Source organism: Actinomadura verrucosospora (assembly GCF_039540335.1).
Classification (GTDB): domain Bacteria; phylum Actinomycetota; class Actinomycetes; order Streptosporangiales; family Streptosporangiaceae; genus Spirillospora; species Spirillospora verrucosospora.
This window is the reverse complement of the sequence record NZ_BAABEV010000024.1, coordinates 1-57,671: the sequence shown is the minus strand read 5'-3', so window position 1 is coordinate 57,671 and position 57,671 is coordinate 1. Positions and strand designations below refer to the sequence as shown.

Sequence of the window (57,671 nt, the reverse complement as noted above, 5' to 3'; positions counted from 1 at the left end):
CCGCCGGGTCTCGTCGTTTCGGTGGAGCGGAAGGCCAGCCCCCGCCAGCGTCTGCGAGGTGCGCAGCCGGTGCACGTCGATGCCGCGGGTGAGCCCGTTCTCGAACCGTGGTGGCTGCGGTCGACCAGCCGTTGGCGCCGACGTCGGCGACGTTGATGCCCCCCGCTGTCCCGCCCGGTCAGGTCCAGGCCCGATGATCGAGATGTCGAGCACCTCGTCGAGGCTGAGCCCGCTGTCGAGCGCGGTCGCCACCCGACTCGGGACGGCGAAATGGCGCCCGTTCTCGGGCTGGCGCATCCCGTCATTGTACGAAGCGGGCCGTGGTGAGGGATCAGGACACGGACGCCCCAGCGAAGACCGGCGGACGCCGGTGCGCCCAGGGAGCTGCCTCCTCGAGTTGCGAGGCGACCCGGACGAGCAGGTCCTCGCGGCCGTAGGCCGCAACCAGCTGCACGCCGATCGGCATCCCGTCGGGGGCCCAGTGCAGCGGGAGCGAGATCGCTGGCTGGCCCGTGATGTTGAACGGGGCGCTGTATTGCGTGGCCGCGTAGATGCGGTCGTGCGAGCGTTCACGGTCGGCCGGGTCGAAGTCGAGGGAGCCGAGAAGGAACGGCGGTACCGGCATCATCGGGGTGACCAGCAGGTCCCAGCCGTCGTCCGACCACCAGGTGGCCATGGCACGGGTGAAGCGGTTGAGGACCAGGCGCGAGTGGGTGGCGTCGGCGGCGCTCATCCGGCGCCCGGTCTCGATGTGGTCGCGGGTCAAGGGCTCGAAGCGGTCGAGGTCCAGCGGCTTGGCGAGGTTTCCTTCGAGTTCCATCATGGTCGCCGCGAACAGTGCTGAGAGCGTTCCGAAGAAGTGCGGCATCAGCTTTGAGCGCTGGGTCTGCATCGGCGCCGGCGTGGAGGAGTCCACGTCGTGCCCAAGCTCGGCCAGGAGCTCGCCGGCCTGGGTGGCCGCCAGCGCGCAGGCGGGATCGGTCTCGAAGTCGTCGAGCCCGGTGGTCACCCCAATGCGCAGTCGGCCCGGTGCTCGGCCGACTTCGGCGGCGAACGGTCGCGCCGGTGTCGGTGCGGTGTAGGGGTCGCCCGGCTCGCAGCCGGCGAGCACGTCAATGGTGGTCGCCGCGTCGCGCACGGTGCGGGTGATGGCACCCTCGACGGCGAACCCGGCGGGTTCCTCGCCCTGGTCGGGGCCCATCGACATGCGGCCGCGCGAGGCCTTCAACCCGACCAGTCCCGTCATGCACGCCGGGATCCGGATCGAGCCGCCGGCGTCCCCGCCGTGGCCCAGCGGGACGCTGCCCGAGGCGACGGCGACCGCCGAGCCGCCGCTCGACCCGCCGGGCGAGCGCGTGGTGTCCCACGGGTTCAGGGTCGGCCCGAACGCGACCGGCTCTGTCGTGACCGTGGGCCCGAACTCGGGGACGTTCGTGCGGCCGAGGACGACGAGGCCGGCGTCGAGCAGCTTGCGGGTGACGTTGCTGTCGTGGTCCGCGATCACGCCCAGGTCGCGGATCACGGCGGACCCTGCGTAGTTGGGCTGCCCGGTCATCAGGTTCTGCCCGAGGTCCTTGAGGACGGTGGGAACCCCGCGGAGGGGGCCGTCTGGGAGCGGTCCGTCGGCGTCCGCGAGGGCCTCCTCGTACCGCCGGTGGACCATGAAGTTGAGGGTCGGATCGGTCTCCTCGATCCCGGCGATGGCTGCTTCGACGAGCTCGCGCGGCGAGACCTCGCCCGTGCGCACGAGGCTTGCCAGCTCGGTCGCGTCCGCACCGTAGATGTCGTTCGGCATGGGGTCCCTTCTGTTCTGGCGATTATGCGCCCATGTCAGTGCGCGGCGTCCGGCTGACGCAGCATGCGGCGCATCAGCTTGCCGCTGGAGGTGGTCGGCATTTGGTCGACGAAGTGGATGGCACGCGGGACCTTGTACGCCGCCAGGTGCTGCCGGCAGTAGCCCGTCAGCTCCGCCGCGTCCAGGGTGGACCCGGGCGCCGGTACGACGTACGCGTGCGCGACCTCGCCCTTCACCTCGTCCGGCTCGCGACCGACGGCGACGAGCGCCACGCTCGGGTGCCCGATCAGCACCCGCTCGATCTCCGCGGGATACACGTTGTAGCCGGCGGTCAAAATCATGTCCTTGAGCCGGTCGACGACGAAGAACCGCCCGGTGCCGTCGTGGGTGGCGACATCGCCGGTCCGCAGCCAGCCGTCGGGCGTGATCGCCTCGGCCGTGGCCGCGTCGTCGCGGTAGTAGCCCAACGTGACCAGCGGGCCACGGGCCACGAGCTCACCGCGTTCGCCGGGCCGGCACTCGGTGACGCCGTCCTCGGTGCTGACCACCCGGAGCTCGTTCCCGGGAAGCGCCACCCCGATCGAGCCGCGGACGTTGGGGGCGTACAGGGCGTGAGTAGAGCCCAGGCCCGACAGCTCCGTCATCCCCCACAACTCGATCAGAGGAGCTCCGGTCCGCGTCTCCCAGGACTCGATCACGCTCTCCGCGATCGTCTGCCCGCCCACCGTGCTGCGGGTGAGGGAGGAGAGATCGGCCTCCGCCAGCGCAGGCGTCGCCAGCATGGTGGCATACATGGCCGGCACCCCCTCGAACATGGTGGCGCCGTACTGCTCGATGCGCCGGATCGCGCCCTCGGGATCGAACCGGGTCATCAGCACGACCCGGCCACCGGCCATCCACGTGCTGTGGAGCACGACGTTCCCGTACACGTGGGCCGACGGCAGGGCCGTGAGGACGACGTCCTCGGGCGTCCGCACGTGCATCGTCGCCGTGTACGCGCAGTTCAGCACCAGCGAGCGGTGCGACTGCATGGCACCCTTGGGATGGCCGGTCGTCCCGGAGGTGTAGGCGATACAGGCCGTGGACCCGGGGTCCACCTGCACAGGCTCGAAGGGCTCGGTGTCGGCCGAGGCGAGGAGCGACGCGAAGGGCGTGGCGGCCGGCGCGTCCGCGTCGTCGAAGGAGATGACCTGCTCCAGGCCCGGGACGCTCCCAAGTGCCGCCCCGACCGCCTGCAGGCGTTCCCCGGAGGCCAGCAGGACCTTGGCTCCCGAGTCACCCAGGATGTAGTCCAGCTCGCCGGCGGTCAGCATCACGTTGAGCGGGTTGACGACCGCTCCGCAGCGGAGGGCGCCGTGGTAGGCGACGATCCACTCCCACCGGTTCTGGGAGAACAGCGCGACGCAGTCACCGGGCCTGACACCGCGGGTGCTAAGTGCATGCGCGACCCGGCCCGCGAACTGGTCCAGTTCCTCGAAGGTGAGGGTTCGTTCATCGGTGACCAGGGCGGTACGACGAGGCCAGCGCCGCGCGGCTCGGGGCAGCAGCTGCCCCAAGCCGTCGAGGGGCGGGAACAGTCCGGCGTTCAACACGACCTCCGGGCTCGATCGGACGGGACACCGCATTGAATCCCGGAGGCCGAGCTGCCCGTCACTGCCGAACGGAAGGGTCTTTCGCCGTGCTCGGCTCGCGTCCCGTAGCAGGCGTCGGTGAAGCAGAGTCGCATCGCGGCCGAGCCCCGCCCTCTGGACGAGTGATTCTTAATGGTCGTACGCGGTCAGTGATCAGGTGATGGGTTGGCCGGTGTGGTGGTTGTGCCAGATCGCGGCGGTCATGGCCAGGATGCGCTGGGCGACTCGGACCGAGACGCCCTCGATGGTGGGCCGCCGTGCCGTTCCAGGTCGAGTTGGCCTTTGAGGGTGTCGTTGACCGACTCGATGAGCCGCCGGACCGGTTTGAGTAGAGGTTCAGCGGGCCGGTCGGGCTCGCTGCGCATCGAGGGGCGCAGCAGCTCGATGCCGCAGTGGGCCAGTTCGTCTTCGAAGCAGCGGGCTTTGAAGCCCTTGTCGCCGATCAGCAGCAGCCCCGGCCGGACGGCCACCAGGTCGGTTCACACATTGATCTCGGTCACCCTCTTCGCATGCCGGGACGGGCCGACCACATCGTGATCATTAGGGATCACTCGTCTGGGAGTCTGCTGAACAAGGGGTGATGGAGGCGGGATGGGCGCCGACATGGCCGTCTGTGCGGCGGGTGACATCGAGCCCATGGGGTTGACGGAGTGGTCGCCCTTCCCGCAGGTTCGATTTGGTGGAGGGTTCGGGGCCGTGCAAGGGGCGGCTGGCCCTGGTGGGCCCGGCTGTCAGGGCAGTGCCCAGCCGTGGGGAGTGTGGGTGAGGCCGAGGTCGAGCATTCGGCTTAGGTTGAGACCGGCGATGCGCAGGTGGAGCCAGAGGCCACCGTTGGGGATGCCGCGGTGGCGGAGTTTGCGGGCGCGGTCGTGGGGGCCGATCAGCCAGGCGATGGAGCGTTCGGCCATGGGGTGATGCTGCCGGTAGGTCGCTCGCAGGTCGGGGTGGTTGGCCCGGTCGTGGCGGGCTTGGCGTAGCAGCGCCTCGTGGGGTTGTTGCAGTTGCAGGGTTCGGCCGGTCTTGCTGGTGGTGCGGCGTTCACGCAGCGGGCAGGTGCGGCAGGCGGCCCCGAACACCACCGCCCGCGACGGTCGAGATCGATGTCGACGAACATCCGCCGAAGCTGCGTCCGCCAGCAGTGCCGGTGGGTGTCCTGCAGCCCGGGAATCGCGACGTGCCCCGGCAGCTCCAGGACCAGGACGTCCTCGTCGCCGACCTCGAGGCGGTGCGATCGCCGCGATGCGTCGGCCCTCGACGAGGACGTCGGCCTCCTCGAGGTCGCCCACCCGGCGTCCATCGTGAGCACGGTGACCTCGCGGAGCAGCGGCTTCCTGTCCGGGTCAGCAGATCGCCTGCGAAGCGGTTGAGCGCTGCGGAACTGTCCATACCTCACCAACCTCCGTTCGACTCCGGCACCCAGCAGTGGCCTTCCTGGAGCGCCGGGCTGGCCGTCACTGCCGAACGGAGGGGTCTTTACCGTGCTCGGCGCGGTGCCGCCTCAGAGGAGGCCGAGACGATACGCGTTGGCGATGGCGTCAGCCCGGTTCCGCGCCCCGATGCGCTGCAGGATCTCCTGCCAGTAGGCCTTCACCGTGGTCGGCCGGAGTCCGAGCTCCTGGGCGATCTCGCTGTTGGTCATACCGGCGGCGACGCAGGCGAGGACCTCGCGTTGCCGTGGTGTCAGCAGCGAGCGCCCAGTGGGCGAGTCGTCGTGGAGCCTGCCTTCCCCGGCCGCCCGGACCACGGCACGGAGATCGGCGGGTGCGGTGTCCTTCGGCACCGCCGTAACCGCGCCGGCACGTCGCGCGTCGGGGATCTGCGGGTTCTGGGGGTCGGCGGTGAAGAGCACGACGCAGGCCTCAGGCGCTGCCGCGTGCAGCGCCGTGACGGCCGAGGTGACGTCGGTGGCGCCGAGCCGGACGTCGAGCAAGATCACGTTCGGCTGTCGATGGTGCGCCGCCGCGACCGCCTCGGGGAGGGAGGTGGCGGCTCCGACGAGCTCGAACTCGTCCTCGTCAACGAAGACGTTCTGGATCCCGGCCAGGACGATGGGGTGGTCGTCTACGACGAACAGCTTGATGGTCACAGGGGGATCCGTGCCCTGATCGTGAAGCCCTCCGTCGCGTCGTCGTCCACGATGGACACGCTGCCGCCGACCCTCGCGATCCTGGTCTCCGCGCTGGTGAGACCGATCCCCGGCCGGACCATGGGCGGCGCGAGGCCGTCGTTCGAGACGGCGACGGTCAACTGGTTGGGCAGCGCAGCCACGGTCACCGAGGCGCGCGTCGCGGACGAGTGCCGTTCGACGTTGGCCAGCGTCACGGCGACGAACCGGACCAAGGCCTCGACGCGCGCGGCGTCCAGCGCCGGGAGGGTGCCGAGGAAGACGGCGATCGCCTCGATCCCGGTACGGCGGCGGAAATCGTCGACGGTGCCCTGGATCTCGGCCCGCAGGTCGGTGGTCGCGCTCGCGTGCCACCCATGGATCAGGTCCTGCACCATCCCGCTGACCTCGGCGACCTCGTGCTGCAGCGTCTCCAACTCGCGGGCGAGCTCGAGGTCGGCCGCTCGCCGATGCACCTTCTCGGTCCGCGACGAGATCGAGAACAGCAACGCGCTGACGCTGTCGTGGATCTCCTCGCTGATCCGGCGCCGCTCTGCTAGCGCGGCGGCCGCCGCGTTGTCACGGCTGCGGCGCGCGATGCCGAGCGCGAGGCTCGCCCGCTCGGCCACCTGCTCGATGTGAGCGATGGTGCGATCCGCGAACGGTCCCGCGTCGCGTCGTCCGACGGTGAGGACACCGAGGACCTCCTCCTCGATGGAGAGCGGGGCGGCGATCATCCGCCGCACCCGCTCCGCCTCGATGATGTGGTCGAACTCGTGCGTGATGCTGGCGGCCTCGGCGTACTCCTCGACCCAGTGGATCGAAGACTGCGCGAACACGAGGCCGGTGAGTCCCCGACCCTGGCGGATGCCCAGGCTCTCCAGTTCCGAGGTCCGTTGCCCCAGCAGGTGCTCGATCACCAGGCCGCCGCCGGGATACGGCAGCGCCACCCAGGACACCGCCGTCTGCCGGCCCTCCGCCTCGACGACCTCGCGCAGAGTCAGCGTGAGCGCCGACCTCTGGTCGAAGACTGTGCGGATGTCGAGCAGCGCGTCGAGCACGTGCCTGCTAGGGACGCTCTCGTCCGTCATGCTGCCTCCTCCCGCGGTGCCGCTGAGTCCATGATAAGGAGGGGATCAGCCCACGCCCCAGGCCTGCTCGAAAGCCTTCTGGAAGCCGTTGTACGTCGGGTACAGGGTGGTCAGGTCGCCGTCCTCGATGTTGGTCTTGTCGATAAGCCGCATCGGAATCTTCAGGTTCTCCCTGGGCGTGCCGGACAGGGCCGCCAGCACCGAGTGGACGGCGAGCCAGCCGATGTAGTCGTTCGGCGGGAAGGACATGTCGGCGTCCTGCACTCCGCCGTCGCTGATCATCTGGAGGTTGGGCGCCAGGCCGTTGGCCGAGATGAGGGTGACGTCCTTGTTGATCCGCTGTGCCGGCGGTCCGGCGAAGGGGACCGCGGCGTCGAAGCCGACGGCCAGGTAGTTGATGCCCGGGTGCTGCTTCATCATGCTCTGCACCTGGGTCGGAAGGCCTGTGGCAAGGTTCGCGACGTCCATCTCGATCGTGTGGACGTCACAGGCGGAGCACAGCCGCGCTATCTCGTTCTCGGTGACCTTGCCGACCTCGTGGCTGAGTGGGATGGACGCCGGCAGCGAGACGTTGCCCAGCTCGAGGTCGCAGCCGGTGCTGTGCAGCGCGTAGTCGGCCCACGCCTTGCCGACGTGGTCGGCGCTCAAGGTGATGTCGGCGTAGACGAGCGGGTCGTTCGGGGCATCGACGTCGTCGGCGAGAATCGTGATCACCGGGACCCCGGCGTTCTTGGCCTTCTGAAGCGGGTTGCTTGCGATCGAGGCGTCGATTCCGCTCGTCACGATGGCGTCGGCGCCGGCACCGAGCGCGGCGGACAGGGCCTGGTTGGCGGACTGGGCGGTGCCGTTCCCGTTGAGCTCATGGAACTCCATGCCGAGGGCTGACGCGGCGGCCTTGATTCCCGCGTCGATGTTCTTCGTCAGGTCGTTGCTGAGCAGGTTGACGACCCAAACCGACCTGCCGGCCGCCACGGCGCCCTTGGCGGCGGCGTCGGGGATGTACAACTCGGGAACGGCGCGAAGCGCGTCGACGGCGTCCGATGCCGCGGCTTTGCAGTCGGCCTGGGCCTTGCCGGACCCCCCGGACGAGGTGCCGACCTCACCGCAGCCGGTCAGGCATGCGGCGACGGCCACGAACGCGGCCATCATGCTGACGTGCTTCTTCACTGGATCCTCCTGGTGTGTTCGGTGAGATCGTGGGTCGGTTGTCCCGAGGAGATCAGTCCGCTGGAGGCCTTGAGGATCTGCTCCTCGGTGACCTGGTCGCCTTCGAGGACCGTGGCGATGGCGCCGTCGTGGAGCACGAGCACGCGGTGGCACAGCGCGGCGACCTGCTCGTGGTCACCGGAGGCCATCACCACGGCGATGCCACGCGTCGTCTCAGAGACGATCCACTGGAGGAGGTCGTGCTTGGCGGCGGCGTCGACGCCCTGGGTGGGCTCGTCGAGCACGAGCACCCGCGGAGACGTGTTCATCCACTTCGCGAAGACCAATTTCTGCTGGTTTCCGCCACTGAAGGCGGAAATCGGCAGGTCCGGCCGGTTCGGATGGACCCCGACACGCGCCATCAGGTCCTCTGCCCGTGCGCGTTGCCGGCGCGACCTCAGCAGCCCGCGATGGACGAGCGTGCCGAGCACCGGCAGGGTCACGTTCTCCTGGGCCGTGGTCCCGGTCCACACGCCGTCGCGGCGCCGGTCGCCCGGAACCATCGCCATCCCGGACTCCAGGGCGTCCCGCACCGTCGTGATCGACCGCCCGCCGACCTCGACCGCGCCTCCGGCGGCAGGGGCGCCGCCGCACAGGAGCATCGGCACCTCCTCCTGCCCCATGCCGACCAGTCCGGTCACCCCGACGATCTCCCCGGGCCGGACGTCGAGGTCGAGGCCCTGGAGTCGCCGGCCGTGCAGCCCGCGCACTTGGAGCAGAGGCTCGCCGCCGGGGGCCGGCTGCTTCTCCGGGTAGTACGACGACATCCGCCGGCCCAGCATCGCCTCGACGTAGTCGTCGTGAGAGACCGCCGAGGTCGGGCTCTCGAATACGACGGCGCCGTCCCGGATCACGGCCGCCTTGTCGCAGGACGCCATCAGCTCCGCGAGCCGGTGGGTGATGAACAGGATCCCGGCCCCGCCTGCCGCGAGCCGGCGCATCATCGCGATGAGACGGGCGCTCTCGGCCGCGGACAGCAGCGCCGTCGGCTCGTCGAAGAGAATGAGCGGCCGGCCGTCACCGCCGCCCGGCTCGAGCTCCCGAAGCGCCCGGATCACCGCCACGAAGACCCGCTCCGCGGGGCTCAGCTCGCTGACGAGCCGCCACGGGTCGAGATCGATGCCGAGGCGCTCGCCGAGCCGCCGGCAGGTGCTGAGCTCTCGTCTCCGGGACCTCGGCAGCAGCGTGCGGGTCGCGTACCCGTCGCCGATCCCGACGTTGTCGAGCACGCTCAGCTCCGGGTGCAGCCCCAGGTCCTGGTGGATGACGACGATGCCCCGGCGGGAGGCGTGCCGGACCGGGCTTTCGAGCACCGAGCCGTGGAAGCGGATCTCGCCCGCGTCCACACGGTGGATGCCGGTGAGGATCTTCACCAGCGTCGACTTGCCCGAGCCGTTCTGCCCGAGCAGGCCGACGATCGTCCCGGTCTCGACGACCAGATCGACCGAGGTAAGGGCCCGGACGGCGCCGAAGGACTTCGCGATCCCCGTGAGCTCCAGCACCGGGGCGCTCATGCGGCGGCCGCCTTGCGTCCGGCGAGGCGGGCCAGGGTCACGGCCACGACGAGAGCGATGCCGTTGAAGGCCAAGGACACCCAGGTCGGAGCGCCCATCAGCTGCAACCCGGTGACGCCGACGCCCAGGAGGTAGAGGGCGAAGAGCGTGCCGAGCGCGTTGAACTGGTTGAGCCGTATCGTGGCGGCGCCCAGGAAGACGGCCGCGAACGGCGGCAGCAGGTACTGGTTGGTCGTCGACGGGTCCGCGGCACCGAGCTGCCCGAGCAGGAGGAGCCCGATGAGCGCCGCGAAGATCGCGCCGCCGACGAAGCCGAGGAACCGGATGCGTTCGACCCCGACGCCGGCGAGGCGGGCCACGTCGCGGTTGCCGCCCACGAAGAGCAGGTGGCGGCCCAGCGGGGTGAAGTCGAAGACGTACCAGGCCACCAGGACGAATAGCCATCCGATCCAGGTCGCCGAGGTGAGTCCGAGGACGTCGGTCCTCGCCAGCGAGACGATCGGGTCGGGCACGGTGACGACCGCGGTCGATCCGGTGACCCAGTAGATCAGGCCGCTCACGAGGGTGTTGACGCCCAAGGTGGTGACGAACGCGTCGACACCGACCACGACGACCAGGAGCCCGTTCAGGGCACCGAGCACGAGCGCCGTCAGCAGCACCGCCACGAGGCACGTCGTAAAGCCCTGGCCTTCCTGGGTCAGCCGGGCCACGAGGGCGCCGGACAGCACCATGGTCGAGACGAGGGACAGGTCGAACTCGCCAATGCGAAGTTGGAAGCAGGCGACGATCGCCAGCATCAGGACGATGCTCTGCGCGTCCGCCATCGACACGAAGTTCACCGAGGAGCGAAAGTTCGGCAGCGTGATCGCGAAGTAGGCGGTCAGCACCAGGAACAGCAGCGGCACCATGTAGCGCCCGACGGTCTCGCCCAGCGGGCTGCGCCGCCGGCCGGTGCCACCCGCGGCCTCACCGGCGAGCCGGGAGCCGGACCCCTGGGGCTGAACGGATCCCTGGCCGTGCTCGGACGAGACTGTACTGGACATCGCTCTGCCACCTTCGTCGTCGGACCTGACGCCGCATTCAAACCTGGGTGATGAGATGTGCGTCACTGCCGAACGGAAGGGTCTTCGGAGCCCTCGGGGAGTCAACCGCGGGTATTGAGCGGCTGGAGGCGCCGGGCGTCCAGGTCCGCGTGATGTGCCGCGATCGCCGTACGGCCGCATCCCGGCGACGAGAGATGCCAGCGGTTCGTCGCCGTGGCCATGCTGAACAGTGCGCGCGTCGTGAGCACGACGTCCTCGGCGCCTTCAGCGCCGCCTCGGCCTCGCGGAGGACTAACAGCGCCACATGACGGTCACGCCCGCCGACCCAGTTGATGCGCCTCTTGGAGCAGCAGCCTTCCGAGTGCCGGCTGCCGCTCGGCGCCGAAGCGTTGCTCGATACCTGTGAGAGTCAGCGCCGCCTCCGGCCTGCCTGCGTTGTCAAACACGGCGGCCGCCATCCCCCAAGAGCCTGCAACAACGTGTCCGGGGTTGAGGGCCCAGCCGTTGCGCCGAGCGTCCGACAGGTGTGCGCGGATCTCGTCCTCGGTGTGGTGTGGACCCCAGTTTCGCGTGAGGTCGGCGCGAGATAGATACGTGTCGATCTCGCGGCTGGGAAGATGAGCCAGGATCGCGAGCCCTGCCGACACGACACCCAACGGAAAGCGAGCTCCCTCGTTGAGGACATGAGATCGGATCGGGAAGTCGCCGTCCTCCCGGATCAGGACCACCGTCTCATCCCCCCGACGTACCGAGAAGAACGCGCTCTCGCCGGTCTCGCGGGCGAGCCGGTGGACACTCTCGCGCGCCTCGCTCGTCATGTCGTAGCGGGTGGCCGCCGCCATACCCAGGACGTAAGTTTCGGGACCCAGGAACCACCCGCCAGTCTGACCGTCGCGGTCGACCAGTCCCTCGCCGGCCAGCGTTTCCAACAGGCGGTGAGCGGTAGCGCGCGGGAGCCCAGTTGACTTTGCCAGTGACGTCGTAGACACACCGGTGTCGGTTCCAGACGAAAGGGCGCGCAGCAGCGCAGCGGCCTTTCCGACGACACCCGATGGCGAGTCCATGTACCAACCCCAGCGTCCACTCAGTGGACGCTGGTCCGTCAGGCTTCTCACCGAGCGGCCGAGTTCGACCCATCTCTTGACGTGGAAGGCCACCTCCGGCGAGAACGGATCCATCCGTTCAGTAGACGTTGGTCCTCAGGAGTGATGACGTGTTGACGAAGTTGGTGGCCGATGCCGAGGCGGCGGTCGCCGAGCGACTCCGCGATGGCATGACGATTGCGGTGGGTGGGTTCGGCCTCTGCGGCATCCCGCGTGACTTGATCGAGGCCGTCCGCAATAGCGGTGTGCGCGACCTGACCATCGTGTCCAACAACATGGGTATCGATGGCAGGGGCCTCGGCCTTCTGCTGGAGAACAGCCAGGTGGGCAAGGTGATCTCCTCGTACGTCGGCGAGAACAAGCTGTTCGCGCAGCAGTATCTGGACGGCGCGCTCGAGGTGGAGTTCTGCCCGCAGGGGACCCTCGCCGAGCGGCTGCGTATCGGCGGATCCGGGATCGCTGGCTTCTACACCCGCACCGGTGTCGGCACCGAGGTTGCGGAGGGCAAACCGCACGAGATCTTCGACGGCGAGACGTTCGTGCTCGAGCGCGGCATCGTCGCCGACCTGGCCCTGGTTCACGCCCACACCGCAGACGCGGAGGGCAACCTGCGCTACCGGGCGACCGCCCGCAACTTCAACCCAACTCGTCGCGATGAGCGGCCGGGTCTGTATTGCCGAGGCCGAAGTCGTCCTCGACGGCTACCTCGATCCCGACGATGTGATGACCCCCGGCATCTTCGTCGACGTCACCGTGCACGCGACCGACCGCCCCAAGGACATCGAGCAACGCTTGGTGCGGTCGCGGACCAGCCAGACGAGCGGTGAAAGGATCGGAGCCTGACATGCCTTGGACCCGCGAGGAGATGGCAGCGATCGCTGCCCGTGAGCTCAACGACGGCGACTACGTCAATCTCGGTATCGGCATTCCGACGCTGGTCGCCGACCACCTTCCACACGGTGTCACCGTGCTGCTGCAGAGTGAGAACGGCCTGCTTGGCATGGGACTGTTCCCGTATGAGGGCGAGGAGGACGCCGACATCATCAACGCGGGCAAGCAGACCGTCACGACGACCCCCGGGGCGTCGTACTTTGATTCGGCGACGAGCTTTGCCATGATCCGCGGCGGTCATATCGACATCGCGATCCTCGGTGCCCTTCAGGTCGCAAGCAACGGCGACCTCGCGAATTGGACCGTCCCCGGAAAGTTGGTCAAGGGCATGGGCGGCGCGATGGATCTCGTCGCTGGGACCCGCCGGGTCGTCGTCATCACTGACCACGTCGCCAAGGACGGCACCCCGAAGATTGTTGAGCAGTGCACACTTCCCCTGACCGGTGCCGGCGTGGTCGACCGGATCATCACCGACCTTGCAGTCTTGGACGTCACCGCCGATGGGCTGACCCTTCGAGAGGTCGCTCCAGGCGTGAGCCGCGAGGAGCTTCGAGCGCTTACCGCGGCGCCGATCTCGGAGCTTGTCGCGTGAGCCGCCTCGTCCGGTACGACCGGGCCGTCAGCGCCGACCGCGCCCACGCTGTCATCACCCTAGACTCCGACCGGAATCGGAACGCGCTCTCCTCTCAACTGCTCGAGGAACTGCGCGCCGCCCTGAACCGCGCGGAGGACGACGACGTCCTTGCAATCCAACTGCGGGCCGAGGGCCGCGCCTTCTGCGCCGGCGCAGACCTCCAGGAGGCCTTCCGGGAAGGGATGGACGTCTCAGCACACCGCCTCGCCGGCGTTATCCGCGCGATCCTTTCCCACCCGCTACCCGTGATCGCCCGCCTCCATGGCCCGGTCCGGGCAGGTGGTCTCGGCATCGTCGCCGCGTGCGACCTCGCCATGGCCTGCGACGACCTGACCTATGCCTTAACCGAAGCCCGTCTGGGCCTCACACCTGCGGTGATCTCGCTCAGCGCGCTTCCACGCATGAGTGCCCGAGTCGCACGGACGACGTTCCTGACGGCCGCCACCTTCGACTCGCAACTTGCACTGGACAGCGGCCTCATCACGCACGTGGTATCTCGAGAGCACCTGGAGCGTGCAACCGAGGACCTCACCGCCAGCCTTACCGCCGGCGAGCGGCAAGGTCTCGAGGCCACAAAGCGGCTCCCCAATGCCGACGTTCTCATATACTTCGACGACCGAGTCGACGAAATGGTCTCGCTGTCTGCGGCACTGTTCGGCTCCGAAACTGCACGCTCCCACCTAGCCGCCTTCCTCCGCTAGACCGATGCAGTCCCTACCCCGAGCTCCGCTGCACAGGGTCCCCGAACACCCTCGGGATCGATGGCGGCCCCTTTCATGGAGAATCCCTTACGCGCGTTCGTTCCACAACCGACTCGAACGACGTCGGTAACGGCTACGACTACTGCCTCGATCGCGACCACCCCATTACCTTTTTCACGTCCTGCCGACCGCTGGTCGGTGAGAGCCAGGTCGCCCGGGCCGGCATGACTCAAGCCTCCTGTCGCAAGCATGATCCGGGGGGTGTTGTCACCGGATGGGTAGCGTCGGTGGACCGCTCATAGGGACCAGGCAACATCGTCTCGCCGTAACGTGGATGCCGGCAGCCGTCGCCGGACTCGTGACCAGGTCAGAGAGTGCATCGACTCCCGCACGACGTAGGTGGCTTTGAGCTCGGAGTACGCGGTGTTCCTGGGGCTAGACGTCGGCAAGGGCGAACACCACGCCTGTGCCCTGGCCCGTCCGGCAAGAAGCTGCACGACAAGCTCCTCCCGAACGACGAGCAGCGGCTACGCGCCCTGTTCACCAAGCTCGGCCGCCACGGCCGGGTGCTCGTGGTGGTCGACCCCAGCCCGCCTCGATCGGCGCGCTGCCGGTCGCGGTCGCGCGCGCGGAGGGCTGCCAGGTCGCCGACCTGCCTGCTTGAAGATGCGGCGCCTGGCCGATGTACATCCGGGCAAAGCCAAGACCGACGCCCGCGACGCCTTCGTCATCGCCGATGCGGCCCGCCCCCTCCCACACCCTCCGCCGGGTCGACACCGGCCAGGAGACCCTCACTGAGCTGGAGGTTCTGGTCGGGTTCGACGACGACCTGGCTACCGAGTCCACGCGGCTGGTGAACCGGATCCGGGGTCCGCTCGCCACCATCTACCCCATGCTGGAAAAGCCGATCGGCCCGCGGCTGCACCACCCGGCCGCCCTGGAGCTTCTCATCACCTACGGCGGCCCGGACGGGCTGCGCGTCGCCACCGCCGACCAGCTCCTGGCCACCGCCAAGCCGCTCGCGCCGCGCATGGCCGGACGCCTGGTCAAAGCGATCAAGAACGCGCTGGACGTCCAGACCGTGGTCGTTCCCGGCACCATCGCGGCCTCGACCGTCCTGCCGCACCTCGCCCGATCGCTGCGATCGGTCCATAACCAGCGCAAACAGGTCGCCGTCCAGGTGGAGGAGATCCTCCATGCGCACCCTCTTGCCAGAGGTCCTGGTCTCAAAGCCCGGCTTCGGGATCAGGACCAGCGCACGGATCCTGCTGGAGATCGGTGACGTCTCGGCGTTCGCGACGCCCGGGCACCTGGCCGCGTTCGCCTCGCTCTCCGACCCAGTGAGCGATCCCCCAGATAAGGGCCACGATCGTTCATTGATTACACATTTAGCATTGGATCTGGGCCTCGCCCGCGTTGCCGGGCTCGGCGCACGACCTGACCGCGGCCCGCGCACGGCATCATCGACGCGCTCACCAGCCGCACGATCGCCTGCAACGCCGACAAGGGATACGTCGGAGCAGGCGGCGCAATCGGAATCCCCTTCAAACGCAGGAAGCGCCGTAAGCTCGGCAAACAGGGCCTCCTCGCCGTTCTCGACGACCTCCTCCAGCTCCTCCAAGTGGGCCTGGTTGGGGTTGCCGGGGTGTGTGGTGCGCTTGGGTGCGGCGGCGGCATTGCGCATCGCCGGGTGGGGACGTGGCTGGTCGAGGAAGAGTCAATACCTGTAGATCAAGTCAGCCGTGTTGGTGACCTTGCCGACGGAGCCGTTGGCTGGCTGCCGCTCGAACCCGTCGGGTCCTTCCTTGGCCGGCAAGGAGGGCGAGGGCATCGGGTGATGTCGGGACTTCGACGGCCTTTCGCTGGAACCAGTCGGATGCCGCGGTGACTTGGGCCGGCGCCCATGGTTTGTCCTGGGCGATGGCAGCCAGCAGCGTCCATTCGGTCAGGCGGCGGGTGAGAAAATCCCGCTCGCCGATGACGCCGGTCATGGTGTGGACCCAGCCGGGAAACCGTTCGTCGGTCAGCAGGAGGCGTGCCCGGTCGTCGATGTGGCGGGCCACTGCGGACTGTGCCATCTCCTGGTCTGGGTCCTGCAGGATCTCGTTCACCAACGTGGGCTCATCGTCGGCGTCCACGGCGGCCAGGGCCCGCAGGTGGCAGGCGTAGCGGCGGTGTTCGTCCGGCTCGGCGGGGTCGTCAGTGGGGCTGCTCACGCGGCCGCTCCTTTGGGACGCTCGACAAGCCGGCTGCGGCCGTAGCGAGCCCCGGCGCGGACGAGGGCGACCCGGCGGGGGGCGTTCACTACGCGCTGGCGGGCCTGGGCCGGCTCGATCAGTTTGCACGCCATGGCCGACGCGGCGGCCCGCGAGCCGGGTCCTTTGGTGACCTTGGTGCGGTGCCGCATCGTGGCGAAGGTGCTCTCGATCGCGTTGATGCCGTGCGCGGGGGATGAGGTCCTGCACTGTCCTGCCGGGCATCAAGTAGGTGTCCCCGGCCGGGACCCAGTAGGCGGTGATCTTCAACGCCACGATGGCGTGCGCGCCCTGCTGCGCCGCCTGGTACGCCAGGCGGTCGAGGCCGTGCCCGATCTCGGCCTCGTCCGTCCAGACCGGCCAGGCGCGCTCCACCGGCCCCGCGTTCGTGATCGGGACGCCATCGGTCGTGTAGATCGGAATCACCGGATCGTCTTCCCTGTCTCGGCACGTCGGACAGCGACCATGATGTCCGGGCGCCCGCGGCCTACGGCAGGGACCCCCGCCCGGACGTGAGCGTGAGGTCCCCAGGGGCGCGCGGGCGAGTTACCAGGGTTTGGTGGTCCTGTACTTGTTGCCGCCGCCGTTCTTGATCGACGGGGTGGAGCACTTGCCCCAGACCGGCGGGCTGCCCTTCCCGCCCCAAAGGATCATGGACTTCTTCTTGTTGCCGTAGCTGTTGCCGTAAATGTTCTTGCTGAAGACATTGCCCTTGCCGCACCCCTCGCCCTTCGTCGTGTCCCGCCACTCGCTGAACGTGGCATAGGAGCCCGAGCGATAGAACTTGTTGCCACTGACGAGGTTGTTGCTGCTGACGCGGACGCGGACGGGGTCGCCCGTCACGTACTCGAACCTGTTGCCGGAGATCGTGCTCCTCGAAGTCCGGACGAGATAGATGCCGTGCATCTTGCCCGAGTTCCTCAATTTGGAGAACAGATTGTTCTTGATCTTCAGCCCGGAGGAGCTCTCCGTGTGGATTCCGCCGTACCCTTTGGAACCGCTCAGATTCTTGAAGACGTTCCCGGTGATGGTGATATTCGTGTTGCCCTTCAGCCTGATCCCGTTCGGGGCGTTCTGGAACGTCTTGCCGGAGATGGTGAAGCTCCCGTACCCGGCCTTGATGCACAGGAGGTAGGTCGCACAGGTCGTCTCGCCGGGGTAGCGGCTTGCCCGCGCGGTATTCATCCGCGACCCGTCGAAGACGACGCGGCCCGTGCCCGGGGCGGTGTCGAAGACGACGCTCGCCCCCTTCGGGGAGTAGTCCCAGACGATGGGCTCGGTGAGGTGGTGGACGCCTCCGACGATGAGCAGCCGCACGTGCTTGACGCCCCGGCGCTTCGCGACGTCCTGGACCTGCCGGAAGGACGTGAAGGCCGTGGCCTTGGCATTTCCATCCCGTTTCGCGAGGCCGGACACGCCGGATTGGCCGGGGTCGACGAAGAAGACCGCCTCGCCTGGCGCGGCGTTCGCCGGGGCGGCGAGCGCGGCACCGGCCAGCACCACCGCGGCCGACATCGGAAGAAGCACAGTTCTGCGCATGTCCTCGCCCTTTCCCACCGTGAACGTTTTCTTGGCAGGATTAAACCCGGCTCCCCCGGATCCCGTCCAGCCGGAAAGGAATTCGCTCCGGCCGGAAGACCCCGCCTAGATCATGATCATGGATGAGAGGAGCCTGCTCGTTGGTTCCGACGGGCCGGTGACCCGGAGCCGGATCAGCCGCGACCTGGAAGCGCTCGGCCTCGGCCGCGGCGATGCGGTCATGTTCCACACCCGCATGTCCGCCATCGTCTGCGTGGCCGGCGGGCCGCAGACCGTCATCGGCGTGCTCGGTGACGTGGTGGGACCGTGGGGCACGCTCATGACGTACTGCGGCTGGAACGACGCACCGCCCTATGACTTCGTCACCTGGCCTCAGCCCTGGCAGGACGCTCTGCGCGCGGAGCACCCCGCCTACGACCCCGGTCTCAGCGAGGCCGACCACGGCAACGGACGTCTCCCCGAGGCCCTGCGCCGGTGGCCGGGGGCGGTGCGCAGCCGGCACCCGGACGTCAGCTTCGCGGCCCTGGGGGCGGCGGCCGACTTGACCGCCGACCATCCGTGGGACGACCCTCATGGCGCGAACAGCCCGCTCGCGCGGCCGGTGGCCCATAACGGCCGGGTCCTGCTGCTGGGCGCTCCCCTCGACACCATGACACTGCTGCATCACGCGGAGGCGCCCGGCAAAAGGTTCGTGGACTACGAACAGCCCATCCTCGTGAACGGCCGGCGGGTCTGGCGCCCTTCGGCACGCCACAGCGAAGTTCAGGGAAGATCAAGTCTATTGCGCTCTCCCGCAATTGACGTCCCGCCGGGAGCGGCAGCGTGCAACCCACCGTAAACAAGGAGGCTCGTCTGTTCCCCAGCGAGCCGAGCTAATCAGGGTTATCGGGGGATGGCGGTTCAGTGAGTGGACGTGCTGGTGGCGTGAGCGTGTGCCGGTGGCATGGCCAGATACCCCCAAGGTGGCGGGCAAGGCGGTCATCGTCAGCGCGCACTACGACAGCGTCCCCGGCTCGCCCGGCGCCAACGACGACGGCAGCGGAACCGTCTTGTGCCTGGAACTGGCCCGCGTCCTGAAGCGGCTCCCCACCCAGCAGGCCGTCTGCGTCTGCCTGTGGGGGGGCGGAGGAGAACGGCCTGGTCGGCGCCCGGCACTACGTGAGGCAACTCGACGACGCGGGCGCCGAGCAGATCACCGGCTGCTTCCAGAACGACATGGTCGCCACCAGCCACCCGCAGGCGGGCACGTACTGGCTACTGCCGGTGGACGGCGCGGACGACACCACCACGGCCGCCGTGAACGCCGCCGCGCAGCGGCTCGGCTACGCCGACCAGAGCAAGGGCCCCACCGCCCGGGGCTCCAGCGACCACGAGGCCTTCTACGAGCGCGGCATCCCGGCGGGCAACTTCAGCTGGCGCGGCGGTGAGTCGCCCAGCCGGCTGGAGCCCCTCTCCACACCCCCGAGGACACGATCGCCCAGAACGTCAGCCCGGAACGCCTCTGCGTCTCCCTCGAACTGATCGGCTGCGCCCTCTACGACGTGGCCCGCCGCAAGAGACGCGGAACCCGGCCGGACACGCTCGGCGTGTCCGGCCGGTTCGCGCCCGAGCGCGGGCACCAGCACACGGAGGACATGAGCCGGAGACCTGTCAGGGCCCTGTGCGGGTTCTCCGGGGCCGCTCGGTCGCGGCCGTGATGTTCTCCCGCATCGTGGCGAGGGACACCGGAGCGCGCAGCGCCTTCCGGCAGGCGATCACCACTCGGGGCCAGTTGACCGCGACCGCACCGGCGAACTCCCCGGCGGGGTCGGCGTACAGGACCGCGAAGCCGTGGTCCGGATCGGCGCCGGGGAGGATGACGTGGTCAAGGCCTCCGCCCGTGCGGCCGACCACCTGGATCCGCCAGTCGTATTGGTCGGTCCATGCGTACTCGACGGGGTCGTGTGCCCGGAGATCGTCCGGGTGCGTGATGTTGTGGGCGACGCGCTCGGCCTGCTCGACGGCGTTGGTCCAGTGTTCGGCCCGGACGAGCCGGCGGCGCCGGGGATGGAACCAGCGGGCGACGTCGCCCACGGCGTGGACGTTCGATGCACCGCGCGCCCGGCTGTACCGGTCGCACACGACGCCGTCCGCGACGGTCAGTCCCGAGCCGCGGACCCACTCGTCGTTCGGCACCGCGCCGATGCCCACGACCACCGTGGCCGCGGGAAGGCGGGACCCGTCGTCCAGCCCCACCACGAGCCCGCCGTCGACGGCCTCGACGCCCGTGACCGCTGCCCCGAACCGGGTCCGCACCCCGCGGTCGGCATGGAGGCGGGCGAAGCGCCGGGCGACGGCGGGACTCAGCACGCGGCCGAGCGGAGCGCGCGCCGGGTCGACGAGCGTCACGTCGGCGAGACCCATCGCAGTGGCGGTCGCCGCGACCTCGGCGCCGATGAAGCCGGCGCCGACGACGACCAGCGGCCCGCCGCACCTCAGGTCCTCGCGTAGCGCGACCGCGTCGTCCAGGGTCCGCAGCACGTGCAGGCCGGGCGGGGCGCCCCACGGGGAGGGACGTGGCCGGGCACCGGTGGCCACGACGAGCTCGTCGAACGCCAGGCGCCGGCCGTCGGCAAGTTCGACCGCACGTCCGGCCACGTCCACGGCGGTCGCGGGAGTCCCCAGCTCCAGCCGTATCCCGGCGGCGTCCGCCGTGTCCTCGCCGAGCAGGGTCAACTCCCCCCGGGTCGCCGTTCCGGCGAGGAAGGCCTTGGACAGCGGCGGCCTGTCGTAGGGCAAGTGCTCCTCGGCGCCCACGAGAACGATCTCACCCGCGTGCCCGGACGAACGCAACGCTCTGGCGGTGCGCACGCCCCCGACCGAGGCGCCGACGATGACGACGGTCGACACGCTCACCCCGGGCTCACGCGGGTGCGCCGATCGAGGCGTACCTGGTCTCCAGGTACTCCTGGACGCCGAGCTCGCCGCCCTCACGGCCCAGGCCGGACTGCTTCACGCCGCCGAACGGCGCCGAGGCGTCGGAGACGTGTCCCCGGTTCACCCCGACCATCCCGCACTCCAGCGCCTCGACGGCCCGGACGGCGCGATCGAGGTCCCGGGTGTAGACGTAGCCGACCAGGCCGGACTCGGTGTCATTGGCCAGAGCGAGGCCCTCCTGCTCGGTCGAGAACCGGTACACCGCGGCGGCGGGGCCGAAGATCTCCTTCCGTGCGATCTCGGCGGAGGGCGGGACCCGATCCAGCAGGACGGGTCTGAGGAACGCGTCACCGGGGCCGGCCGCGCCGTAGTGGACGACGGGCTCCGCGCCGTGCGCCACGGCGTCGTCGACCAGCCCGACCGCGCGATCCCGCTGCGCTTCGTTGATCAGCGGCCCGAGGGTCGACCGCGGATCACCCCCCGGGCCGACGACCTGGGCGCGCAGCCGCTCGGCCAGTCCGCCGACGAACCGCGACGCGACCGAGTCGGCGACGATGAAGCGGTTCGCCGCGACGCAGGACTGCCCGCCGTTGCGCAGCTTCGCCGCGACCGCGCCCTCGACGGCCGCGTCGACGTCGGCGTCGTCGAAGACGACGAAGGGCGCGTTGCCCCCCAGCTCCATGGAGGTTCGGAGCACGCCGGGCGCGGCCAGCGCCAGCAGCCTGCGGCCCACCTCGGTGGATCCCGTGAAGGAGAGCTTGCGGATCCGCCGATCGCCCAGGACCGCCTCGACGAGCGGGCCGGGCCGGCTCGTGCCCAGCACGTTGACCACCCCCGCGGGCAGCCCCGCCTCGGCCATCACGCGGGCGAGGAGCAGAGCCGACAGCGGTGTCTCCTCCGCGGGTTTGAGGACGACCGTGCAGCCCGCCGCGAGCGCCGGCGCGACCTTCCGGGTGATCATCGCGAGGGGGAAGTTCCACGGTGTCACCAGCAGGCACGGCCCCACCGGCCGGTTCAGGGTGAGATGGCGCGCGGTGCCGTCCGGTGCCGTGCGGAAGGTACCGGTGAGGCGGACGGCCTCCTCCGAGTACCACCGCAGGAAGTCGGCGGCGTAGGCGACCTCGGCACGCGACTCCGCCAGCGGCTTGCCCATCTCCAGGGTGATGAGCGCGGCGAAGTCCTCGGCCCGGTCGTGGACGGCCGTGAAGACCTCGTGCAGCAGCGCGGCCCGTCGCCGAGGCGATGTCGCCGACCACCGCGGGAACGCCGCCGCCGCCGCGTCCAGGGCGTCCGCCGCGTCCTCGACGCCGGCGTCCGCGACGGTCGCGATGACTTCCCCGGTCGCGGGGTCGAGGACGGGGAACCTCGTACCCCCGCGGGACTCCCGCCACTCCCCGCCGACGAGCATCCCGGTCGGCGGGGACGCCGACCCGGGGGTCCGCTGGCCGACGGTGTCAGTTCCTTGCTGCATCGGACGTCCTTCAGTAGCCCTGTGTGGTGTCCGCCGGCCGCCGGTGCGGCCGGGGGTTGGTGCACGCGGTCCCGCGCGCCCGAGACCGCGCGGTCAGTCGGACGCGACCAGGTTCACGTCGCTGTGGCCGGCCGAGCCGGACCGGGCCTCGGCATAGGAGGCGCGCAGGTAGGCGATGTCGTTGCTGCCGCACTCGGCGCAGATGGGGGCGCGGTCGGGCGTCGCCGGGTTGCGGTCCATCTCCTGAGCGATGTAGTGCCGTTCGCACGAGGCGCACAGGACCCTGGCCTCCCAGGGGTTCTCGACCTCCGAGCGCGGGTCGAACGGGCGGCGCAGCACGACCTGCCGCTCGCCGGTGGCGAAGCGGCCGGCCGCGTACATGACCGCCGCGAGCACGAACGTGATCGGCGCGGACCACGTCGCACCGAACGAGCCCGCCGCCTGGACCAGGGTGATACCCGCCGCCGACGCGGCGAGCCAGGAGAGCAGGCCCACGGCGTTGAAGGCGGGGATCCGGCCGGGCCTGAACTCGAACTCCTCGGCCGGGCGCCGGTCGCGCCGGGCGAACGCCAGGTACACCAGCGCGATCGCGACCCACGCCACGACGAAGACGCCCTGCCACTGCAGTGACTTCAGCAGGTAGGAGATCGGGTTGGTGAGCATGAGGCCGAACGCGGCGATGCCGACCAGGACGACCCAGGCGCGCCGCGACAGGTGGATCTTCAGCGCGCGGGCGAAGAAGCTCTCGGCGTTGATGCTCGCGAGGTAGTAGTTGGCCGTGTTGATCCTGGTCTGGCTGATCCACACCAGCGCCACCCCGAAGATCCCCGCGAGTTTCACGATGCCCTCGACCGCGGAGAGCTCGCTGAGCGGAGCGTTGGTCACCAGGGTGTGGGCCAGGTAGATGCCGACGACCGCGTTGACCACCAGGGTCAGGATGTAGAAGAGGGGGCCGAAGGTGAGCCGCCGGTGGTACGCGGCGTCGCCCGTCTTGGCCAGCCGCGCGTAGTCCCAGGTGAAGGGGATCATGATCCAGACGCCCATGTAGGTCGTGAACGCGAAGAACCATCCGGGCGCGTGCAAGTTCGTGTCGGCCACCGGGCCGGCCGTGAGCCAGTCGTTGGAGTAGCCGTGGCGCGCCACCGCCCAGATCACGACCACGATGAGCCCGATGTAGTAGAAGGGCAGGAGGATGCCGTTGATCTTGTCCAGCCACTGGCGCACCCCGCCGATGACGATGGGGATGCTGTAGGCGGCCACGACGAAGTACCAGAGCTGGATGGAGCCCCAATCGGTGTACTGGTGCAGCACTGACGCGATGACGGAGCCCTCGAACACGCCGTAGTAGAGCGCGGTGGCCCCGATGATCAGTGGTGCGACCACCGACCCCAGGTAGCCGAACAGACAGCGCGAGAACAGCGCGCTGGAGATCCCGGTGCGTGCGGCGTAGCGGCTGATCAGCCCGCCGATCACGCTGTAGGCGATGACGGAGAGTCCGAGCCCGATCAGGGTGTCCACGGTGCCCGCGACGAGGGCGACGGTGGCGCCGACGATGAGCCAGAACATCGCGCTCGCGAAGGCGTACCAGGCCATGAGCAGCGACACGCGGCCGGAGCGCCACGTGAAGGGGGCGACGTGCAGCGCGTAGTCCTCCGTCGCGGCGTTGCGCACGACCTCCGGGTCGTCGTGGTCGATGATGTGGAGCGGTCTGTTTCCCGGTGCCAGGCGTTCGCTCATGGCCGTCTCCTTGGAGAGATCTCGTCGGGTGGGTGACGATTCGGTTCGTGGGGTTCGTCGGTTGCGGGGTCGTCGAGACGGCGGAAGCCGGTGAGGACGAGGAATTCCTCGCGGCTGCCGCCTGGGGAAAGCGCGTCGCCTTAGTCGCCGATGGCCGATCGCCCGGCGAACGTGCGCCGGAAAGGCCCGGGGTCGTCGACCGCGATGCTCACGTGGCCGTCCTGGAGAGTGAGCCGGATCTCCCGGGCCGCGCCCGCCCCGCTCCCGCCGGCGCCCGCGACCAGCTCGGAGGCGACCCGCAGGGCCTCGTCGATCAGGTCGGAGGCCAGGCCCCAGCGGAGCAGGGTGTCGCGCGTGTGCCGGTGGGCGGCGGCCGCCGGCCGGGTCGTCCCGGTGAGGTCGAGCCGGCTGGTCCGCGACCCGGTGACGCAGCTCGTGTACGTCCGGCCGGCGGGCCGAGCGGCGGCGTTGGATTTGCTCATGATCTGTTCCTTGAATTGCCGGCTGGACACGTTCCCCGGCAGAGATAACCGCCGGCACGCCTTTCACTGACGTTCTCGATGGGACGCTCGGTCGAAATCGAACGAACGCGGTGAGGGGGTCCACGATCAGATGTGAAGTGCTTGATCAGGGTGTAATCCCTGGTCGTCGCCCTAGATACTCGCCCCGGCCTTTGGGGCGGGCAATAGTGAAGAGTGAGAGAACCGGGTGATCGGATTGTGCAGGTCTCCGACCGCTGCGTCCCGTCGCCGGGCTCGCGCGTGGCCGGCCGTCCCGCCCAGGACCGGTGAGCCGCCGGCCGGCTGACGGTGCGGCCCCTTCCAGATCCCGGACGTGGGCTCGAATCCACAGCCGGTGTGTGGGAGACCTGAACAATCCGATCGTGTCGTTCTCTCACTCTTCACTATTGCTTGCTCTAGGGGCCCGGACGAGTATCTAGGGCAACGACCAGGCATGACGTCTGAATCGGGCACTCCCGGGGCGCCCGCCCCGGCCCGAACACCTAGGTGCAGGAGGTGCGGGATGGCATCGCGCGTCGCGGTGGACGTCGGCGGTACCTTCACCGACGTCTGCGTCCTTGGGGAGCACGGGGAAGCGCCCCGCGTGGCCAAGGTGCCGACGACGGCCGGCTCCCCGATCGACGGTGTGATGCGCGGCATCGCACAGGCCGGCGCGGATCTGGCCGACACCTGGTTCTTCTGCCACGGCACCACCGTCGCCACCAACGCGCTGCTCAATCGCACGTTCCCCCGTGCCGCCCTCGTCACGACGCGTGGATTCCGCGACGTGATCGAGATCAGGAGGGGGACGAAGGAAGACCTGTGGGACGCCTACAAGGACGTCGCCCCTCCCTACATCGCGCGCCGCGACCGGCTCGTCGTCACCGAACGGGTCGATGCGACCGGCCGGGTGATCGAGCCACTGGACATGCGCGAGGCCCGCGAACTGGTCGAGACGCTCCGGCGCAGGCAGGTCCGGACGGTCGCCGTCTGCTTCGTCAACTCCTACGTCAACCCGGTGCACGAGATCGCGATGATGGAGTTCCTGCGCGCGGAGCTGCCCGACGTCGCCGTCTCGGTCTCCAGCGCGGTGCTGGACGAGATCCTCGAACACGAACGCTTCTCGACGACCGTGGCCAACGCCCTGCTGTCACCGTTGATCGGCCACTACGCGGCGAGCCTTGAGCAGAGGCTGGCGGAGTCCGGATACGCCGGCAGGCTCCATCTGATGCACGGCGGCGGAGGCGTGATGACGACGCAGGCCGCGCAGCGGCACGCCGCGCGCCTCGCGTCCTCGGGCCTCGCGGCGGGCGCGGTGGCGAGCAGGCACATCGCGCTGGCCTGCGGCTATGAGAACTCACTCGGCCTCGACATAGGCGGTACCAGCGCCGACATCTCCATGGTGTCCGGCGGCGAACTGAAGATCACACGGAACTGGTCGGTGGACTTCGGGCACCCGATCTGCTTTCCGAACCTCGAGGTGCTGACCATCGGAGCCGGCGGCGGCTCGATGGCGTGGGTCGACGACGGCGGCGCGCTGCGCGTCGGCCCGCAGTCGGCCGGCGCGGATCCCGGCCCCGCCTGCTACGGGCTCGGCGGCACGGCGGCGACCACGACCGACGCCCAGCTCGTCCTGGGGCAGATCGACACCTCGCTGGCCGCGGGGTCGCAGATCCTCGACGTCGAGCTCGCCAGGCGGGCGGTGCGCCGGATCGCCAAGGAACTGAGCTGTTCGCTCGAGGACGCCGCGGTCGGCATCCTGCGCGTCGCGTCGGCGAATCTGGCCGACGCCTTGAAGATCGTGTCGATCCGCCGCGGGCAGGACCCGCGCGACTTCGCGCTCGTCGCCTTCGGCGGCGCCGGCCCCATGCACGCGGTCCACCTGGCCCGCGAGCTCTCCCTCCCGGCGGTCGTGATCCCACCGCATCCGGGTGTCACCTCGGCGTTCGGGTGCCTGCTCGTCGACATCAGGCACGACTCCAGCGCCATGTTCATCCGCGAGGCGCACGCGGCCGACCCGTACGAGATCGAATCGACGTTCCTGAGGTTGGAGTCGCACGCCCGTAAGAGCCTCCTCGATGACGGCGTCGAGACCGAGCGGATCAGCATGCAGCGGTTCATCGAGATGCGGTACCGGGGGCAGTCGCGCTCGATGCCGATCGCCGTGGACCAGCCGGTCCGGGCGATCGACGGCCTGGTCGAGAAGTTCCACGTCCAGCACCGCGGCGAGTTCGGATTCAGCCGCGACCACTCCGATGTCGATCTCTTCCAGCTGTCGGTCTCGGCCCTGGGCGTCATCGACAGGCCGCGGTTCGGGGTGGCGGGCCGCGGAAACGGCAGGCCGGTCGAACCGGTGGGGCGGCGGATGGTCAGGTTCGTCGAGCCGCGATGCCGGCTGGAGACACCGGTGTACGACCGGTCCGACCTCTACCCCGGCGTCGAGGTCACCGGCCCCGCGGTCATCGCCCAACCCGACGCGACGACGCTGGTCCCCCCGGACTGGACGGCGCTGGTCGACCCGATGGAGAACCTGCGCATCTCCATGAACGCGGACAGGTAGGCATCATGGCGAATCAGCGGGCACTGCTGCAGATGATCGAAGACGACCGGGCGGACGACCTCGACCCGGTGACGGCCGAAGTCCTGCGGAACGCGTTCATGACCGCCGTAGACCTGATGGCCGAACAGCTGCTGCGCACCTGCCACTCCTTTGTGATCCACGCACGCGACTTCTCCGGCGGGCTGTGCGACGCCGCCGGAGACACCGTCGCGCAGGGCAGCCAGGATGTCGCCGTGCAGGTGGGAACGCTGCACTTCGCCGCGAAAGCGGTGCTCGACGCGTTCCGCGGCGACATCTATGAGGGCGACGTGTTCATCCTCAACGATCCGTACTGCGGCGGCACGCACTTCAACGACGTCAGGGTCCTGCGGCCGGTCTTCAGCGAGGGCGCGCTGATCGCCGTCGCCCAGTGCAACGGCCACTGGGCCGACGTCGGCGGCTCCGCGACCGGCTCCTTCGACCCCAGCGCGACCGAGCACTTCGGAGAGGGGCTCCGGATCACCCCGGTCCGGATCTGGTCGCGCGGACGCTACCTGGCGGACGTCGGACGGCTCATCGCCTCGAACACGCGGTCCCCGGAGGACGCCGAAGGGGACCTGCGCGCCCAGGCCGAGGCGACCCGGGTCTGCGAGCGCGAGGTCCACCGGCTCATCGAGCGCTACGGCCGGCGGACGGTCATCGCGGCGTTCGGGGCGTCCCAGGCCTATGTCGAACGCGTCGTGCGCCGGCGGCTGTCGAAGCTGCCCGACGGGTCGTGGGAGGCGGAGGACTTCATCGACGGCGACCCGGGCGCGGGCGAGGGCCTGGTCCCGATCAAGGTGCGGATGCGGATCTCCGGGGACAGTGTCCACTACGACCTCGGCGGATCGCATCCCGCCATCGGAAGCTTCCTCAACTCGGCCTTCGGCGGCAGCTTCTCTGCCGTGATCGCCGGAACCAAGCCCTTCTTCCCCGACGTGGCGCTCAATTCCGGTTTCTACCGGGCCGTAACGGTGGACTTCGGCCCCCGCGGGACGGTCGTCAACGCGTCCTGGCCCACCGCGGTCACCGGGTTCTACGCGGGGCCGTACGAGAAGATCGTGAACGCCATCTTCCGGATCTGGTCCCAGATCATGCCGGGGCGCGCGATCGCCACCTCGTTCAATCTCGAATACCTGCTCCTCGGCGGAAGGGACGTGCGCCACCACGGCCAGGAGCAGTTCATGTACTACGACTGGATGGCCGGCGGCTGGGGCGGGCGCAACGGGAAGGACGGGTCCAGCGCCACGGCGTCGATCTTCGGAGTCGGCCACGCCCTGCAGTCGACCGAGATGCAGGAGCTCACCTCCCCCATCGTGACCCGCACCTGCGAGCTGAAGACCGACTCGGGCGGGCCGGGCGAGTTCCGCGGCGGGCTCGGAATGGTGAAGGAGGTGATCCTCACCGACTGCGAGGGGGCGGTGATGTCCTACTGCTCCGACCGCGCCAGATCGGTGATCATCGGCAGCCTCGGCGGGTCGCCCAGCTGCCCGCACGGCCTGTGGGTCAACCCGGGTTCCAGCGGCGAGAGGTACCTGGGCGCCCTGGCGTCGCGGGTCCCGGTCGTTCCCGGGGACTCGCTGGAGCGGCCTTCGGCAGGCGGCGGCGGGTACGGCGATCCCCTCCGCCGGGCCCCGGGGGCCGTCCGCGAGGACGTCATCGACGGCTACGTCTCGATCGACCGGGCCCTTAAGGACTACGGCGTGGTGGTGGTGCGCGACGCGGACGACCCGGACCTGCACCGGGTCGACGAGGTCGCGACCGCCGCCGAGCGCCGGAGACTGCGGGCGACCCGGGCGGGTCTCCTGGAGACCGACCCGGTGCGCGTCGCCCAGCGGTACCGGGACGGCGAGCTGACCGCCTACGACCTCGTCCGGCAGTACGGCGTGATCGTCGACTGGGGCTCGGGCGAGCTTCTTCCGGAAACCACCCAGAAATATCGCGCGATCCTGCGCGAGCGCTGCTGCTCGCATTGGCTCGCCGAGTAGCGGCACGAATTCCTGACAAAACATGGTCGCCATTCCCGGGCGTGAGCGCGCGGGAAAATCGAGAGGAGCGGTTCCTTATGGCGCTGCTGGAACGATCAAGTTGGTACGACATCGCCCGCGACACGAACTGGACGCCGCGGTACGTCGAGATGGACGAGCTGTTCCCGCCGGACCAGAGCGATCCCTACGGGATCCCGGTCGAGGAGTGGGAGTCCTTCGACGAGCCCTACAAGGTCTCGTACCGCGAGTACGTGAGCGTGCAGCGCGAGAAGGACGCGGGCGCCTACTCGGTGAAGGCGGCGCTCGCCCGTTCCCGCTACTACGAGGACGCCGACCCCGCCTACCTCAGCATGCTCAAGCTGCACTACGGGGCGATCGCCCTGTCGGAGTACGCGGCGTGCCAGTCCGACGCCCGGATGACCCGCTTCTCGAAGGCCCCGGGAATGCGGAACATGGCGACGTTCGGCATGCTCGACGAGATGCGGCACGGGCAGATCCAGCTGTACTTCCCGCACCAGCTGGTGACCCTCGACCGCCAGTTCGACTGGGCCCACCAGGCGCACCACAGCAAGAACTGGGCCGCGATCGCCGGCCGGCACGCGCTCGACGACGTGATGATGACCCGGGACGCGGTGACGACCTCGGTCATGCTCAACTTCGCGTTCGAGACCGGCCTGACCAACATCCAGATGATCGGCCTGTCGGCGGACGCGGCCAACATGGGGGACTACACATTCTCCAACCTGATCACCAGCATCCAGTCCGACGAGGCGCGGCACGCGCAGATCGGCACTCCGGTCCTGGAGATCCTGATCAGGAACGGGCGGAAGGCGGAGGCGCAGGAGGCCGTCGACATCGCCTTCTGGCGGATCCACAGGCTCTTCGCGATCCTCACCGGCATCCCGATGGACTACTGGATCCCGCTCGACAAGCGCGACCGCTCCTTCAAGGAGTACATGACCGAGTTCGTCGGCGAGCAGTTCGAGCGCCAGCTGCTCGACCTCGGGCTGGAGCGCCCGTGGTACTGGGACATCTTCCTCGAGGACGTCGAGACCCACCACCACTGCCAGGCGGCCGCGACGTGGGCATGGCGCAACACGCTGTGGTGGAACCCGACGGGCAACGTCGGCCCCCGCGAGCGGGCCTGGCTGGAGAGCAAGTACCCCGGCTGGAACGACACGTTCGGACGGTACTGGGACGTGATCATCGAGAACATCCGCGCGGGGCACCCGGAGAAGTCCGAGGCGATCGGCATGCCGGCCATCTGCAACATGTGCCAGATCCCGATCTCGAACAAGGGCGGAACGGTCTGGCAGGCCCGCGCGCACCAGCTGGACCACGAGGGCCGGCTGTACAGCTTCTGCAGCACCGTCTGCAAGTGGATCTTCGAGCTCGAGCCCGACCGGTACAAGACCTTCGACACCATCGCCGACCGGATGTACAACGGCGAGATCTCCCCCAACACGCCGGAGAACATCCTCAGATACATGGGCGCCGGCGTCATCAGCCCCGGCGGGACCGACGCGCACGACCTGGCCTGGGCGCACGCCTGACGGCACGCCCCGCCCCCCGCACCGGCCGGGGGCGCGGGCCGCGGCCCGCGCCCCCGGCCGTCCTTCAGGAACGAGAGGAGACCGAGATGTCGACGCCCCTTGCCGTGATCGGACGGCTCCAGTACGACGCGCACACCCGGATCATCGACGTCGAGACCGGTTACACGATGGACGAGGTCGTGGAGGCCTGCCTGGCTCCCGCGGTGGGATACCAGGCCCGCCACCCCAAGCCGGGCGCGACCCTGCTGGTCCGGCTGACCACCGACACCGACGACGCGGCGCCCTTCCCGCGGACGATGACGGTCGAGGAGGCCGGACTCCGGCACTTCCAGCAGATCGACGTGTTCGTGGCGGAGGGCGAGTGAACGGCGCCGGGTCCGCCGACCTTCCCGCGGGGGTCGGGTCGGCGGACCGGCGCAGGGAGGGCGGGGATCGGACGGCCTCCGCGCCGGAGGCCGAGTTCCACGAGGTCTGCGCGGAGGACGACCTGTGGGCAGGGGAGATGCGGCTCTGCTCGGTCGCCGGTGTCAAGGTGCTTCTGCTGCGCACCGATGACGGTGACATCCGCGCCCTGCAGAGCATCTGCCCGCACCAGGAGCATCCGCTCGAGAACGGCGACTTCGACGGCACGACTTTGATCTGCGCGGCCCATCTCTGGGAGTTCGACGCGTGCTCGGGTCAGGGCGTGAATCCGGACGACGCGGAACTCGCCCGGTACCCGGTCGAGGTCCGCGAAGGCAACGTCCTCGTGTCGGTCAAGGGAATCAAGCCAAAGTACTCGCACGCCTGAGACGGTGACCGCCGATCACCTCGTCGAGGCGAGAACAGGACGGAACATGACCACCACACCGGTGCACGGCGGGTCGAATCTCGCCGGCCCGCTGTTTCGCGGCGGCGACATCTCCGTCGTGGCCGTAGAGGCGATCGAGCAGGACAACCCGGACAAGGAGATCCACGTCGCCGACCACCGGACCTACGTCCGGGTCGAGGCGGAAGGGGGACTGGTGATCCGGCGCCGGACGATGGAGCAGCTGCTCGGCCGGACGTTCTCGATGCAGGAACTGGAGGTCAGCCTGACCGGCTACTCCGGTCAGATCGAGACGCACGACGAATACATGCGCTGGTACTTCCTGAAGCAGTCCTGACGTCCACCCCTGAAGGAAAAGACCGAGGAGAAACCCATGAGCGATGCCAACGACGTCTCCAGGCCATTGAAGACGTGGAGTCACCTGGCGAAGAACCGGCGCCGGCCGACCGAGTACGAGATCGTCTCGACCAAGCTGCTCTGGAGCACCGACGACGAGGCCCCCTGGGCCATGGGGCCGGATGTGCCGCTGAGCAAGTGGTACGTCAAATACCGCAACGAATCGCCCCTCAGGCACGCCGACTGGGACGGTTTCCGGGATCCCGACCAGATCGTCTACCGGACGTACAACATGATCCAGGACGGGCAGGAGTCGCATGTCGACGGCCTGCTCGACGACCACAGCAAGAACGAGCACGACAGCGGCATGTCCGACGAGTGGGTCGCCCAGCTGGCGCGCCTCTACACGCCGAGCCGGTACCTGCTGCACACCGTGCAGATGTCGGCCGCCTACCTCGCGGCGCTCGCACCGTCGAGCACGATCGAGAACTGCTTCATCTTCGAGTCGGGCGACCACCTGCGGTGGGTCTCGCGCGTGGCCTACCGGACGGCGGAACTCGCCACCGCCCATCCCTCGGCCGGGTTCGGCCGTCAGGAGCGCGCCCGCTGGGAGGACGACGAGGCGTGGCAGGGATTCCGGGAGCTGATGGAGCGCGCGCTCGTCGCGTGGGACTGGGCCGAGCAGTTCGTCGCGGTCAACCTCGTGGCCCGGCCGGCGATCGACGCGGCCATGCTCCGGGCGCTTTCGGCCGTCGCCCAGGAGAACGGGGACACGCTGCTGGCCCTGCTGTGCCGTGCCCAGCTCGTCGACAGCGACCGGACCCAGAAGTGGTCGCGGGCGCTCGTCGACTACGCCCTGGAATCCGCTGACCACGGGAAGGCGAACCGCGACCTGGTCCGCGGCTGGCTCGACAAGTGGGGCGCGCTCGCCGACCAGGCCATCGACGCGTACTGCGACGTGCTGGTGCCCGGCAGCGATCTCGGCGCGGAGGTGAAGAGGACGGCGGCGAGCGCCAGGGCCTCGTTCGTCCAGGAGCCGGTCGCCGCCCGATAGCCCGGTCGCACCGGACCGGTCTCCGAGAGGCGGTCCCGCGGCGGCGCGACCCTGCGGGGCGCCGCGGGCCATGCCGCCGGGCCGGTCCGGTTCCCGCCCGAGTTCAGCCCCCTGACCAGCGAATTCAGGATGGATCCAACCCGCCGCACGCCGTAGAGTGTCGAGAACGCTCCCGTCAACGTGTCGTTTAGGGACGAGTGCGATGTTCACTATCGGAGACCTGCAACGCAACGTCGATCTCGGGCTCCAGCTGACCGTCGGGGGCAACCGGGCCAAGACCGCGGAGATCGCCCGTGCCGAGGTGCTGCAACTGGGACGGCTCCCGGCGGCCGAGCACCGGGCGGTGCTGCTGCTCACCAGCGGGCTGCCCGAGGGGGCGGGTCCCGGCAGCGCGGAGGCGCTCGTCGCGGCCGCGAAGGCCGCGGGCGCGGTCGGAATCGTCCACACGCTGGCGGCGGGCGCCGACCAACCGCCCGAGGCGATGGTGGCGGCCGCCGGAGCCGCGGACCTCCCGCTGCTCTCGGCTCCGGCCGACTCCTCCCTGCGCGCCATCAAGGACGCCGTCAACGAACGTGTGGCCCGCAGCGAGCTGGTCCTCTACCAGCAGTTGCTCGCGCTGCAGTCCAGCCTCATCGCCGCCGTGTCGACGCCCGATCCGACGGACTCGCTGCTGCGCCGCCTGGGCGCCCTGGTCAACAGCACGGTGATCCTCTACTACCCGGACGGGCGGCTCCTCGCCGCCACGGGGGACGGCCCCGCGAGCGTCATCTGGCAGCGGATCGACAAGTCTTCCCAGGAGCGGCAGCAGTTCACCGTCGGGCAGTGGCACGTCGTGGCCTCTTTGATCAACGGGCCGGAGGAGGCGCACCGCTGGATCGTGCTGGCGAGGCGCGGCCATCCCACCTCGCAGGAGATCGTGTCCCAGCTGATCACGACTGTCGAGCAGTTGCTCGACGTCATCGCCCTCAGCCGGCGCGCCGCGGCGAACGAGGAGGCGCTGCAGCGGGCCGACGTCCTCCAACGGCTGGTCTCGAACAACGGCTACGAGAAGTTCGGCTGGGACCATGTCCGCCGGTTCGGGTTCGAGCCGCACGGTCCGTGCTTCGTCGCCGCCATCGCCCTGCCGAACTGGAGCCAGCGGCGACTCGACCCGGACCTGCATTCGCAGCAGCTGAGGGACGTCACGCAGATCCTGCGGGGGTTGGTCTCCAACTCCTCCTCGCCGCACCTGGTGGGTTCCCACGAGGGCGTCGCGGTCGTGATCCTGCAGTGCTCCGACAGCCGCCTACTCGACGAGTCCGTACGCGTCCTGCGGGCCCGCGACCTCCAGGCGTCGGCGGGCATCGGTCGCAGGGTGGCCTCGCTCGACCTGATCGGCAACAGCTACCGGGACGCGCGGCTGGCGCTGACCCGCAGCCTGCACCGCCCGGCCGACGGCCCCGCGGTGCAGCGGTTCGAGGACTTCGCCGTCGCCGACATCGCCGTCAGCACCGCCGACGAGGACCAGCTGATACGGCGGTCGCACGACCTGCTCGCCAAGATCGAGGGCAGCGAGCACCTCCTCGAGACGTTGATCGTCTACTTGGAGAACGACCTCAGCATCAACGACACCGCGAACGTGCTGAACATCCACCCCAACTCGGTGCGGTACCGGATCGGCCGAGCCGAGGAGCTGATCGGCGGATCGCTGCGCTCGCTGCCGACCATCGTCGACGTCTTCCTCGCCGTCCAGGTCATCGCGCGCAACAGGGCGGGCTCGGTCTTCACCCTCCACGACGACCGGACCGGCCACGCCAAGGCGGCACTGGGCTAGTAGACCGCTCAACGCGAGGCCAGCGTCTATAGCAGCGCCGGTGAGGCCGGCCTTGAAGCCGCCCAGGAGGGTTTGTTGGTCGGATGGGGGGTGTTCTGGTGCTGGGAGACCACGCCGTAGACCCATCCGCCGATGGCGGCGCAGCCGACGACTGCGGTGCCGCCGGTGGCGGCGGCGCAGAGGCCGCCTGCTGCGATTCCGGCGATAGTGGCCTGGTGTTTCTTCAGAAAGCCGCCGACCTTGCCGACCTCGCAGCTCCAGCCGCACGATTTCTTGACCGGTACCGGGTTTCCGCCCCCGCTGCCTTTGCAGCCGACCCAGCAGCCGCCGCCCCTCCTCTTCTGAAGGAGTTGTGGTGCTGGTTGGCGTCGTCCCAGCTCGCGTGCTCCGTAGTTGGCGTAGCTGCTGGGCCCTGGCCGGAAGCCGTCGTCGCGGTATTGGCCGGTGGGGTCGGCGTGGTCGACGGGTTGTTGCCGGCGTAGAAGTAGCCGTTGGCGGTTAGAGGGTCACCGCCGCCGGTGACGGGGTCGGCGCTGAGGAACCGGCCGGTGACCGGGTCGTACTCCCGCGCGCCCAAGTGGGTCAAGCCAGTGGTGGTGTCCTTGGTGCCGCCGACGTAGCCCCTGTCCATGAGCGTGGGCCAAACACCGATCGGGCTGCTGCGCTCGTTGCCGAAAGGCGCGAACCGGCGGACGCTCCAGTTGTCCTGGTAGACGGCGTTGACGGTGGTGTCGGCGCTGCCCTGGTATTCGGGGACGAGGAACTGGACGGTGGAGCTGGAGACACCCGTCCGGTAGGCGACGTTCTGACCGGCGTGCCTGTAGTAGCGGACCGCGGTGATGGGCCCCGCCCGCAGACACCTTCACTTCCTGCCTGGGCAGCTAGAGGGTCATGCCGTTGGTGTCCCTGCGGATCAGGCGGTTGCCTGCGGCGTCATAGACCAGTTTCTGGCCGGGCGGGTGGTGGTGTTGCCGACCTTCTCGTAGGTGTACAGGTCGGTGGTCTCGGTGGTCCCGTCGTTTCCGCTGAGCGACTTCAACGCGTGCGGAGTTGGCGACAGCGCTGTCGCCCAGAGGCGCGGATGCACCGGGGCGGGAGCGGTCAGAAATCGCGGGTGGGGAGCACGCCTTCGAGCGGGGCGGGGATGGGGAGGTCCTCCCCCAAGGCGACCGAGACGATGTGGGCGTAGTCATCCCCGCGCGGCTCGGAGAAGATCGTGGCCTTTCCGTCCAACCGGTCGATCAGCAGGTACAGCGGGATATCGGCGGCAGCGTAGCCGCGCCGCTTGGGCCCGCGGTCCCGTTCGGCGCCCTTGCGATCCCGCCGACTCCCCGACGTCACTTCCAACACCATCGCCACCCCGTCGGGCTTGCTGTGCCACTCGCGTCCCGCAAACGCACCCTTGGGAGCGGCGATCCCGTCGGGTACGTACTCCCCCTCCGGGCTGATCAGCGTCAGGTTTCGGTGCAACCGCAGGCCGTGGACGTCACGAACCCAGTCGTCGACCGCCACGATGATGGTCTCGTGCTGCCCATCGGGAGTCGGGGACACGATGATCTCTCCATCCACCAGCTCGGCCCGGAAACCCGGCATCACCTCGAGCGCGGCGAGCGCCTCTCTCAGGTCATCACGGACGAACGGCGGCTCTTCAGGCATCGCCGTCATCAGAGCTCTCCTCGTGGTCTCAACGGTCCTGGCAGCTCACCCACAAACTAGCACCGAGGCCCGCCCTCGGACTGGACGTCGACCCGGACCTGGGGGAAGGTCCGCAACACCTGCGCTCGACGGCAACGCGAGTCGCCAACGGCCCCTTCGGTGTAAAGATGACCGTTTGGACGTCCCACGCAAGAGGCCTGGACCGGACAGCAGCACACAGCACTTACCAGGACCGGCCCACCCGGCCCACCCGGCCCACGCCCAGCCTGGCTGCACGGGCACAGCCGGTCACTGGCATCTCGACCATGGCGCGCATCACCGCCGCGGAAGGCGTCGTCAAGCACGACGAACTCTGCGGGCCTGCAACTGTCGGCCAGGGCAGCGGCCGCCGAGAGCGGGTCCGACGCTGTCAGCGGCCGCCTTGCCGAAGACCTTCATCGCGCTCCTCGGTCAAGCGCCAGCAGCTGAAGCGGTTGCGCCCGAGACGTTGACTGCAAGCGAGCCAACGAGGTTCTCAAGAAGGCCAGTACGGCTTCCGTTGCCGAACTCGGCCGACCAGAACGACGCAGTCACCATGATCGACCGCCTGCGTGAGCGCTGCGGGAATCTGCGAAGCGTACGGTGGCTCCCGAAACTGGCTCCCCAGACTACGAAGCGCTCATTGGAACACACGAGATCGAGCCGTTGACGACGCTCTGACCTGCGGAAACTTGGGGTGGGCGATACTGGGTTCGAACCAGTGGCCTCTTCGGTGAACACGATCGATCAAGCCCGAGAAAAGCCGCCTCTCGACATCGTCGCAGGTCAGACAACATCTTTCAGCACAGCACAGCGCACATCAGGGCAGATCAAGTCCACTGCGCTCTCCCACAGATAGCGCGCTGTTTCTGTCACCGGCGCGTGGCCGACCGCAGCCGACCGCGAAGGTGGCTTACCGTGACAGTCCACGAGCAGGCGCTCTCCGATGGGGCCCCAGGCAGCGTCAGGTAAACCAGGGGTGCCCGCTTGGCGCAGAGGACCAATGCGAGCCAAAGGTCATTAAAGCGCGGCCTCGCTTTGACGCGGAAGCCGGTCAATTATCCATCCACCCGCACTTCCGGGGCGATCACCACTTCATAAAGACACCTTCCCTAAAGGCTCAGTCAAAGAATTCCGCGGTCAACTCCACAGCGCTTTGGTTTAGCGGAGATTCTTCGACCATGACCACGACACGACGTGACGCCACTGGGCGTTCGTAGACGTTGGAGTCCATTCTCGCACCATATCGTTCGACTAGCGCAGCCGTCGCCGGCCTCCAAGGCGAAACGGCAAGACCCTTCACGATGCCAGCCCGACTGACGCCTTCTCGAAAACTGACGGTCAGTGTCGGGTTGTCACCGGAATCACATCCTTCGAGTCGCTCGATTGAGCCGATATCACCTCGTGGGATGAACGGAATCACGGCATCTTCAAGTTGCTGAAGAACCCTTTTCGCATCCTTGCCGCACCGAAGATCGACCGGCTGTGTCGGGCCACACCCCGACAGGGTTTGAACCAGCAGAACCGAAGCTACCAACCCCCAAGGAAGGGCGCGTTTGGCAGACATCGAAGAACCGTCCTTGCTTTTCGGTGAGACAGTCGCATCCCATCGTTCCGCACGCCCTTGCGCTAGGAGCGCGGTACGGGTCGGCCAAGCTTTGGCCGCGCCGATGCGTCGCTACATTAGATAGCCGTAACGATAGTACCAGTATCCATAATATCTAAGGAGGTAGAAGACGCCGTTAGCTCCCCAGTAGTAGTTGAACACCCGCAATGTGCCTCGATAGGCACGCGCGAACCACCGGGCTATGAAGTTATTGTATCGATCCTTCGCCGTATCATTGCCAGACTCGTAGATCTCATGAGCGTCTCCGATCAGCTTCGCCGCCCTGTAGCCCAGATAGAACGTGAGGCTACCCTGCCAGATGAAATGACGAACAGCGTTGGTGATTCCACTGCCCCCCAGGCCTTTTGACCATTTAGCAGCATTTACCGATATGCTGACCGCCTTGATACACGAACCGAATCCCAGGCGCATGCAGACACCGCTTTCGATGAAGTGCCGAAAGAGCTTTCGCCAAGAGATTCTGCCGTCGAGGTCGGTGCAGTTGACCGGGTCCGCGGTGCAGTATTCGTAGGCGTTTTCGTTTCCGCCGTGCACGGGATCGGTCTGCAGGAAGCGGCCAGTGTTGGGGTCGTAGAGGCGAACGCCCATGAGCGACACCCCGGTGAGGGTTTCGCTAGAGCGTTGGTACCCGCCGAGCCAGCCATAGCGGATGGATGGCGAGCCCTGGCGTTGGTTGCCGTATTCGTCGGTGTCGATGACAGTCGGCGCTTGACCGGCGTCTAGTGGCAAGATGACCGCGACGTGGCCGCGCAGGGTGTTCAGATAGAGTGCGGTACCTCCAGTCTTGGCGGTGGTGGCGGCCAGTTCGCCGGTGAGCCCGACGATGTTCCTGCTGATGGCGCCAGTGGCGGTGTTCTCAACGATCCAGCGGGGTCTGTCGGAGTCGTCTCCGTAGTGGTTGAGCTTTGCCTCGAACTGGTTCCAGGTGCCAGACGTGTTCGTCTCGGTGGTCCATGACCGATAGCGCATGGCTGCATCCAGTTGCCAGGTCCTGCGCTGGCTCCCGGCGGTCTGCTGACGGACCAGATCGTTGGCGTAGTAGGAGTAGCCAGCACCGCCGGGCACAGAGATGGTGCGACCGAAGGCATCGTAGGCGTAGCCGCTGTTGACCAGCCGGTCGGCGGAGTCGTAGTTGGAGGTCAGGCTTGTTCCTCCACTGGCAGGGCAGTCGATCCCCGGCTCGCTGACCAGAGTTCTCAGAAGGTTCCGGTTGGTGTTGTCGTCGAAGCCGTACGAGCGACGGGTGCAGATGTTGTCCGTGGTGTCCTCAGCCTGGACGAGGCGGCCCAGCTTGTCGTATCGGTAGGTCTGCTGTGTGACACCGCCGGGTGTGCCGACCCGCGTGGTGGCCTGCCCGAAGATCGAGACTGTCTGGGTGTCGCTGGCCACGATCATGCCGTCGCTGTTGCGAGTGTAGGAGCGTGCGACGGGGTTCCCGGCCGTGTCGGTGGTGGTGGTCGTGGTGTATCCGCCGGGAAGCGTCTGCTCGTACACTCGCCCGTCCGCGTCGTACCGGCCACTGAAGGTACCGGCGACTGAGTCAGTGATCGCGGTTGGCACACCGCGGGGGTCTACCGCGGTGTCGTAGGTGTAGGTGGTGGTGGACGGTGCCGAGTCGGTCACCTTGACCGGGCGGCCCAGCCGATCGTACTCGGCCTTGGTCATGCCGCCGTCGGCGTCGGTGTAGGACGTCTGCCGGCCTAGCTTGTCGTAGCCGCGGGTGATCGTTCCACCGGTCGGGGAAGCGCTGGTCGTGGTCAGCCCTGTGACGCTGTCATAAGTGGTCGTAGTTTCGGGAACCGCCGCGCCCGAACCGCCCGAGACGGTGGTCTTGAGGGGCCGCCCGGCATCGTCGTGAGTCGTCGTCGTAGTCCGGGTCGCACCGTTGGCGGTCTCGGTGACGGTCGTGGGCTGCCCGTACAGTCCGTATTCGGTACGGGTGGTCGCCAGTTCTGATGGATTGGAGCCACCGCCAGTGATCACTCCGGCCGGTCCGGTCGTGCAAACCAGATCAGCCCATTCGGGGCGTCCACCGCAGGGCCCGGTGCCGTCGGCGCTGTAGTAGGTGGTCACTCTCGCTCCGGCGTCCGTGCCGGAGCTCTTGGGCTGCGTGCTCTTGGTCTCTCTGCCTCTGGAGTCGTACTCGACCTGCCGGGTGATCGACAGGCTTCCGGGGTCTTCGGTGGTGGCGGAGGGAACGCCCTTGGCCCAGTCATAGCTGGTGGTCTGCACTCGGCCGTCCGCCAGTACGGTGGGATAGGCGGGCAACTGGGCTCCCTCGCTGACTTTGGTGACCTGATCCTGGACGACGGCGGAACCGTCGGTGGGGCGTCCCGCGTCATACTCGTTCTGTTTCCAGGGACGCGCCATGACCAGCAAGCCAGATGCCGCGACCTTCTCATTGGAGACGATCAGATCCTGATCGAGGGTCACCTGATGCAACGGTCCTAGCTTTTGTAGTTCCTGCACCCCATCGTCGCTGTAGGTGGTTCGTTCGGAGAGCATTTCGGCGCGCTCAGCACTCGGCAGGTTCGCGATCCCCAGCTCAGTGAGGGCTTGCTGGTCGGCGGCGGTTCCGCCGAGCGCGATGTTCCGGTTGGCGGCGCTCAGGGCACGCACCTTGTTGCCGTATCGGTCATATTCGGTCGTCGTGACGAAGCTGGCGGTGTTCGCGGTGTTCACTTCCCGGCCGGAGGCGTTGAGGTAGGTGATGGCAGCGCGTCTGTAGTCTCCGGCCGACAGGTCATCACCTGTGTGGGAAGCGGGTGTCGCGTCGGAGGGAAAAATCGCGGTCCCGTCGGTCGGACTCTCGGTCTGCCCCCACCGGGACCGTCCGACGATGCCGAGTTCCACAGGAGCCTTGGCCCCGGTGACGGGCACATCGTAGACGAGCGCCGTGACGGCGTCCCCCTCAACCGTGTCGGTACTGCCCTGCTTGAGCGCGGGGCGCGACGCTTTCAGCAGCATGCCCGCACCGGCCGTCTCGGTTTTCCCCGCGCTTCCGTAGGTGAAGGTCCAGGGGAGCTGCCCCGGCGGCGTCAGCTCGATTACTCGTCCGGCGTCGTCATAGCCGTACTGGGTCTGCAGGAGCGGAGTGATCCGTGGATCCCATCGCCGCCGCAAGTGTCCTCTGTCGTCGTAGGCATATCGGACGACCGGGATCGCCTCAGCGGCACTGGCTCCAGGCTTGGTGGCCCACAGCCTTACTTCGCTGACCTGGCCGACATAGTCGCCGAACGCGCTAGCCGTGGCGGTGGTGGCGGTGGCGTAGGTGAATTCGAGCACGCGGCATCCGCGGGTCGAGGGAGAGTTCTCACAGGTGCTCGATGCTACGCCGCTGGAGGCACCGATGATTCGCTTCGGACGAGCGAGCTTCTTGCCATCGACCGTTACGGCCTCGGACACGACGTTGGCCGTAGTGTCGTCCAAGCCAGCCCGCAAGGAAGTCGTCACCTGCCAGGTGACCGCGTTCGGTTCGGTCTTGGCGAAGCGGGTGACGGCTCCAGATGTGCTCTCGGTCAACGTGAACGTGCCGGTGAAGGAGCCTGTGAGTTTGAGGTCTTCGTTCCCAGGCTCGGGAACCCACCCCGTCTGGTCAGCATTGGCCGTGAAGTGCAGCGCTGATCCGTCCTCCTCAACCACGTCCAACGAGGTCTCCGAGGTTTTACGCAGGTGAGAGTAGTCGGTGTCCGTCGGGTCGGCGGAGACACCCGCTACCCATTGACCTCCGAAAATGGGGGCTTGCCCTTCCTGCTCGGCCCCGGCGCCGGGCAACCGGGACGAGGCCGTGCGGGACACCGACATTCCGAAAAGCGAGACGTCGGTCTCCTGCAGAGAGTAGTTACCGGTCAGAAGGTTCACTGCGCCTGGACCGACCGTCTTGGTCGCGGCACCGTCTGCGTTGCGGTCGACCACAAGGGCCAACGGCTGCGACTGGCCGACGGCGCCGTTGGGGCCGGCGAACTCAGCTCGCACTTGGACGTTGCCGTCCGGGTTGACCGTTGTGACCGCGTTCCAGGCGAGTGATGCGTTCTTGCCGTTGGTCAGGGGGACCGGCCAAGAGGAAAGCGCAGTGTCGCCGGAGGCAATGTGAGCGGGCGGGATCGGCGTCCATGGGTCGGCGTCACTTCGCCGCCAGGCGAACGTCACCTTGTCATACTTGGTCGGGTCGCCTTCGGCCACCAAGGGCACGCGACGGGCCGTGCGCTGGCCCTCCGTCGGGCTGTCGAACCCGCCGGGACCGACGTGGAAGGTGTAGGAGGCCGGCTCGGACACATTGCCGGCCTTGTCCATCGTGCGGATCTGTAGAACCTGGGTGCCGTCACTGGGCGGCGTCACCGAGAAGGTCTTGGCACCCGCTGCGCCGCTCGTTACCACCTTGTTCCAGTTCGTCCCATCCAGCGACCACTCCAACCATTGGTGGTCCGCAGAGGGTGGTGTGGCGGTGAACTTTCCCGCTTGCCCGGCACCTTTCACCCATGCGTTGGACGGGTAGTCCGTTGATCCCACGGCGCTTGGCGCGGACGGGCTGGTGGTGTCCACCGTGAAGGCGCAGTAATCCGACCAGATAGTGCCGTAGTGGGTGCCGTCATAGCCGCCTACGCGGAACTTGTAGGTCTTGCCGTTGCTCAACACACCGTCCGGGACTGTGACCGAGGCTTGTTGACCTGGGAGGACGGACGCTGACGACAGCACATCTCCGACCTGTGTGTTGGTCGCGGCATCGAAGATCTGGAAGTTGCCTTTGACTTTGTCGCCGTTGGCATCGCCGATCGTCGCACGCAGAGTCGGTCGGAGGGTGTTGACTGCGTAGACGCCGCCGTGCGCCAGGTAAGGCGGACCCGCCTGTGGGTTCGTGGGAGTCTTCGGACGGTAGTTGTAGGTGACCGTCAACTTGGGGACATTGCTCGCCGCGTTGCCCGAGTTCACTTGCTTCCAGTACTTGGTGCTGACCTCGTCGGGTGCCCGCAGTCCCATGCCGGAAGTCGTGTTCTTCGCCGATGCCCAGGTCTGGGCTAGGTTGGTGACGTCTGCATTGATCCAGCCGTCGCCTCCACAGCCGTCTCGCCCCTTGGTCTCAGTCGAGGTCGCTTTGGTGGTCCTCCAAGCCGGCTGAGCCGTCCAGCGCGAGGCCGTTGAAGCAAGTGCGGTGTCCACAGCTTCCCACGTGTACGCCGCACAATCGGAGTTTCCCGAGTGGAAGTTGTACAAGGACAGCGTGGCCTTGGACACAAGCGCGTCGGCAATCGGTGCGGTCTTCCAGTTGATGAACGCCCGTGCCTCCCGGCTGGTGCCGTCAGCGTTCTTGGTTCCTGGATTGCCCCAGTACAACTCGGAGTCCGCAGACCAGTCGACCGTCTCGCCCCGCTGTACCCGAGTGTCGAAGACGTTCGCCAACGCGCTCGTGGACGGGTCGACTGTCACCGGCCAAACCGTCTTCGGGTCGGCAAGGAATCCCGGGTCCGGCGTGAATACCAGATCGACGCCGTAACGCCGCGTCTTCACCTTCACCCCGACCTTGGCCTTATGCGGATGGTCGCTCACCCCGTCTGCCGACGTGGAGTCCCACATCACCGGCGCAGGCAGGTACGCCCTGCGTTTTCCTGTCTCAGCTTCGGCGAAGAGCACCGACCCGTCGCTTTGGGCGTCCGCCTTCAAGCCCTTGACCTTCAACGGCATCGTGTAGGAGAGGCCACCTGAGCCCGTCGGTGGCTTCTTGAGCTTCACGTATTGCTCGAAACCCATTCGCGTAGCTTCGACCACCACGTCCGCCGACCTGTCGATGGCATCGGGGTAGGTAGCCCGGTTTCCCTCCAGAAGCGGCCTCGGCAGCCCACCCCTCCACTGCAGGACAACCTGCTCGTCGCCTGACCCGAGCGTTACCAGATCACGGGCATCACGCTCGGCAGCCTTCGCTTCGCCGAAGGATCGTAGTCGTCTCCCGCCCTGGCCTCCGAGCCTCAGGCCCCGGGGATGCGCGCGCGGGACCACCGCACCATCCGCACCGACTGCCTGCAAGGTGACGTCAACGTCAATCCACTTTCCCGCCTGCACGAAGCGGACCGGTCCTGCGTACAGCTCAGTTGTACGCGAGCCATCCGGGTTTACCCAGGTCGAAGAAGTCTCCGTCCGCTCGGACAACGCTTCCACAGGTCGTCGGGACAATCGCGCGAGCATCCGAGCCGAGGCCGCAGTCTCTGCGCTCGTGGCCCATTGCCCCGGCTTGCCGGCCTGCGACGCGGGATCCGCGAGCGCCGCGTTCATCAGCGAAAAGGGGCTGATTTGGAGGAACGATCCTGCCAACGACACCGACATAACAGCTGCTACACGCCGAAACCAGCTCACACAAGCTCCAGAGGCAGACCCATAGGCAAGATCGCCAACGTCGGCCTAAACGTAACCAGCGCGTCCTCGCAGAGGAACGGTCAGGTTCTCGCACATGGCTATGACATAGATCACTCAAGGTGCAGACAACGGACTCCCCTGGCAACGCGTCGCTCAGGAATCACAAATAACGACTCTGACATGAAATCCGTACCGGGAGACGGCTCACGAGATAATCCGACTCCAAGAAACTATCGCAAGACAAGACGATCCGCGACGGAGCGGATAGTAGACCAGGTCACCGCGAGCACTCGTCAAGCATCCCCTCGCAAAGGAGGCGACTTTCACAGAGAAGCAGGCTGCCCAGCAAAGCTCTCCCAATCGCGACAGACAACCCCGCACACCGTCTAAAGGTCACAGCCCATATTTGCAATCATTATGCAAATTCCCAGGTCAAGAGCGTACAGCAACGCCGAGTCAAGGTTTGTGGCATCGCCAAATAGGAACGCAAAAGATTGTCGATGCGAATTCGCGTTGGCTGCCAGCAAAGATATATGGACTGCCTATACGAAAGTCGCGAGCGAAATATCTCATTCTGTCAATCTGGATAGACTTCGACTCAAACCAGATGCCATTATCCGACTTTGAAATCGATGAAACTTGAGTCACTCAAGCCGTTCTTCCGCAGAAACATCAAGAATAACCTGAGAGAAATATGAGCTGTCGAGCTAGGGAGTCGTCGATGATTGCCCACTTTACGGTCAGCATCAAATCATCAGTTGGGGTGACCCAAAAGCACCTTACTTCGAACCATTTTCTGGCCGACAGTGGACCTGAAAGACGTCGCGCTCCGCGACTCAACCGAAACGAGCCGTTGCTGGTCGTCTACGACGCCACATCTCGTGCGACAGCCCACCGGCTGCGGAACTTGCACCTCGTCAGCTGGGCAAGTCCATGGCAGCGCTGACATAACAACGAGAATCCGGAACGGCAAAATGTGGGCCTTCGGTGACGCAGGACCGGCCCTTTTACTTAAGCACGTATACCTAGAGTGGGGAATGACCGACGGACAGCAACCAGACGATAGGGGACGCAAGGCTTCAGGCGGGTGAGTAGAGCTCGGACTTGGCGAACCTGACTGGCGTCAGCGTCAGTCAACCGCCAAGCTGCCGTCCGCGGATGCATGCGACCTGTCGGGCTCTCGTTGATGTCCTCCGTGATCAGCTCGCAGATGAACACGGCCAGCGTGATGAACCCCCGGAATGCCGGGACCAGCCGCCAGGCCGCACACCCGGCCCGGGCGGGCTGGGTGCCCGCGGCCGTCAGACCGACGCTCTTGACAGGACGAACGAAGGTTCATCTCCCCTTGGAGGGTTTATGCGCGCACTGTCGAGTGGATTGCGGCGCTGCGAGCGGCGGCACGCAAGGTCATCCAGGCGGCTGCCATACGGGTGTTCGCCCGCCGGGGGTTTGCGGTGTCGACCATCCGCGACACCGCGCTCGGAGCAGATTCGAGTATCGGGTCGATCTATCGTCACTACGCCACGAAGGAAGAGCTGTGTTTCGATCTGCCCGGCCGGGCCGTCGCATGCCTCGTCACGCTCGCGGCGGACAGCCTTGAACCAGGGCGGCAGACCCCCTGGTTCACACGTTCACCACTCGTCTCCTAGCGGCGTCACAGCTGACGATGGCGCTGCCGAGTTCGACATCGTCAACCATGGGGTTACCTCCGACATACCCCGGCGAAGTCGATCGGTTTCGTTGAGGTACGCCGCTCCATGTGGCACACCTTCAAGGATCTCGTGGGGCGCGGTCAGGCCGCCGGCGGCGTTCCTCTGGTCCACGGAGAGCTGGGGTGGTGACCCTCAAGGCTGGGGCCGTTGCCCCCACCCGGCGAGATTATCTGCGAGCGACGACGAGCGGTCGGGCGGGCTGGATGTCCGGGCCTCCGCCGAGCTGATCGAGCGGGCCCAGGCAGGGGTGTCGCCGGCGGGCCCAGACGGGCTTGCCCGGTGCCACCAAGACGGTGCTGCAGACCGCGCCGGAAGCGCAGATTTCCGAGCATCTGCGCTACGAACGGGCGAATACCCGGCCCGCCGGGCGGTAGCCACCGCAACCGCCAACTCGTCCGCACTCGTGTCCACAGGACAAAATCGCGGTACCGCAGGACCGGACGAAGCCTTTACGTTGTAGATCACTACATTGTTCACATCTGCTCTGTACTGCTCTCCGCGAGAAGGAGCGGGAGCGTAAGCAAAAGGCCACTGGTATCCAGCGCTGCTTCTCGTCGGTCATGCCGGAGCGGGGGCGGTGAGGACAGCGTTGGCCCGATGGCCGGCCGGTTCTGCCAGCGGAGATCGCCTCCATCGCAAGAGATGACGGTGCCGGCGGGATGCACGGTAGTGGTGACGGCCTCGCGGGTCTTGACGAGGCAGCGGACGGCTCGTTCGAGCACGGCGACCGGCGGGTCTGCGCCCAGCAGGACGTCACGGCATGCGCGGATGACCGCGAAGCCGGAGCCGGTGAAGGCCGCGCCATACCAGCGGGCCTTCCCCGGGACGGGTCAGACGGTTCTACGTTGCAGCAGCGACGCCTCCAGACGATCCAGGTGACCTGCTATCTGCACCCGGCCCAAAGCAGGACGCAGGCCCCCTTCACACCGGCCCGTCGGGCATGCCACAAGGCAGACTCCAGCCCACCCCGGCTCGTGGTTCCTGAGCGGACATGCGGCGAGCACTCAACCCGACTTCGACCGCGTAGAGTGACTGGTAGCACGGTCTTCTTGTGGCCTCGTTCGCGGCGGGAGAAGGATGATCTCCCGAATTCCTCCCACCGGGCCCCCGTGGCCGCCCCCGGAGCCCCAAGAAGCCGCCCTGCGGGCGCGAGGCCGCGCACTACTGGACCGAAACCCGTGACCTCTTCGGAGCTGCGACAACGCCAAAGAGGCCTGCTCATCGTCCGAGCAAGCCTCTGAGCTGGGGAAACGTGGGCGATACTGGGTTCGAACCAGTGGCCTCTTCGGTGTGAACACGATCAATCAAGCCCAGGGGGAGTCACCTCTTAACAAAGTCGCAGGTCAGGCAGCGTCTTTCGCTTCACCACAGCGCACTTTAGGGAAGATCAAGTACGTTGCGATCTCCCACAGTTAACGCCCCCGCTGCCACGACCGCACTAACCCCACGGTAGCCAGAGCGCGGCGTGCGTTCGATTAGGCGAGGTAGAGGTACGCGCCTGGACAGGTTCGCGCCGGGGACTCCGTTGCGGGTTACACGAGTGCTGTGCAGGTCGAGAAGACCCTCGGGAACCGAGAGCTCAGCGGATGGGCGAGGCATCGTCCGACAACGGTGAGGGCGGCGACATCGGAATCGAGCTCTGCGGAATGCTTGACGTCTTTGATCGCCGCCGGACAACACCCGCCACTTGGCCGCACCCCTCAACCCCGCCTGGGCACGTGAGGCACCAGTGCGGAAAGTACCGCTCGACAAACCTTTCCAAAGTGAGAGCTCTCGGTGCTCGTCATCGAGACCACCAGGGCGGGAGTGGCGGGCGGGAGCGTGAAGTCCACGAATTCACTGTGCTATTCAAAATAGGTCGGTTGGGTCGCAAAGCGACCCAACCGACTCCTTGCTTTCGGTGGTGGTCAGCAGCCACCGCCTGCCTGACCGACCGCCCCGCCCCCGCTCGTGATCGACGGGCCTCGCGATCTCTCAAAACCTTGTCGTGGACGATGCCGGAAGGTCAAGGAACAGGTGATCAGTGGGAGCCTTATCGGTTGCGAGACGGCTTCGGTCACTCCCCCGAGCGCGGAGACAGGCTCGAAACAATGGCGCGCGAGCTTCTGTTGTCCGGGTCGGGGGCGAGGTTTCCTTCCATGTCGACCCAGGTGTCGTGCCAGGCGTGGCCGTGTTCGGGACCTTGCTGCCAGGTGTGGGTGACCCGCCCGCCCGGGTCGCGGGCGAACACCGACAGGTCGTCGCTGGGGTTGAGGACGACGGCGGGGTCACTGGTGAGCTGACCGCCCAGAGGCGTCCAACCTGACCAGGGTCCACCGGTTCCGGTCTGCCAGCGGTGGTGCAGGGCGCCGTCGGTGCCACGGGCGAACAAGACCATCCCGCCGTCACGGCCGACGAGGACGGTGGGCCGACCTTGGGTGGCGCCTTCCATGTCGACCCAGCCCTCGTGCCAGGCGTACCCCTCCTCGGAGCTGTGCTGCCAGGTGTGGGTGACGCGTCCGCCGGGGTCGCGGGCGAACACCGACAGAGCATCGTTGGGGCTGAGCACCACGGCCGGGTCGCTGGCCAGTTGGCCGCCCAGAGGCGTCCAACCTGACCAGGGTCCACCGGTTCCGGTCTGCCAGCGGTGGTGCAGGCCGTTGTCGGTGCCACGGGCGAACAAGACCATCCCGCCGTCACGGCCGACGAGGACGGTGGGCCGACCTTGGGTGGCGCCTTCCATGTCGACCCAGCCCTCGTGCCAGGCGTACCCGTCTTCGGGACCGTGCTGCCAGGTGTGAGTGACACGCCCGCCCGGATCACGAGCGAACACCGACAGAGCGCCGTTGGGACTCAGGACCACGGCCGGGTCGCTGGCGAGCTGGCCGCCCAGGGACACCCAGTTGGGGGCCCATGCACCTGCTTCGGACTGCCAGGTGTGCCACAGAGCCCCGTCGTCACCGCGGACGAACACCGCCAACTTGCCGTAGCGCCCCACCAGCGCCCACGGACGCCCCACCGCCGCCGCCGCAGGACGGCCCAGCGGCGTCCACCCCGACCACGCACCACCCGGCGCGTTCTGCCAGCGATGAATCACCCCACCGGAAGCATCGACACCGAACACCACCATCCCCGAACCGTGGTCCACCACCGACGGCACCCCCACACTCACCCGCGACACCCACTGCGGAGGCGTGCCTACCGCGGCTATGGCCTCGCTGAGGAGAGTACGTGCCTTCCCCTCGGCTTGGTCGTAACGGTCGGGGAAGGCGGAGCGCTGTACTTTCTGCGCCGTCTGCCCAGCGGTGAGGTGAGGAGACTGCTGCTCGACGCGCACGGCACGGGTGAAGAACTGCCCGGCCGCGTAGGGCACCTGCATGATCTGTTCCGGAGTCCCCCATCCCTGGCTGGGTCGCTGCTGGAAGACTCCGAGGGAGTCGCGGTCGCCGCACGGCAGGTTGTTCATGTGGGACTCGACCCATCCGGCTTCGAAACCGGCGAGCATGACCTTGTCGGAGACCTTCAGGTCACGGCCGACGATGTAGACGGCTTTCGTCACTTCCAGGTCGCGATCGGGCGGGACGTGGCAGGGCTTCATCGGGTGTTCCCCTCAGTTGGTCGGACGATTCGTGGAGGCGTGCAGGTGGAGCGTTGTCAGCTCGCGAACCGGTGCCGCGACAAACTCGGTTCAGCAGCACGCGGCCGCTGAGGCGGGGTGGGGAAGGTCGTCACCGCGAGCTAGGTGGCCCGTACATTGCGGAGTGGGTGGCCCCCAGATGCCAGTGGCTGCTTCAGGGTGCGACGCTGTCGGCCTGCGCTGGCGTGAGAGTCGTAGTTTCAGGCGGGTCGGGGGCGAGGTTTCCTTCCATGTCGACCCAGGTGTCGTGCCAGGCGTGGCCGTGTTCGGGACCTTGCTGCCAGGTGTGGGTGACCCGCCCGCCCGGGTCGCGGGCGAACACCGACAGGTCGTCGCTGGGGTTGAGGACGACGGCGGGATCGCTGGTGAGCTGACCGCCCAGAGGCGTCCAACCTGACCAGGGTCCACCGGTTCCGGTCTGCCAGCGGTGGTGCAGGGCGCCGTCGGTGCCACGGGCGAACAAGACCATCCCGCCGTCACGGCCGACGAGGACGGTGGGCCGACCTTGGGTGGCGCCTTCCATGTCGACCCAGCCCTCGTGCCAGGCGTAACCCTCCTCGGAGCTGTGCTGCCAGGTGTGGGTGACGCGTCCGCCGGGGTCGCGGGCGAACACCGACAGAGCATCGTTGGGGCTGAGCACCACGGCCGGGTCGCTGGCCAGTTGGCCGCCCAGAGGCGTCCAACCTGACCAGGGTCCACCGGTTCCGGTCTGCCAGCGGTGGTGCAGGCCGTTGTCGGTGCCACGGGCGAACAAGACCATCCCGCCGTCACGGCCGACGAGGACGGTGGGCCGACCTTGGGTGGCGCCTTCCATGTCGACCCAGCCCTCGTGCCAGGCGTACCCGTCTTCGGGACCGTGCTGCCAGGTGTGAGTGACACGCCCGCCCGGATCACGAGCGAACACCGACAGAGCGCCGTTGGGACTCAGGACCACGGCCGGGTCGCTGGCGAGCTGGCCGCCCAGGGACACCCAGTTGGGGGCCCATGCACCTGCTTCGGACTGCCAGGTGTGCCACAGAGCCCCGTCGTCACCGCGGACGAACACCGCCAACTTGCCGTAGCGCCCCACCAGCGCCCACGGACGCCCCACCGCCGCCGCCGCAGGACGGCCCAGCGGCGTCCACCCCGACCACGCACCACCCGGCGCGTTCTGCCAGCGATGAATCACCCCACCGGAAGCATCGACACCGAACACCACCATCCCCGAACCGTGGTCCACCACCGACGGCACCCCCACACTCACCCGCGACACCCACCGGGACGCGGTCCACCAGGTGGTCTGCTTGCGGGCGCCGGCCCAGTTGAAGCTGAAGTGCACGTGGTTGGTGTGCGGGTTGTCTCCGGTGTACGGTCGCCAGCCGGCGTCGGGGCGGTACGCCTCCCACATGCGCCGGTTCCAGATCATGTACATGATCCCGAAGCGGCGGGCGAGTGCGTGCGGGTTGCCGTGCCGGTCGGTGGCCAGCAGCCAGTCGATGAGATCGGCTGCGATATGGGCCTGGGTGTGGACGTCCACGCCCCAGTCCCAGGCACGTCCTTCCTTGTGTTCGCTGGGGCCGCCGCGGCCGCACTCCCTGCTGATTCCGAGGTCGTGTGTCTCGGGATAGGCGGCGAGCACCAGGTCACGGAACGCGGCCACTCCGGGCTTGGCCGCCGGGTCGCAATCCTGCTGGCCTTCGTACCTTGCGTACGGATCGATCTGGGGACCGAAGTCCGGCGGCCGAGGTGGCATGGCTGTGCTCCTTGAACAGGCAAGTGGTCCCGACACGACCTACTCTTCGCCCGCCCTCTATCGCCTCGGTCACCTCCCGGTCACGCGGTTGGGCCCCGGTCGCGCGGGGGTGTCGTGGTGGGCGTCCTCTGGCGGAAGACCTCGTCGGCGATGCCGAGCGCGAGCGTGACGCCGTCCTCGGCGTCGGCGCCGATTTGCCAGGCTTCGGCATACGCCTCCGCTTCCAGGTGCTCGCGTGCCCGATCCTTCGCGCGCGTGTGCTGGACATGGAGGGGGAGGAGGCCGGTGAGCGCGGCACCGGTCACCTGGCGTTGGCGATGCGCGGCTCCCAGCAGTTGAGCGGCATGATGATGACGCTCGAGCGCGCCCGCCGCCCAGGCGAGTGTCTCCATGGCCCATGCGGGACCCCACCGGTCGTCTATGCGGCATTGCCGCACCAGGGCGTCGCACAGAGGCAGCAGCGCACCGCTGGGATCTCCATGCAGGAGTTCGGTCAGGCCGGTGCACCATTGGGCCCAGGTGCAGGCCCACTCGGCGCCAGAGGCGTTGGCGTCGGCGACGTAGGCTTCGCACGCGGAAACGGCGATGCTCTGGTTCCCGAGGAAGGCGGCGGCAATCGCCCAGAACATCGTGGCCATGTGGGCGTCTCCGGTGTGGCCGGCGGCGCGGAAACCATCCCGCGCCCGCACCAGTTGGTCGATGCAGGCGGGGTCGCCGTGCGCCAGCAACGTGTGCACGCCTTCGACATAGGCCACGGCCGGGGATTGCGCGCGCGACGGATCGGCCGAGCGGCAATGGTCCAGGAACGTTCGGGAGGCCGCCTGGTCTCCCTGGAGGGTCGCGATGAAGGCCTTCATGACCGTCGCCACGATGGTCGTCTCGCAGATTTCGGGGGTGAGATTCGCCGACAGACTTTCCAGCCAGTGCCGCGCCTCGCCCAGAGTGCTGCTGAAGAACCAAGAGCGGGTGCGGGTGAGGTCCGCGGCGATCTGCGCCCCATTGTGAGCCCGCTCGGGTCGGGTGAGGCAGAACCCGAGGGCGGCGCGCAGGTTGGGGAGTTCTGTGCGCAGCCGGTCCAGCCATTGGACTTCTCGAGGGCTGCACCAGTCCGCGGCGGCAGATTTGGCCAGGGTCTGGTAGTGGTCGCAGTGGCGACCGCGGTACTGGACATCGTTGTCGCCTGCCCGGAGGCGGTCCAGCCCGTATTGGCGGATGGTTTCCAGAAGCCGGTAGCGAGCGGTGCCACCGGTGCGCAGCCGGATCTCGCCGTCGACCGCCAGGACCGACTTGTGGATGAGCCCGGTGATCAGGTCGAGCAGGTCGGCTCCGTTGATGCCGTCCCCTGCGCAGACGGCCTCGGCGGCTTTGAGGTCGAAACTCCCGGCGAAGACTGACATGCGTGTCCACAGCAGGCGTTCCGCCGGCGTGCACAGGCCGTAGCTCAGGTCCATGACGCCGCGCAGGGTCTGCCGATAGCGGTTCTCCGCAGGTGTCCGTGGGGCGGACAGGAGCCGGAAGCGGTCGTCCAGGCGGTCCAGGATCTCCGCGGCGGTAAGGGATGTCAGGCGGACGGCCGCAAGCTCGATGGCCAGCGGAATGCCGTCCAGCCGGCGGCATAGTTCGGTGGCCGAGCCACTGTCGCGCACTGGGGCTGCGCAGGCCTGCGCACGGTCGCTCAGCAGCCGGACGGCCTCGCAAGCCCCCTCGTCGAGATCGTCGTGAAGGTCCAAGCCGGAGACGACAAGCACGTGCTCGCCCGGCACCGCGAGCCGCTCGCGGCTGGTGGCGAGAACCCGGAGGCCTGGAGCCACGCGCAGCAGGTGCTGCATCAGCGGTGTCACGGCGTCCACCAGATGTTCGCAGTTGTCCAGGACGAGCAGCAGGCGCCGATCGCGCACATGGTCGGCCAAGGACTCCACTGCCGAGCGCACGGACTGGTCGCGTATCTCCAGGGCTTCGGCGACTGCGCGTGCCAGCAGCGTCGCGTCGGTCAGCGCGGCCAGGTCCGCCAGCCACACGCCTTCGGGGAAGGAGGCCGACAGCTGCCGGGCAGCGCGCAGGGCGAGCCTGGTCTTGCCGACTCCTCCTACTCCGGTCAGCGTGACCAGACGGGACAGGCGCAGGAGGCGCCATGTCTCGGCTAGTTCTTTCTCCCTGCCGATGAAGGACGTCGTTTCGGAAGGCAGGTTCCCCAGATCGCGTGCTGTGCGCGGGTGTACCGCGGCGATCTGCGGGTCCGCTGCGAGTATCCGCCGATGAAGCCGCTGGAGTTCTTCGCCTGGATCGATTCCCAGCTCGTCGGCGAGCAGACTGGTGACCTGGCGGTAGCACTCCAGCGCCTCCGCCTGCCGGCCGCATTGGAAGAAGGCGAGCATCTGCTGCGCCCAGAAGCGCTCCCGCAGCGGATGGCGCTCGGTCAGACGCCGCAGCTCGGGGAGGGCATCGCTGGGACGCCCGCACCGGATGACGGCGTCGATCCACGACTCCTGCGCGGCCAGGCGCTTCTCGTGCAGGGCCGCGACGACATCTTGAAACCGCTCTGTGGGTAAGTCCGCCAGGGCTTCGCCTCTCCATAGTCCGAGGGCCTCGCCGAGCACCACCGCGGCCTGCTCGTGGTCTCCCGCAGATGACAGGGATTCTCCCTCCTGGACGAGCGAGTCGAACCGGCGCGCGTCCAAGCCGTCCCGTGTCACGTGCAGCACGTAGCCGTGACGATCGGTTACCACGACGTTCGGTCCCAGGACCCGGCGAAGCCGCAGGACGTAGTTCTGAAGGGCGTTGCGCGCCCCATCCGGCGGGTTCTGCCCCCACAGTCTGCTCACCAGGGCGTCCATTGAGACGGTCTGATCGGCGTTGATGAGCAGCGCCGCTAGGAGACAGCGTTGCCGCTCGGCGCGGATCGTGACGCTGACGCCGTCGCGTGTGACGTTGAGAGGGCCCAAGATCCCGAACTCGTACCGAACCTTCACCGCACCAGAATATAGCAATTAGTTATCAGAGAACCACACTCTGCTATTGGCTTGTGGTACGGCCATGCCGCTCGGGCGGGACGGAATCCGCGTTCGCTGGGCGAACGAGAGTCCGGGTTGCAGCCCTGCCAGCTTGCCTTCATCCGGTGGCGCCCGCCCCGTGTGGCCTGGTACCGGCGCCCGCAGGACCAGCATCGTTGCCGCTCGGTTGTTGAGACCCGGAATGCGTGCGCGGGCCGCAGGGAGCCGGCCCGCGCCGTCCAGACCGTCCGGGAGCCACCGCGAGCGCGCCGCCGTGGCGCTGCTGGCGGTATGGGTTTCGGTGCTGTCGACAGTGGCCGGCTACCCCCAGACCAACGAGACGATGGCCTGCTCGGGTGTCATTTTGTCCGGAGGAAGAGGCAGACATCCTGGACCCAACCGTAGATGTCACCCACTCTGATCGGCCTCCACACATGGGCGCTGGCCACCTGACCGCACATGGGCCCATATCGCTCGCCCTCGATGGCACAGCCTTCCGCGACGACATGGGTCTTGGGGTCGAGCAATGTCACGATTCCGCTGACCGCGCTGGGCCCCCGAAGGAGACCGACGTGTTCGTTGGCGGTCTGCAGTTCCTTGCCCGTGCATTGGTCCTTGGCGGCCGAGGCCGCGTGAGCCGGTGCGGTGTCGAGGGAGGTCGCGCTGAACAGCGTGAGAACCGCTGTTCCCGTGAGCGCAGCTCGTCGCTGCAATGTGTTTCGAGTCATGCAGCCATGGTTCTGCTACGCGCTATCTCCCTGGTCACTTCCTGGTCACACCAGGTTTGAGGAAGGATGCCGGCCGCGCGACCGGGAGGCTACCGAGGCGATAGCGGATGGGCGAACAGTGTGCGGTGTCAGCACCACCCCGCCCGTTCAAGGAGCACTGCGCATGCCGCCTCGGCTTCTCCTGCGAGATATGACACTTAAAGTCATGAAACATCAACTTATAGCCACAGATTATGGTTGGGGCCACGCGTGCGGCGAGGACGGGTGAGCGTTGCCATGCGTCGACTGAGGTCGTGGGTTGCCGCTGGGCTGGTCTGCTGCGTGCTGGGCTCGGTGGCGGCGGCCGCGCCGACGGAAGCCGCCGCACGAACAGCGGCGCCTCCGGAACTGGGCGTACCAGCTGCACCAGGGCCGGGCGACCGGGTGGTGGCGCATATGCAGAACACCGGGTCGCGAGCCCAGGACGTGACCGGGGACGACTGGCCCGATCTGGTGGCGCGGCAGGCGGACACCGGGGAGCTGCTGGTCTACCCGCACGTGGGCCGCTGGGAAGGGGCCGGGAGCTGGCCGACCCCGGTGGTGGCCGGGCACGGGTGGCAGATCATGGACTGGATCGGGCTGGGCGAGGTCACCGGAGACGACTGGGTCGATGTGATAGCGCGCCGCGCCGACGACGGAGTGCTTCTGGTATATCCGCACACCGGGGCTTTCCGCGGGGATCAGACGTGGGGCGAGCCGGTCGTGGTCGGGCACGGGTGGGGCGGGCTGCGCACCATCGTGGTTCAGGACGTCACGCTGGACGGGTTCGACGACCTGGTGGTGCGGTGGAGCCGCGACGGCGACGACAGCACCTACGTCTACGTCCACAGCCGGACCTTCCAGGGGGTTGGCACGTGGGGTGAGCGAGAGCGCGTCGGTGAGCACGCCCTGGACAGCTGGCTGATGGCCACCGAGTGGTCCGGTGACGACGGCCCGGACCTGCTGCACCACAACTTCGAGCTCGGGACCTTGTTCCTGTCGCCGCACAACCGCGCCTACGCCCGGGAGAACACCTGGTCCAGCGCCCCGCCGATCCAGGTCAGCGGCGACCAGTGGTTCACCTACGACAGGGTCGACTACCTGCTGCTCGCAGACGCCGACGGCGACGGCTACGAGGACGTGCTGGCCCGCCAAGTCAACGGGGAACTGTGGGCGTACCTCAACACCCGCCGCCTGGACGGCCCTGCGACCCTGCGGCCCCCGGTCACGATCGGCTGGGGCTGGAACACCTTCGACATGATCACCTGACCCGCCGGGCTACCGAGCCCCGCCGCGCCCGCACGCCGTGGCCCGCCGTGCTCGTCTCTGCTTCCGCGTCCGCCTTCTGCCCGTCGTCTTCGGCCTGTTGGAGAGCTCATGCGTGACGTCCCCACCTGGCGCGCCGGTGTGATCGTGCTGGGACTGTGCCTGACATTGGTCCCCGCCTTCCCAGCCGACGCGGCGCACTACCCGGCCCACCAGCCCTCCCCCGGACGGTCCTCCGGCGGGCCGGCTGCCGGGCCTGCCGCGGGTTCCGCAGAGCTCGCGGGGCCGCCAGGACCCGGTCACCACGCGGCCAGCCCGGCCCTGGGCACCGCCGGCCGCCTCGCGCCGCCGCGGCGCCGCGCGCAGGAACTCCGGCGCGGCCTGGCGTCCGGGCCCACCGGCGCCCGGCTGCACCGGCTGGCCCAGGATGGCCGCTACCGGGCCGTCACCACTATCCCCCGCACCGGCCGCCACCTGCGCGAGCCCGCCGACGACCCGGTCACCTTCGACGAATGCGCCAACCACGGCGGCAACGACCACTACTGGTTCAAGAGCCGGTTCAGCATGTGCTACCGGGAACAGCGCCCCATCGTCTACCTGGCCCGCAACCAGCAAGGCGTCGTCTACGAGCAGGGTCGGTCGCTGGTGGCGATCGAGTTCATCGGCATCGCCCAGCCCCGCCAGACCCAGATCAACTTCGGTGTCCGGCTACGCCACCTCGCCGACCACAACCTGACCCGCAAGACCGACCGGCTGCGGATCAACCTGGTCTGCGCCAACCACGACACCACCCGCCATAGCGTCTGCGACCGCGACCCCCAGGAACCCGCTGGCGGCACCGAGCTGACCGTCCAGCAATGGCAGGACCGCGGCGGCGCCCCGCTGTGGTCGCACCGCACCGGCACCACCGCCCGCGTGCCCGACGACCTCTACCGAGACGAGAAACGCGGCTACTTCACCTTCACCGTCGAACTCACCCTCACCGGCCCCCTCGGCGGGACCTCTGACCACTTCACCCCCGAGTACTTCCGCTGCGACCTCGCCGACTACGTCGCCACCACACCCCGCTGCGTGTTCCACCACGTCTCATCCGAGATCCGCATGCGCGCGACCGACACCCGCTTCGCCGAGTCCGCCCAGCTCATCCGCGACGCCCAGACCGACATCACCCTCACCAAGCCCGGCATCGTCGGCAAGAAGGTCCCCGGCAAGGTCGGGGAGAAGCCACTCACCCGCCTCATCGCCCGCTACGACACCACCCGGTCCAAGGACGCCTCCCGCCGCAAGATCCGGCGGGTCTGCCAGCACAACTGGGGACTCAACTACACCAAAGGCCCCAACGGGCAGAAACGCCAATGCGACGAATACCCCCTTGCCAGCACCTACGAGAACGCCGCCCGAGTCGACAACAACACCGTGTGGGACTACGCCGTCCGCGCCCTGGACGCCGAACACAACCGCGCCGCCGGAGAGTTCATCGAGCAGTTCAGAAACAACGACCACGTCCTGGACGGCGACCCCTTCTACATCACCATCACAACCTGACCCCTCAAACCGTCGACGGAACACAGCCGAGAGCTGTCGCGCCGGGCGATGCATCAGTTCCGGCCGACCGCACACCGGGCTAAATTCGTGGCGGGGGTAGAGCCGGTTCTCATCGGTGTCCTCGTCCCCGGTGATCGGCTCTACGGCCAGCGCACCG

The 57,671-nt window shown here is 68.0% G+C and carries 39 protein-coding genes and 6 pseudogenes; 20 read left to right on the top strand and 25 right to left on the bottom strand.

Annotated features, from left to right (window positions below):
- Positions 1 to 331 precede the first annotated feature (331 nt).
- The 10 genes and pseudogenes from ABD944_RS24390 to ABD944_RS24345 all read right to left on the bottom strand — a co-directional run bounded on the left by ABD944_RS24390 (position 332) and on the right by ABD944_RS24345 (position 11,562).
- Positions 332 to 1,795 (bottom strand): amidase, encoded by a 1,464-nt coding sequence (locus tag ABD944_RS24390; protein ID WP_345180114.1) that lies wholly within the window; start codon positions 1,793 to 1,795, stop codon positions 332 to 334.
- Positions 1,796 to 1,830: 35 nt separating this feature from the next.
- Entirely contained in the window at positions 1,831 to 3,384 is a 1,554-nt protein-coding gene (locus tag ABD944_RS24385) for a class I adenylate-forming enzyme family protein (RefSeq protein WP_345180112.1), read from the bottom strand.
- Positions 3,385 to 3,579: 195 nt separating this feature from the next.
- Positions 3,580 to 3,902 (bottom strand): annotated as a pseudogene (locus ABD944_RS24380) (IS982 family transposase); the annotation flags it as partial.
- Positions 3,903 to 4,157: 255 nt separating this feature from the next.
- Entirely contained in the window at positions 4,158 to 4,712 is a 555-nt protein-coding gene (locus tag ABD944_RS24375; protein ID WP_345180109.1) for a transposase, read from the bottom strand.
- A gap of 212 nt (positions 4,713 to 4,924) precedes the next feature.
- The gene (locus tag ABD944_RS24370; protein WP_345180106.1) at positions 4,925 to 5,512 is read right to left on the bottom strand and encodes a LuxR C-terminal-related transcriptional regulator; all 588 of its coding nucleotides are present in this window, start codon (positions 5,510 to 5,512) and stop codon (positions 4,925 to 4,927) included.
- Entirely contained in the window at positions 5,509 to 6,621 is a 1,113-nt protein-coding gene (locus ABD944_RS24365; RefSeq protein WP_345180104.1) for a sensor histidine kinase, read from the bottom strand. Before ABD944_RS24365 ends, ABD944_RS24370 begins: the two co-directional genes overlap by 4 nt.
- A 45-nt stretch (positions 6,622 to 6,666) precedes the next feature.
- Complete coding sequence (locus tag ABD944_RS24360) at positions 6,667 to 7,788, bottom strand: sugar ABC transporter substrate-binding protein (RefSeq protein WP_345180102.1); 1,122 nt, start codon at positions 7,786 to 7,788, stop codon at positions 6,667 to 6,669.
- Entirely contained in the window at positions 7,785 to 9,341 is a 1,557-nt protein-coding gene (locus tag ABD944_RS24355) for a sugar ABC transporter ATP-binding protein (RefSeq protein WP_345180099.1), read from the bottom strand. Before ABD944_RS24355 ends, ABD944_RS24360 begins: the two co-directional genes overlap by 4 nt.
- Positions 9,338 to 10,384: an ABC transporter permease gene (locus ABD944_RS24350; protein WP_345180098.1), complete on the bottom strand. Its 1,047-nt coding sequence runs from the start codon at positions 10,382 to 10,384 to the stop codon at positions 9,338 to 9,340. The genes ABD944_RS24355 and ABD944_RS24350 overlap by 4 nt, the downstream gene beginning before the upstream one ends.
- A 311-nt stretch (positions 10,385 to 10,695) precedes the next feature.
- On the bottom strand, positions 10,696 to 11,562 hold the full coding sequence (locus tag ABD944_RS24345) for an IclR family transcriptional regulator (protein ID WP_345180095.1): 867 nt from the start codon (positions 11,560 to 11,562) through the stop codon (positions 10,696 to 10,698).
- Between the two features lie 35 nt (positions 11,563 to 11,597).
- Here ABD944_RS24345 and ABD944_RS24340 point away from each other — a divergent pair, with 35 nt between their 5' ends.
- The 5 genes and pseudogenes from ABD944_RS24340 to ABD944_RS24315 form a co-directional block, all read left to right on the top strand.
- Positions 11,598 to 12,314, top strand: coding sequence for a CoA transferase subunit A (locus tag ABD944_RS24340; protein WP_345180094.1), 717 nt, complete (start codon positions 11,598 to 11,600; stop codon positions 12,312 to 12,314).
- Between the two features lie 17 nt (positions 12,315 to 12,331).
- Complete coding sequence (locus tag ABD944_RS24335; RefSeq protein ID WP_345180092.1) at positions 12,332 to 12,970, top strand: CoA transferase subunit B; 639 nt, start codon at positions 12,332 to 12,334, stop codon at positions 12,968 to 12,970.
- Positions 12,967 to 13,713 (top strand): enoyl-CoA hydratase-related protein, encoded by a 747-nt coding sequence (locus ABD944_RS24330; protein ID WP_345180090.1) that lies wholly within the window; start codon positions 12,967 to 12,969, stop codon positions 13,711 to 13,713. Before ABD944_RS24335 ends, ABD944_RS24330 begins: the two co-directional genes overlap by 4 nt.
- A gap of 405 nt (positions 13,714 to 14,118) precedes the next feature.
- A pseudogene (locus ABD944_RS42490) lies at positions 14,119 to 15,047 on the top strand (IS110 family transposase); the annotation flags it as partial.
- A 64-nt stretch (positions 15,048 to 15,111) separates the two neighbouring features.
- Positions 15,112 to 15,268 (top strand): annotated as a pseudogene (locus tag ABD944_RS24315) (IS5/IS1182 family transposase); the annotation flags it as partial.
- A 181-nt stretch (positions 15,269 to 15,449) separates the two neighbouring features.
- On the opposite strand, the gene ABD944_RS24310 reads toward ABD944_RS24315, so the two are convergent.
- Positions 15,450 to 15,929, bottom strand: coding sequence for a hypothetical protein (locus tag ABD944_RS24310; protein ID WP_345180085.1), 480 nt, complete (start codon positions 15,927 to 15,929; stop codon positions 15,450 to 15,452).
- A pseudogene (locus ABD944_RS24305) lies at positions 15,926 to 16,147 on the bottom strand (hypothetical protein); the annotation flags it as partial. The gene ABD944_RS24310 and the pseudogene ABD944_RS24305, both read right to left, overlap by 4 nt.
- An 80-nt stretch (positions 16,148 to 16,227) precedes the next feature.
- Between ABD944_RS24305 and ABD944_RS24300 the strand changes: the two are divergent.
- Positions 16,228 to 16,383 carry a hypothetical protein gene (locus ABD944_RS24300; RefSeq protein WP_345180082.1) on the top strand — a complete coding sequence of 52 codons (156 nt, stop codon included), beginning with the start codon at positions 16,228 to 16,230 and terminating at the stop codon, positions 16,381 to 16,383.
- A 131-nt stretch (positions 16,384 to 16,514) separates the two neighbouring features.
- Here the strand turns inward: ABD944_RS24300 and ABD944_RS24295 are convergent, their stop codons facing one another.
- The gene (locus tag ABD944_RS24295; protein ID WP_345180081.1) at positions 16,515 to 17,507 is read right to left on the bottom strand and encodes a right-handed parallel beta-helix repeat-containing protein; all 993 of its coding nucleotides are present in this window, start codon (positions 17,505 to 17,507) and stop codon (positions 16,515 to 16,517) included.
- Between the two features lie 118 nt (positions 17,508 to 17,625).
- On the opposite strand from ABD944_RS24295, the pseudogene aac(3) reads away from it, so the two are divergent.
- From aac(3) to ABD944_RS24285, 3 genes and pseudogenes are all read left to right on the top strand, one after another.
- Positions 17,626 to 18,246, top strand: a pseudogene (aac(3), locus tag ABD944_RS24290) (aminoglycoside 3-N-acetyltransferase); the annotation flags it as partial.
- 193 nt (positions 18,247 to 18,439) lie between these two features.
- Positions 18,440 to 18,619 (top strand): annotated as a pseudogene (locus tag ABD944_RS42485) (M28 family peptidase); the annotation flags it as partial.
- A gap of 25 nt (positions 18,620 to 18,644) precedes the next feature.
- Entirely contained in the window at positions 18,645 to 19,028 is a 384-nt protein-coding gene (locus tag ABD944_RS24285) for a M28 family peptidase (RefSeq protein WP_425550317.1), read from the top strand.
- Between the two features lie 129 nt (positions 19,029 to 19,157).
- On the opposite strand, the gene ABD944_RS24280 is transcribed toward ABD944_RS24285, so the two are convergent.
- The 4 genes from ABD944_RS24280 to ABD944_RS24265 form a co-directional block, all read right to left on the bottom strand.
- Entirely contained in the window at positions 19,158 to 20,402 is a 1,245-nt protein-coding gene (locus ABD944_RS24280) for an NAD(P)/FAD-dependent oxidoreductase (RefSeq protein WP_345180077.1), read from the bottom strand.
- A 7-nt stretch (positions 20,403 to 20,409) separates the two neighbouring features.
- The gene (locus tag ABD944_RS24275; RefSeq protein WP_345180234.1) at positions 20,410 to 21,831 is read right to left on the bottom strand and encodes an NAD-dependent succinate-semialdehyde dehydrogenase; all 1,422 of its coding nucleotides are present in this window, start codon (positions 21,829 to 21,831) and stop codon (positions 20,410 to 20,412) included.
- Positions 21,832 to 21,987: 156 nt separating this feature from the next.
- A complete protein-coding gene (locus tag ABD944_RS24270; RefSeq protein ID WP_345180075.1) occupies positions 21,988 to 23,631 on the bottom strand; it encodes a purine-cytosine permease family protein in 1,644 nt (547 codons plus the stop codon).
- A gap of 140 nt (positions 23,632 to 23,771) precedes the next feature.
- Positions 23,772 to 24,113 carry a hypothetical protein gene (locus ABD944_RS24265; RefSeq protein WP_345180074.1) on the bottom strand — a complete coding sequence of 114 codons (342 nt, stop codon included), beginning with the start codon at positions 24,111 to 24,113 and terminating at the stop codon, positions 23,772 to 23,774.
- A 541-nt stretch (positions 24,114 to 24,654) separates the two neighbouring features.
- On the opposite strand from ABD944_RS24265, the gene ABD944_RS24260 reads away from it, so the two are divergent.
- The 8 genes from ABD944_RS24260 to ABD944_RS24225 all read left to right on the top strand — a co-directional run bounded on the left by ABD944_RS24260 (position 24,655) and on the right by ABD944_RS24225 (position 34,261).
- Positions 24,655 to 26,691, top strand: coding sequence for a hydantoinase/oxoprolinase family protein (locus ABD944_RS24260; RefSeq protein ID WP_345180072.1), 2,037 nt, complete (start codon positions 24,655 to 24,657; stop codon positions 26,689 to 26,691).
- A 5-nt stretch (positions 26,692 to 26,696) separates the two neighbouring features.
- Positions 26,697 to 28,697, top strand: a complete 2,001-nt coding sequence (locus tag ABD944_RS24255) for a hydantoinase B/oxoprolinase family protein (RefSeq protein ID WP_345180070.1) — start codon at positions 26,697 to 26,699, stop codon at positions 28,695 to 28,697.
- A 77-nt stretch (positions 28,698 to 28,774) separates the two neighbouring features.
- On the top strand, positions 28,775 to 30,250 hold the full coding sequence (locus ABD944_RS24250; protein WP_258945371.1) for a YHS domain-containing protein: 1,476 nt from the start codon (positions 28,775 to 28,777) through the stop codon (positions 30,248 to 30,250).
- Between the two features lie 86 nt (positions 30,251 to 30,336).
- Positions 30,337 to 30,615: a toluene-4-monooxygenase system B family protein gene (locus tag ABD944_RS24245; protein ID WP_345180068.1), complete on the top strand. Its 279-nt coding sequence runs from the start codon at positions 30,337 to 30,339 to the stop codon at positions 30,613 to 30,615.
- Positions 30,612 to 31,040, top strand: a complete 429-nt coding sequence (locus ABD944_RS24240; protein ID WP_345180066.1) for a Rieske 2Fe-2S domain-containing protein — start codon at positions 30,612 to 30,614, stop codon at positions 31,038 to 31,040. Before ABD944_RS24245 ends, ABD944_RS24240 begins: the two co-directional genes overlap by 4 nt.
- A 46-nt stretch (positions 31,041 to 31,086) precedes the next feature.
- Positions 31,087 to 31,395 carry an MmoB/DmpM family protein gene (locus ABD944_RS24235; protein ID WP_339153614.1) on the top strand — a complete coding sequence of 103 codons (309 nt, stop codon included), beginning with the start codon at positions 31,087 to 31,089 and terminating at the stop codon, positions 31,393 to 31,395.
- A gap of 36 nt (positions 31,396 to 31,431) precedes the next feature.
- On the top strand, positions 31,432 to 32,448 hold the full coding sequence (locus ABD944_RS24230) for an aromatic/alkene monooxygenase hydroxylase subunit beta (protein ID WP_339153615.1): 1,017 nt from the start codon (positions 31,432 to 31,434) through the stop codon (positions 32,446 to 32,448).
- A gap of 202 nt (positions 32,449 to 32,650) precedes the next feature.
- Positions 32,651 to 34,261, top strand: coding sequence for a PucR family transcriptional regulator (locus tag ABD944_RS24225; protein ID WP_345180063.1), 1,611 nt, complete (start codon positions 32,651 to 32,653; stop codon positions 34,259 to 34,261).
- A 223-nt stretch (positions 34,262 to 34,484) separates the two neighbouring features.
- Here the strand turns inward: ABD944_RS24225 and ABD944_RS42480 are convergent, their stop codons facing one another.
- The 4 genes from ABD944_RS42480 to ABD944_RS24210 all read right to left on the bottom strand — a co-directional run bounded on the left by ABD944_RS42480 (position 34,485) and on the right by ABD944_RS24210 (position 43,877).
- Entirely contained in the window at positions 34,485 to 35,102 is a 618-nt protein-coding gene (locus ABD944_RS42480; RefSeq protein ID WP_425550316.1) for an RHS repeat-associated core domain-containing protein, read from the bottom strand.
- Between the two features lie 260 nt (positions 35,103 to 35,362).
- Positions 35,363 to 35,926 (bottom strand): Uma2 family endonuclease, encoded by a 564-nt coding sequence (locus tag ABD944_RS24220; RefSeq protein ID WP_339153616.1) that lies wholly within the window; start codon positions 35,924 to 35,926, stop codon positions 35,363 to 35,365.
- A gap of 1,129 nt (positions 35,927 to 37,055) precedes the next feature.
- On the bottom strand, positions 37,056 to 37,502 hold the full coding sequence (locus ABD944_RS24215) for a hypothetical protein (RefSeq protein WP_345180059.1): 447 nt from the start codon (positions 37,500 to 37,502) through the stop codon (positions 37,056 to 37,058).
- A gap of 111 nt (positions 37,503 to 37,613) precedes the next feature.
- Positions 37,614 to 43,877, bottom strand: coding sequence for a DNRLRE domain-containing protein (locus tag ABD944_RS24210; protein ID WP_345180058.1), 6,264 nt, complete (start codon positions 43,875 to 43,877; stop codon positions 37,614 to 37,616).
- Between the two features lie 1,367 nt (positions 43,878 to 45,244).
- Here ABD944_RS24210 and ABD944_RS42475 point away from each other — a divergent pair.
- Positions 45,245 to 45,556, top strand: a complete 312-nt coding sequence (locus ABD944_RS42475) for a TetR/AcrR family transcriptional regulator (RefSeq protein WP_360577141.1) — start codon at positions 45,245 to 45,247, stop codon at positions 45,554 to 45,556.
- Between the two features lie 2,119 nt (positions 45,557 to 47,675).
- On the opposite strand, the gene ABD944_RS24205 is transcribed toward ABD944_RS42475, so the two are convergent.
- The 4 genes from ABD944_RS24205 to ABD944_RS24190 all read right to left on the bottom strand — a co-directional run bounded on the left by ABD944_RS24205 (position 47,676) and on the right by ABD944_RS24190 (position 54,685).
- Entirely contained in the window at positions 47,676 to 49,196 is a 1,521-nt protein-coding gene (locus tag ABD944_RS24205; RefSeq protein ID WP_345180056.1) for a PLL family lectin, read from the bottom strand.
- Positions 49,197 to 49,389: 193 nt separating this feature from the next.
- The gene (locus tag ABD944_RS24200; RefSeq protein ID WP_345180055.1) at positions 49,390 to 50,967 is read right to left on the bottom strand and encodes a PLL family lectin; all 1,578 of its coding nucleotides are present in this window, start codon (positions 50,965 to 50,967) and stop codon (positions 49,390 to 49,392) included.
- Positions 50,968 to 51,047: 80 nt separating this feature from the next.
- Positions 51,048 to 53,936, bottom strand: coding sequence for an AfsR/SARP family transcriptional regulator (locus ABD944_RS24195; protein ID WP_345180053.1), 2,889 nt, complete (start codon positions 53,934 to 53,936; stop codon positions 51,048 to 51,050).
- Between the two features lie 380 nt (positions 53,937 to 54,316).
- Positions 54,317 to 54,685 carry a hypothetical protein gene (locus ABD944_RS24190; RefSeq protein ID WP_345180052.1) on the bottom strand — a complete coding sequence of 123 codons (369 nt, stop codon included), beginning with the start codon at positions 54,683 to 54,685 and terminating at the stop codon, positions 54,317 to 54,319.
- Positions 54,686 to 55,120: 435 nt separating this feature from the next.
- Between ABD944_RS24190 and ABD944_RS24185 the strand changes: the two genes are divergently transcribed.
- Positions 55,121 to 55,972 (top strand): hypothetical protein, encoded by an 852-nt coding sequence (locus ABD944_RS24185; RefSeq protein ID WP_345180049.1) that lies wholly within the window; start codon positions 55,121 to 55,123, stop codon positions 55,970 to 55,972.
- A 108-nt stretch (positions 55,973 to 56,080) separates the two neighbouring features.
- On the top strand, positions 56,081 to 57,514 hold the full coding sequence (locus ABD944_RS24180) for a NucA/NucB deoxyribonuclease domain-containing protein (RefSeq protein WP_345180048.1): 1,434 nt from the start codon (positions 56,081 to 56,083) through the stop codon (positions 57,512 to 57,514).
- The last annotated feature ends 157 nt before the right edge of the window (positions 57,515 to 57,671 follow it).

Excerpts from the sequence above, each read along its gene's own strand:
- ABD944_RS24390 (WP_345180114.1), bottom strand. The coding sequence starts at position 1,795 with ATGCCGAACGACATCTACGGTGCGGACGCGACCGAGCTGGCAAGCCTC.
- ABD944_RS24365 (WP_345180104.1), bottom strand. The coding sequence starts at position 6,621 with ATGACGGACGAGAGCGTCCCTAGCAGGCACGTGCTCGACGCGCTGCTC.
- ABD944_RS24355 (WP_345180099.1), bottom strand. The coding sequence starts at position 9,341 with ATGAGCGCCCCGGTGCTGGAGCTCACGGGGATCGCGAAGTCCTTCGGC.
- ABD944_RS24350 (WP_345180098.1), bottom strand. The coding sequence starts at position 10,384 with ATGTCCAGTACAGTCTCGTCCGAGCACGGCCAGGGATCCGTTCAGCCC.
- ABD944_RS24345 (WP_345180095.1), bottom strand. The coding sequence starts at position 11,562 with ATGGATCCGTTCTCGCCGGAGGTGGCCTTCCACGTCAAGAGATGGGTC.
- ABD944_RS24335 (WP_345180092.1), top strand. The coding sequence starts at position 12,332 with ATGCCTTGGACCCGCGAGGAGATGGCAGCGATCGCTGCCCGTGAGCTC.
- ABD944_RS24295 (WP_345180081.1), bottom strand. The coding sequence starts at position 17,507 with ATGCGCAGAACTGTGCTTCTTCCGATGTCGGCCGCGGTGGTGCTGGCC.
- ABD944_RS24275 (WP_345180234.1), bottom strand. The coding sequence starts at position 21,831 with ATGCTCGTCGGCGGGGAGTGGCGGGAGTCCCGCGGGGGTACGAGGTTC.
- ABD944_RS24270 (WP_345180075.1), bottom strand. The coding sequence starts at position 23,631 with ATGAGCGAACGCCTGGCACCGGGAAACAGACCGCTCCACATCATCGAC.
- ABD944_RS24265 (WP_345180074.1), bottom strand. The coding sequence starts at position 24,113 with ATGAGCAAATCCAACGCCGCCGCTCGGCCCGCCGGCCGGACGTACACG.
- ABD944_RS24260 (WP_345180072.1), top strand. The coding sequence starts at position 24,655 with ATGGCATCGCGCGTCGCGGTGGACGTCGGCGGTACCTTCACCGACGTC.
- ABD944_RS24255 (WP_345180070.1), top strand. The coding sequence starts at position 26,697 with ATGGCGAATCAGCGGGCACTGCTGCAGATGATCGAAGACGACCGGGCG.
- ABD944_RS24250 (WP_258945371.1), top strand. The coding sequence starts at position 28,775 with ATGGCGCTGCTGGAACGATCAAGTTGGTACGACATCGCCCGCGACACG.
- ABD944_RS24245 (WP_345180068.1), top strand. The coding sequence starts at position 30,337 with ATGTCGACGCCCCTTGCCGTGATCGGACGGCTCCAGTACGACGCGCAC.
- ABD944_RS24235 (WP_339153614.1), top strand. The coding sequence starts at position 31,087 with ATGACCACCACACCGGTGCACGGCGGGTCGAATCTCGCCGGCCCGCTG.
- ABD944_RS24230 (WP_339153615.1), top strand. The coding sequence starts at position 31,432 with ATGAGCGATGCCAACGACGTCTCCAGGCCATTGAAGACGTGGAGTCAC.
- ABD944_RS24225 (WP_345180063.1), top strand. The coding sequence starts at position 32,651 with ATGTTCACTATCGGAGACCTGCAACGCAACGTCGATCTCGGGCTCCAG.
- ABD944_RS24220 (WP_339153616.1), bottom strand. The coding sequence starts at position 35,926 with ATGACGGCGATGCCTGAAGAGCCGCCGTTCGTCCGTGATGACCTGAGA.
- ABD944_RS24215 (WP_345180059.1), bottom strand. The coding sequence starts at position 37,502 with ATGTCTGCCAAACGCGCCCTTCCTTGGGGGTTGGTAGCTTCGGTTCTG.
- ABD944_RS24210 (WP_345180058.1), bottom strand. The coding sequence starts at position 43,877 with ATGTCGGTGTCGTTGGCAGGATCGTTCCTCCAAATCAGCCCCTTTTCG.
- ABD944_RS24205 (WP_345180056.1), bottom strand. The coding sequence starts at position 49,196 with ATGAAGCCCTGCCACGTCCCGCCCGATCGCGACCTGGAAGTGACGAAA.
- ABD944_RS24200 (WP_345180055.1), bottom strand. The coding sequence starts at position 50,967 with ATGCCACCTCGGCCGCCGGACTTCGGTCCCCAGATCGATCCGTACGCA.
- ABD944_RS24190 (WP_345180052.1), bottom strand. The coding sequence starts at position 54,685 with ATGACTCGAAACACATTGCAGCGACGAGCTGCGCTCACGGGAACAGCG.
- ABD944_RS24185 (WP_345180049.1), top strand. The coding sequence starts at position 55,121 with ATGCAGAACACCGGGTCGCGAGCCCAGGACGTGACCGGGGACGACTGG.
- ABD944_RS24180 (WP_345180048.1), top strand. The coding sequence starts at position 56,081 with ATGCGTGACGTCCCCACCTGGCGCGCCGGTGTGATCGTGCTGGGACTG.